Genomic DNA, 54,927 nt, shown 5'->3' with positions numbered 1-54,927 from the left:
GCATTTCGTCGCTCAACGCCTTCGTTGGCTGCGTCCACCCGGAACACGCGCATCAGGGCCAGTTCCTGATCTGCCGGGTTTGCCACGCCGCCATTGAACTTGAACAAAAAGTGATCAGCGACGCGATCATCAACAGCGCCAGGGATGTTGGCTTCATCGTTGAAGCGCAGACCGTCGAAGTGGTCGGCCTGTGCTCCGGTTGCCAGGGGGCTTGATGAGCAACGCGCTGATCCGTCTGGAACAGGTCGCCGTGACATTTGCCGGGCAGACCGTGCTGGACAATATCGAATTGAGCGTCGAGCCGGGGCAGATCGTCACCCTGATCGGGCCCAACGGCGCCGGCAAGACCACGCTGGTGCGCGCCGTGCTCGGCTTGCTCAAACCGGACAGCGGCAGCGTCTGGCGCAAGCCCAGACTGCGCGTTGGCTACATGCCGCAGAAACTGCATGTCGATCCAACCCTGCCGCTCTCGGTGTTGCGCTTTCTGCGTCTGGTGCCGGGTGTTGATCGTCCGCGAGCGTTGGCCGCGTTGAAGGAAGTCGGCGCCGAGCACGTGATCGACAGCCCGGTGCAAAGCGTTTCCGGCGGTGAAATGCAGCGCGTATTGCTCGCTCGGGCATTGCTGCGTGAACCGGAACTGCTGGTGCTCGACGAACCGGTACAAGGCGTCGACGTTGCCGGGCAGGCCGAGCTGTACAGCCTGATCACCCGCCTGCGCGACCGCCATGGCTGTGGTGTGTTGATGGTTTCCCACGATCTGCATCTGGTGATGAGCACCACCGATCAGGTGGTCTGCCTCAATCGTCACGTCTGCTGCTCCGGGCATCCCGAGCAGGTCAGCGGCGATCCGGCGTTCGTCGAGCTGTTCGGCAAGAATGCACCGAGCCTGGCGATCTATCACCACCATCACGACCACGCCCACGACCTGCATGGTTCGGTGGTCAAAGGCCCGGTTTCCGGGCAACCCCATGTTCACGGAGACCACTGCAAGCATGGCTGATTTTCTGTTGTATGCCCTGCTTGCAGGTCTGGCACTGGCGCTGGTGGCAGGCCCGCTGGGTTCGTTCGTGGTGTGGCGGCGCATGGCCTATTTCGGCGACACCCTGTCCCACGCCGCGTTGCTCGGTGTGGCGCTGGGCTTTTTGCTCGATGTCAGCCCGACGGTGGCGGTGACGGTCGGTTGCCTGTTGCTGGCGGTGTTGCTGGTGACCTTGCAGCAGCGTCAGCCGTTGGCCTCCGACACGCTGCTCGGAATTCTTGCGCCGAGCACCCTCTCGCTCGGTCTGGTGGTACTAAGCTTCATGCATGAAGTGCGGATCGACCTGATGGCCTATCTGTTCGGAGACCTGCTGGCGATCAGCCCGACCGATCTGGCGTGGATTCTCGGCGGCACGGCGGCGGTGCTGGTGTTGCTGGTGACGCTGTGGCGGCCCTTGCTGGCGGTCACCGTGCACGAAGAACTGGCGCGAGTCGAAGGCCTGCCGGTGGCCGGCCTGCGCATGGCACTCATGCTGTTGATCGCGGTGGTGATTGCGGTGGCGATGAAAATCGTCGGGGTGTTGCTGATTACTTCGCTGCTGATCATCCCGGCGGCTGCGGCACAGCGTCACGCCCGTTCGCCCGAGCAGATGGCGCTGGGCGCGAGCCTGCTGGGCATGGTCGCGGTGTGCGGCGGGCTGGCGCTGTCGTGGTTCAAGGACACCCCGGCGGGGCCGTCAATCGTTGTGACGGCCGCCGCACTGTTTCTGCTGAGTTTTGTTCTGCCCCGTCGAGGGGTGTAGACTTGCTCGCTTTTTGCGCAATTAGAGAGTCGCAGGAATGAAGCCGTTCGCATCCCGTTATCTGCTCCTTGTCGCATTTTCCGTGCTGCTGGGCGCCTGCCAAAGTACGCCGCCGGTGGCTGAAGTCCCCGACGCGCGGGCTACGGCCATCGCACAGCTGGAGCAAAGCCTGGCCAGCAGCGAACTGGCCACCGCCGAAGATCAACTGGCCGCGTTGCAAGCCGCAACGCCCAACGATCAGTCCCTTGAGCAATATCAACGGCAACTGGCCGAGGCATACCTGCTGCGCAGCCAGATCGTTCTGCAAAAGGGCGATGTCAACGCCGCCGCGACAGCGTTAAGCCGCGCCCGTGTGCTGATGCCCAAGGCGCCAGCGCTGACCGGCGGCGTCAACGGCGCCATCACCGAAGCGCGCAAGGCCGAGCTGGAAAAAGCCGAAGCGGCGCTGCTGGCTGCCGAAGCCCGGCCGAAAGCCAAAGTGATCGACCCGACCGCGGAAAGCACCACGGTTGCGCTGAACATCCATGACATTCACAAACTGCAGCGGCAACTCGATGCGATTGCCGCCGATGTAGTGAATTACCAGTGTGCCGTGAGTATCCAGGCGCCGCGCACGGCAGACTATCCCTGGCTAGCGACGTTGCTGAGCAAACGGGTTAAAAAGCTCAATCCGGATTTTAATCTGCAGATCGAAAAGCAGATTTTGCGCACAGTACCGGCGCAGATGGTTTTAAGTCCGCGCAAGCCATAAAAAGCATCGCGGGCAAGCCCGCTCCCACAAGGACAATATGGCCCTGTGGGAGCGGGCTTGCCCGCGATGGCGTTGTTACTGTCAGCGGAGATTTTTAGGCTGGAATCGCCTTGGCCTTAGGCTCCCGCGCCCAAACCCGATGCTCGCCAATCGCGGCAAAGAACGGCTTGGTCAACGCAGCCACATCCGCGCCCTGCAACAACCCGGCATCCGCCTCCAGTTTGAGCAAGTCCTGCAACTGCTTGGCGTCGCCGTGCAGCGCAATCGCCTTCAAGTGCTTGTAGGCTTCGAGCAGGTAATGCAACGCCACGCCATCAGCGCTCAATGCCTTGATCGACGCCGCGCCACCCGGCACGAACACCGCGTCGAAGGCGATCGACGGCATGCCTTCCATCGACGCATCCACTGGCAATGCCTTGCCGTCCGCAGTTTTCACCGGTGCCGAAGTCGGGCCGAGCACTTTCGCGTGGGCGCCTTGCGCTTTCAGCGCTTTTTTCATCGCATCGATGGCCGCGCTGTCTACGCCGTTTGCAGCGAGAATCGCCACTTTGCGCGTCTTGATATCACCCGGCAGCAGATTGGCCTGACTCAGCGCTGGCGAGCGTTCCAGTGAGGTCTTACGAACCTCGACTGTGCCCTGGATTGGCGCTGGCAAACCGAGGTTTTCCGCGACGCGCTTGGCCAGGGTCAGGTCGATATTGGCGAGAATCTCGTTCACTTCCCGCGCGCGGATGAACTCACGCTCGACCTTGCCCAGTTCGAAGCTGTAGGCAGCGATGATGTGCTCCTTCTCGTGGTCGCTCATGCTGTTGAAAAACAGCCGCGCCTGGGAGAAGTGGTCACTGAACGATTCGCTGCGCTGGCGGATCTTGGCGGCGTCGATGCGCTCCGGATAGCTTTCGAAACCACCGTCCTGCGCGGCCGGCGGGGTTTCTTTCGGCCAGCCGCCATCGATCGAGTTCGGCTCATAGGAGGCGCGGCCCTTGTCGATGGTGGTGCGATGCTGCGCGTCACGCTGGCCGTTGTGGAATGGCGCGACCGGGCGGTTGATTGGTAGCTCATGAAAATTCGGCCCGCCGAGTCGGCTGATCTGCGTATCGGTGTAGGAAAACAGCCGGCCTTGCAGCAGCGGGTCGTTGGAGAAGTCGATGCCCGGCACGATATGGCCCGGGCAGAACGCGACCTGTTCGACTTCGGCAAAGAAGTTGTCCGGGTTGCGGTTCAGAGTCATTTTGCCCAGTGGCGTGATCGGTACGATTTCTTCGGGGATGATCTTGGTCGGGTCGAGAATGTCGAAATCGAAGGCGTGTTCGTTTTCCTCCTCGACGATCTGTACGCCGAGTTCCCATTCCGGGTAGTCGCCCATTTCGATCGACTCCCACAGATCCCGACGGTGGTAGTCAGTGTCTTTACCAGCAAGCTTCTGTGCCTCGTCCCACACCAGCGAGCAGGTGCCGGCAGTCGGGCGCCAGTGGAATTTGACGAAGCGCGATTTGCCCTCGGCGTTGATCAGGCGGAAGGTGTGCACGCCGAAGCCCTGCATGCTGCGCAGGCTTTTCGGGATGGCGCGATCGGACATCGCCCAGATCACCATGTGCGCTGATTCCGGCACCAGCGAGACGAAGTCCCAGAAGGTGTCGTGAGCCGAGCCGCCGGTAGGAATTTCATTGTGCGGTTCAGGTTTTACCGCGTGGACGAAGTCGGGAAACTTGATCGCGTCCTGAATGAAGAACACCGGCATGTTGTTGCCGACCAGGTCGAAGTTGCCTTCGTCGGTGAAAAACTTCACCGCAAACCCTCGTACGTCACGCACGGTATCGCCGGAACCGCGCGGGCCCTGCACCGTGGAAAAGCGCACGAACACCGGGGTTTTCTTGCCCGGGTCCTGCAGGAAACCGGCCTTGGTCAGCGCCGCGTGGTTTTCGTAGCTCTGGAAGAAACCATGGGCACCAGTGCCGCGGGCGTGGACGATGCGCTCGGGAATGCGCTCATGGTCAAAGTGCGTGATTTTCTCACGCATGATGAAGTCTTCCAGCAGCGACGGCCCGCGGGCACCTGCCTTGAGCGTGTTCTGGTTATCGGCGATCTTCACCCCCTGATTGGTGCGCAGGGCCTGGCCGGTGGCGTCGGAACGGAATTCTTCCAGGCTGTCGAGCTTGGCGTTGCTGTTGGCGCGATCCGGGGTATCGGTCCCGGCCAGTTCGCTTTTAGCGGGTGCAGGCTTTTTGATGCTCATCAGACGTAAACTCCTCGTTTGGCCCCGGATGCCTTCCGCAGACCCTTGAGTGATTCCCGGGCACGGCACCCAGGGTTTGAAGTCGCTTACTTAGTGACTGGCGAGGGTTTCAGCCGTTCCGTTTATCTGACCTTTGATCGTGTTATTGCCAAATCGAAGGTTAATTGCGAAATAAATGCTAAGAACCTCTATACGGACAGGCTAAAATGCGCGCCCGGCTAACCGCTGATCCTTTTCCAACGCGCCCCACAAGGTTCGCTACGTGATCGAGTTTCAAAACGTGCACAAGACTTACCGCGTCGCCGGTAAGGACATCCCCGCGCTGCACCCGACCAGTCTCACCATCGAGAACGGTCAGGTATTCGGCCTGATTGGCCATTCCGGTGCGGGAAAAAGTACCCTGCTGCGTCTGATCAATCGCCTGGAAGATTCCAGCGGCGGCAAGATCATTGTCGACGGCGAAGAAGTCACCGCGCTGGACGCCAACGGCCTGCGCCGTTTCCGTCAGCAGGTCGGAATGATCTTCCAGCACTTCAACCTGCTGGCGTCGAAGACCGTCGCCGACAACGTCGCGTTGCCGCTGACCCTGGCCGGCGAACTGTCGGCCAGCGACATCGACAAACGCGTCGCCGAATTGCTCGCGCGGGTCGGTCTGTCCGATCACGCGAAGAAATACCCGGCACAATTATCCGGCGGCCAGAAACAGCGCGTCGGCATTGCCCGTGCGCTGGCGACCAAGCCGAAGATTCTGCTGTGCGACGAGGCCACCAGCGCCCTCGACCCACAGACCACCGCCTCGGTTTTGCAACTGCTGGCGGAGATCAACCGCGAACTGAAACTGACCATCGTCCTGATCACCCACGAGATGGACGTGATCCGCCGTGTCTGCGACCAAGTGGCGGTGATGGACGCCGGCGTTATCGTCGAGCAGGGTTCGGTAGCCGATGTGTTCTTGCATCCGCAGCACCCGACCACCAAGCGTTTTGTTCAGGAAAGCGAGCAGATCGACGAAAGCGAGCAGCGTGACGATTTCGCCCATGTGCCGGGCCGCATCGTGCGTCTGACCTTCCAGGGCGAAGCGACCTACGCGCCGTTGCTCGGTACCGTCGCCCGGGAAACCGGCGTCGACTACAGCATCCTGGCCGGTCGCATCGACCGCATCAAAGACATTCCTTACGGGCAATTGACCCTCGCCGTCACCGGTGGCGACATGGAAGCGGCCTTTGCCCGCTTCACCGCCGCTGACGTTCACATGGAGGTATTGCGCTAATGGAAGACCTGATCAGTTTCTTCACCAATATCGACTGGTACGAAATCTGGCTGGCCACCGGCGACACGATGCTGATGCTCGGCGGTTCGCTGCTGTTCACCGTGCTGCTCGGCCTGCCGCTGGGTGTGTTGCTGTTTCTGTGCAGCCCGCGTCAGTTGCTGGAAAACCGTGGCCTGTACGCGATCATGTCGCTGGCGGTGAATATCCTGCGTTCGCTGCCGTTCATTATTCTGCTGATCGTGATGATCCCGTTCACCGTACTGATCACTGGCACGTCATTGGGCGTGGCCGGTGCGATACCGCCACTGGTGGTCGGTGCCACGCCGTTCTTCGCGCGACTGGTGGAAACCGCGCTGCGTGAGGTCGACCGCGGCATCATCGAAGCGACCCAGTCGATGGGCGCGACCACGCGGCAGATCATCATCAATGCCTTGCTGCCGGAAGCACGCCCGGGCATCTTCGCGGCGATTACGGTGACAGCGATTACACTGGTGTCCTACACGGCGATGGCCGGTGTAGTCGGCGCAGGTGGGCTGGGTGACCTGGCGATCCGGTTCGGTTACCAGCGGTTCCAGACCGACGTGATGATCGTCACCGTGGTGCTGCTGCTGATTCTGGTGCAGGTGTTGCAGATGGTTGGCGACCGCCTGGTCGTGCATTTCTCGCGCAAATAAGCGGTTTTTTAATCAAGAGAGGCGCGGGCCATTCGCTGGCGGGCGCCATCACAAGGAGTTCGCTGAATGAAAAAACTGATCGCTGCTTTTGCTGCCGTTGCAGCATTCTCGGCCCACGCCGAAACATTGACCGTTGCCGCCACCCCGGTGCCGCACGCGGAAATCCTCGAGTTCGTCAAACCGGCGCTGGCCAAGGAAGGCGTGGATCTGAAGGTCAAGGTATTCACCGACTACATTCAGCCAAACGTGCAGGTGGCGGAAAAGCGCCTCGACGCGAATTTCTTCCAGCACCAGCCGTACCTCGATGAGTTCAACAAGGCCAAGGGCACCAGCCTCGTTGCCGTCACCGGCGTACACCTGGAACCGCTGGGCGCCTATTCGAGCAAGTACAAGAAAATCGAAGAGTTGCCAGGCGGCGCCAACGTGGTCATCCCGAACGACGCCACCAACGGCGGCCGTGCGCTGTTGCTGTTGGCCAAGGCTGGTGTGATCACGTTGAAGGATCCGACCAACATCCTCTCGACCATCAAAGACATCGCCGAAAACCCGAAAGACCTGAAATTCCGTGAACTGGAAGCCGCGACCATCCCGCGTGTGCTGACCCAGGTCGATCTGGCGCTGATCAACACCAACTACGCGCTGGAAGCCAAGCTCGATCCGTCCAAGGATGCGCTGGTGATCGAAGGCAACGACTCGCCGTACGTGAACATCCTCGTGTCCCGCGCGGACAACAAGGATAGCGACGCGATGAAGAAACTGGCGGCTGCGCTGCACAGCCCGGAGGTGAAGCAGTTCATCACCGAGAAGTACAAGGGTGCGGTGTTGCCGGCGTTTTGATTTGAGTTGCTGCAATGAAAAGGGGACGCCATGAGCGTCCCCTTTTTTGTGTCTGGTGTTTGGCTGTGGATCTGCGGTGAAACTCACCCTCACCCCAGCCCTCTCCCGGAGGGAGAGGGGGCCGACCGAGGTGTCTGGCGCTATGCATCGACCTGAAAGACCGAGTCGATTATGGATTCGGTAAGTGAATTTCAGGTCGGCGTAATTCCCCAATATTCCCCATTCAGTCCCCTCTCCCTTTGGGAGAGGGCTAGGGTGAGGGGTTTTAGGAGGCCGACCGAGGTGTCTGGCGCTAGACATCCACCTGAAAGACCGAGTCGATTATGGATTCGGTAAGTGAGTTTCAGGTTGTCTTAATTCCCCAATATCCCCCATTCAGTCCCCTCTCCCTTTGGGAGAGGGTTAGGGTGAGGGGCTTTTGATCTTTGACGATTACTTGCGGTTGAGCATTTGCGGAAGTTGCGCAACCAGCTTGGCATTGTTCAACGGCGCCCGGATAAAGCCGCGCTGCGTGCCGTCCGGGCCGATCACGGCCAGGTTGCCACTGTGGTCGACGGTGTAATTCGGCTTGCTGGTATCGGCCGGAATGAACGGAATGCTCACCGCATTTGCGACCTTCTGCAGCTCTTCGATCGACGGCGGTGTCAGGCCGATGAACTGCGGATCGAAATAACCCAGGTACTGCTTCAACTGCTTTGGCGTATCGCGGTTCGGGTCAACGCTGACCAAGATGATCTGCAATTTATCCACTGCATCCTTGGGCAATTCGCTCTTGATCTGGCGCAGTTGCGCAAGCGTGGTCGGGCAGATGTCCGGGCAGAAGGTATAGCCGAAAAACAGCAGGCTCCATTTGCCCTGCAGCTCATCGATGGCCACAGGTTTGCCGTCCTGATCGGTCATGGTCACGTCCGGCAGGGTGCGGCTCTGCGGCAGCAGAATGATTCCGGCGTCGATCAGCGCGGTGGGGTCACCCTGGCCTTTGCCGCTCAGCACTTTGTTGACGGTCAGGCCCAGGATCAGCGCGATCACGGCGACGAGGATGAAAACGGTTTTCTGGGTTCGGTTCATAGGTTCAACAGTAAGTAGTGGTCTACGAGCAGGGCGATGAACAACAGGAACAAGTAATAAATAGAGTACTTGAAGGTGTTGATCGCCGCGTGCGGCCGAGTGCCACGGTACAGCACCACGGCCCATTGCAGAAACCTCGCGCCCAACGCCAGCGCACAGACCAGATACAGCACGCCGCTCATGTGAATCACATACGGCAGCAGACTCACCGCCAGCAGCGCGAAGGTGTACAGCAGAATGTGCACTTTGGTGTAGTGCTCGCCGTGGGTCACCGGCAGCATTGGAATGTCGGCTTTGGCGTATTCCTCCTTGCGGTGGATGGCCAGCGCCCAGAAATGCGGCGGGGTCCAGGCGAAGATGATCAACACCAGCAGCAGCGGTTCGGCGCTGACATGGCCGGTAGCGGCGGTCCAGCCGAGCAACGGCGGTGCAGCGCCGGCGAGGCCGCCGATGACGATGTTCTGCGGTGTCGCACGTTTGAGGAAACCGGTGTATATCACCGCGTAACCGAGCAGCGAGGCGAGGGTCAGCCACGTCGTCAGCGGGTTGGTGAAGGCCAGCAACAAGGCCTGACCGAGCAGCGCCAGCACCAGCGCAAACGTCAGCGCTGCCACAGGCGAAACCCGGCCCTCGGCCAACGGCCGCTTGTGGGTTCGCGCCATCACCGCATCGATGCGCCGGTCCACCACATGATTGACCGCCGCCGCGCCGCCCGCGCACAGCGCGATACCGAGATTGCCGAACACCAGCACCGTCCACGGCACACCGGCGCGGGTGGCGAGGAACATGCCGACCAGCGAGGTGATCAGCATCAGCACCACGACTTTCGGTTTGGTCAGCTCCAGATAATCGCGCCACAGCGCTTGCGCCGTGCGCGCGCCGGTCAGACTCGCCATGGCGTTTCTCCTTTCAATGCAATGGGCGCGACCGCGTGTTTACGCGGGCTGAGGTGCCAGCGTGCGAGCACCGGTTGCGTGACCCGGACGAGCCTGGTGCGCGCGTGATAATTGACCAGCACCATGCTCAGCAACAGCGCCGCGCCACCGATGTTGTGCGCGACCGCTACCGCGAGTGGCAGATGGAACAGCACGTTGCTGATCCCGAGGGTGATTTGTGCGCCGAGAGCCACCAGCACCAGAGTGGCCAGACGCGTCATGCCCACCACTTTCAATTGCCAGGCCAGACCGAGCAGCACAATCGTCACCAACAGCGCACCGATGCGATGGGTCAGGTGAATCGCAGTGCGCGCATCGCTATCCAGTTGCCCGCCCAGATAGTTCGGGCCGATGTGTTGAGTCAGGTGAAAACCGTTGGCGAAATCCGCTGGCGGCAGCCATTGCCCGTGGCAGGTCGGGAAGTCGATGCACGCCACGGCGGCGTAGTTGGAGCTGACCCAGCCGCCCAGCGCAATCTGTCCGATCACCAGTAACAGTCCGGCCGTGGCCCAATATTGCAAGCGTCTGGGCACGCTCAGCGCCGGCAGTACCCCGGACAAACGCAGCGTCAGCAGAAACAGCAGGCTCAAGGTCGCAAAACCGCCGAGCAAATGCCCGGTAACCACTTGCGGCCAGAGCTTGAGCGTCACCGTCCACATGCCGAACGCCGCTTGTGCAAACACCACCGCCAGCAGGAACAGCGGCAGCTTCAACGGCAGCCCCGGATGACGGCGATTGACCCAGGCGCGCCCGGCCAATACGGCAATCAGCAAACTGAGGGTGCCGGCGAAGTAGCGGTGGATCATCTCGTTCCAGCCCTTGTGCGCTTCCACCGGCGAGTCCGGGTAATGCAGCTCGGCATGGGCCAGTTGCGCCTCGCTTTTCGGCACGCTGATAAACCCGTAGCAACCCGGCCAGTCGGGGCAGCCGAGGCCGGCGTGGGTCAGGCGCGTGTAGGCGCCAAGCAGCACGACAATCAGCGCCAGCAGAGTGGCAAACAGCGCGAGGCGAAATCCAGGTTTGGCCATGACGATGCCCTTATCCGATGTTGGACAGTTTCAGCAGATGCCGCAGGTCGTTGAGCAGATCCTTGCCTTTCACGTTCGGCTCGTAGCGCAGCACCAGGTTGCCGTGCGGGTCGATGATCCATAGTTGCGGCGTGGCTTTATCGCCGGTGGCCTTGCTGAAGGCGACTGCGTCCAGTGGATAGCGCTGCAGTTGCGGATATTCGCGTGTGAGCTTGGCCTCGTAGTCCGCGCTCAGCGGTTGCGTCGCGGCGAGGGCGTGGCTGGCGCGCCCGGCGTCGCGGCCAAGGCCGATCTGGATCTGCCGCGCCAGATACACCAACTGCTGGCAATCCACCGCACACGCTGTCGGTGCGGTCACCAGCAATTGCCAGCGCTCCTCGTCCGCCTGCACGCCGAGGTCGGCGCGGGTCTGACCGTTGCCGATCAGTTCGCCGTGATAGCTGCGGCCCTCGGGCACCCAGAACTGCAATTTGTACATGCCGGTGGCGAGGATCATCGGCCCGACCACACCGAGCACAATCAACAGCAACTGGATGCGTCCGCGCCGGCGGCTGACGGCAGGTTTGGCTTCAGACATGCTGGATGGATTCATGGCCGTTCGCATGGTGCTTCTCCTTTGCGTTGTGCAAGCCCAAATAAACGTAGAGACCGAGCAGGGCGGTCGCCATGGCGAACCACTGCACGGCGTAGCCGAGATGTTTTTCCGGACCCATGGCGACCACCGGCCAGTCGGTCTGGTAGCTGGCCGGGCCGGGTTCGGCGCGCAGTTCATAGGCGAAGCCGTCGCGCTCAAGGGTGTGCCAGAGCTTGCCCGGCTCGACGGCGGTGACGGTTTGCGGCCAGGTGCGGCTGACCGGATCGGCATGCAACTGGAATGTCGCGCCGGAGGCGACGTAGACCCAGGCGTCGAGCGTCAGCGCATCAGTGGGCGTGGAGAACTGCGGCGCGACACGGCGATCCGGCCACGGCAGCCAGCCGCGATTGACCAGCAGCCACAGCCCGCTGCGCTGATCCTGAAACGGTTGCAGCAACTCGACGCCAACCTTGCCGCCACGCTGGCGATTGTCGAGCAACAGGCTGTGCGCGGCATCGAATTGGCCGTGCAGACGCACGCGGCGATAAGCCGGATCGGCGCTGGTTGCGAGTTCGCTGCTGGTCATCGGCTCGGCCACACGGCGCTCGGCATAGCTGGCCAGCAGCGCGGTTTTCTCCGCGCCCCGGCCCAGTTGCCAGAAGCCCAGCGCGATCATCAGCGGCAGCAACAACGCGACCACCACGGTCGGTATCACCCCCGGACGGAAGCGCTTCATGGCCGCGCCACAAAGTCAGTCGTCGCGCTCGCTATACTCAACTGCATCGCCTGTCCCCCCGGAGTTCTTCCCATGCTCAAAGCAGCGATCGTCCTGCTGCTGATTGCCACGGTGATCAGCCTGTTCAGCGGCCTGTTTTTCCTGGTCAAGGACGACAGCAGCTCCAATCGCCTGGTCATCGCCTTGAGTGTTCGGGTGGCCCTGGCCGCCGTCACCGTCGGCCTGATTGCCTGGGGTTTCTACAGCGGCCAACTGGTATCGCACGCGCCTTGGTAGCGCTCAAAGCACATAAACGAAAAAGAACAAGCCGATCCACACCACGTCGACGAAGTGCCAGTACCAGCTCGCCGCTTCAAAGCCGAACTGATGCTCGTTGTCGAAGTGACCCTTCATGATCCGTATCAGCATCACGAGCAGAATGATCGTGCCGATGGTCACGTGGGCGCCGTGGAACCCGGTGAGCATAAAGAACGTTGCGCCATAGATCCCCGAGCCGAGAGTCAGTCCCAGCTCCTTGTAGGCGTGGATATATTCTTCAGCCTGAAAGCCAAGGAACGCGATGCCGAGCAGCACGGTGATCGCCAGCCACAGTTTCAGCGCGCCGCGATGGCCCTTCTTCAAGGCGTGGTGGGCGATGGTGATGGTCACACTGGAACTGACCAGCAGGATCGTATTGATCAGCGGCAGGCCCCACGGACTGATGACATCCTTGGGTGGCGGGAAGAGTTTCGGGTCCGGGTTGTTCAGCAGTGGCCAGACGTACTCGAAGTTCGGCCAGAGCATTTCCGACACGCCCTTGCTGCCTTCGCCGGCCAGACCGGGCGCGGAAACCGTGCGGATATAAAACAGCGCGCCGAAGAAAGCGACAAAGAACATCACCTCGGAAAAGATGAACCAGCTCATGCCCCAGCGGAACGAGCGATCCAGCTGTGGGCTGTAGAGTCCCGCGCGGCTTTCCCTGATCACCGCGCCGAACCAGCCGAACAACATGTACGCCAGCAGCAGGCCGCCGACGAAAAAGATCAGCGGGCCGTGGGAATCCGGGCGCGCTGCCTTCAGATCGTTGAACCAGGTAGCCAGGCCGTACACGGTGACGAACATCCCGAGCGTGGCGATGATCGGCCATTTGCTCTGGGCGGGGACGTAATAGTGCTCATGAGTTGCCATTTATTGTTCTCCTTATCGGCCACGCTCAGCCGCCGGTATTAACAGCCACCGGTGGATGTCGGGCGGTGATATCGAACAGCGTGTAGGACAGCGTCAGGTGCTTCACTTCCTTGGGCATGTCGCGGTCAACGATGAAACGCACCGGCATCTCGATCTGCTGACCGGGTTGCAGCACCTGCTGGGTAAAGCAAAAGCATTCGGTCTTGTGAAAAAACGCCGCCGCGTTGCTCGGCGCAATGCTCGGCACCGCTTGCGCACTCATCGGCTTGTCGGTCGGATTGCGGGCGATGAACACCATCTCGTTGACCGCGCCGGGGTTGGCGGTCAGCTCGTCATGCTTGGGATAAAAGTCCCACGGCATGTCGGCGGTGTTGGTCGAGAGAAACTGCACGCGCACCTGGCGCGAGGTGTCGACCACTTGCTCGCCCTCGTACTGGCCGCCGGTCTTGCCGTTGATGCCGAAGGCCTTGCACATCACGTCGTAGATCGGCACCAGGGCAAACCCGAAGACAAACATCGCCACCACCACCAGTAACAGGCGGGTAACCAGTTTTTTCAGCGAGATTGAGTCAGCCATGGTTTTCAGCCTCCACACCCAACCCTGTAGGAGTGAGCCTGCTCGCGATAGCGGTGTATCTGACACACCGCAGCGAATCCATCGCGAGCAGGCTCACTCCTACAAAAGGCCAAGCGTTTCATTTCACTTCCGGCGGCGTGGTAAAGGTGTGATAGGGCGCTGGCGACGGCACGCTCCACTCAAGCCCCTCGGCGCCATCCCACGGTTTGGCCGGTGCCGGTTCGCCGCCACGGATGGTCTTGATCACAATAAACAGGAAGAAGATCTGCGTGGCGCCAAACATGAACGCGCCGATCGACGAGACCATATTGAAGTCGGCGAATTGCAGGTTGTAGTCCGGTATCCGCCGCGGCATGCCCGCCAGCCCGACGAAGTGCATCGGGAAAAAGGTCAGGTTCATGCCGACGAACGACAGCCAGAAATGCAGCTTGCCGAGGGTTTCGTCGTACATGTGCCCGGTCCATTTCGGCAGCCAGTAATAGGCCGAAGCGAAGATGCCGAAGATCGCCCCGGGCACCAGTACGTAGTGGAAGTGGGCGACCACGAAGTAGGTGTCCTGGTACTGGAAGTCCGCCGGAGCGATCGCCAGCATCAGCCCGGAGAAGCCACCGATCGAGAACAGAATCACGAACGCCACCGCGAACAGCATCGGCGTCTCGAAGGTCATCGAGCCCTGCCACATGGTGCTGGCCCAGTTGAACACTTTCACCCCGGTCGGTACGGCGATCAGCATGGTCGCGTACATGAAGAACAACTCGCCCACCAGCGGAATGCCGACCACAAACATGTGGTGCGCCCAGACGATGAACGACAGGAAGGCGATGCTCGCCGTCGCGTAAACCATCGAGGTGTAACCGAACAGCGGTTTGCGCGCGAAGGTCGGGATGATCTGGCTGACCGCGCCGAAGGCCGGCAGGATCATGATGTACACCTCGGGGTGGCCGAAGAACCAGAACACATGCTGGAACAGCACCGGGTCACCACCGCCGGCAGCGCTGAAGAAACTGGTACCGAAGTGGATGTCCATCAGCATCATCGTCACGCACCCGGCCAGCACCGGCATCACCGCGATCAGCAGGAATGCGGTGATCAGCCAGGTCCAGACGAACAGCGGCATTTTCATCAGGGTCATGCCGGGGGCGCGCAGGTTGAGGATGGTCGCGACCACGTTGATCGCGCCCATGATCGAACTGATGCCCATCAGGTGAATGGCGAAGATGAAGAACGTCACGCTTTCCGGCGCATAGGTCGTCGACAGCGGCGCATAAAAGGTCCAGCCGAAATTCGGCCCGCCGCCCGGTGTGAACAGCGTCGAAACCAGCAGCAAAAACGCCGCCGGCAGCAGCCAGAAGCTGAAGTTGTTCATCCGTGGCAGGGCCATGTCCGGCGCGCCGACCATCAGCGGAATCATCCAGTTGGCGAGGCCGACGAACGCCGGCATCACCGCACCGAACACCATGACCAGACCGTGCATGGTGGTCATCTGGTTGAAGAATTCCGGCTGAACGATCTGCAAACCGGGCTGGAACAGCTCGGCGCGAATCACCATGGCGAACGAGCCGCCGAGCAGGAACATGCAGAACGCGAACCACAGGTACAGCGTGCCGATGTCCTTGTGGTTGGTGGTCAGCACCCAGCGCATCAGGCCTTTGGCGGGGCCGTGGGCGTGGTCGGCGTGACCGTGGTCATCGATGACAGCGCTCATGGCCGGTCTCCTTCAAATGAGTGGAGTGGATTTGCCGGGGCACGCGTCCCCGAGCGGTTCATGAAGTTCGCAATAGACCGGCTCATTGGCTTTCCGCCTGTTTCAGCTCCAGCACTTCCTTGGGCGTGACCATGTCGCCCTTGTTGTTGCCCCAGGCGTTACGTTCATAGGTCACGACCGCAGCGATATCGACTTCCGACAGTTGCTTGCCAAACGCCGCCATGGCGGTGCCGGGTTTGCCGTGGAAGACGATGCCCAGGTGATCCTTGATCGGTCCGGTGGCGATTTTCGAGCCCTTGAGCGCCGGGAACATCGGCGGCAGGCCCTGGCCTTCGGCCTGGTGACAAGCCACGCAAGTGGTGTGGTAGACCTTGTCGCCGCGTTCCTTGAGCTCGTCGAGGGTCCATTCCTTGCTGGTCAGTTCTTTGAGCTGCGCCGCTTCGGCCTTGCGCTCGGCGAGCCATTTTTCGTAGTCGGCCTGCTCCTTGACCTCGACCACGATCGGCATGAAGCCATGGTCCTTGCCGCACAACTCGGCGCACTGGCCACGGTACAGGCCGGGCTTGTCGATACGGGTCCAGGCTTCGTTGACGAAACCGGGGATCGCATCGCGCTTGACCGCGAACGCCGGCACCCACCATGAGTGAATAACGTCGGCGGAGGTGACGAGGAAGCGCACCTTGGCGCCCATCGGCAGCACCAATGGCTTGTCGACCTCGAGCAAGTAGTGCTCGCCTTTGGCTTCCTTGTTGTGGATCTGCTCGGCGGGGGTGGCCAGGTTGCTGAAGAACTCGACGTCCTGACCCAGATATTTGTAGTGCCACTTCCACTGATAACCGGTGACCTGGATATCGATATCCGGCTCACTGGTGTCGTACATCTTGATCAGTGTTGCGGTGGCGGGGACGGCCATGGCCACCAGAATCAGCAGCGGCACAATGGTCCACATGATTTCGACGCCGGTGCTTTCGTGGAATTTTGCGGCGACCTGTCCGGTGGAGCGGCGGTGCACCATCATCGACCAGAACATGGCGCCGAAGACGATGATCCCGATCACCACACAGATCCAGAAAATGGTCATGTGCAGGTCGAATACTGCGTGACTGATTTCAGTCGCTCCAGGCGCCATATTCACCGTCCAGGCCGCATTGGCCTGGCTGAATATCGACCACAACAGGAGGCCCATCCAGACATGTGGATGTCGCATCATTGCGGGTTCCCCTTATCGTTCTTGTTATCCCGCCGGCATACGCCTGCGGCAAGGGAGCGGCTGCATCAGACTACGAACTTGAATCGCCGGGCCTTGCTGCGGGTGCAGTCGGGCGTCATCAGCTAACTCCATTCATTGGCGAGTATAGACAGCGTCGGGAAATTGCAACCCGAGCACGTAAATCATCTGAAACAGCCTGCGCTTGCGTTCAAGGGCACGAATGGAGAAGGATGCAGACGAGTGGTGGCGAATGGATATAACGCAGCTGCATCAAGGATGAAATAATTATGACAAATGCGTCTTAGCGTTTTTCGTAAGCCAGCTAAGTTATGTCTTCCCTATTTCATTGCCTTGTTTCCTGGAGTTTTCATGAACACCGCCGCATTGCGCGAGCAGATCCAAAAAGCCCAACAACACGAAAAGGATACCGGCCTGCTGACCCGTCAGCTGGAAAGCAAACTGCCTCACCTGCACCCGGCGATCCAGTTGCCGGAAGCCGACGCCAACGGCGTGCTGACGCGTTTTGTCGCCGCCTACATCGATGAAGTACCCGATCTGCTGGATGCAGCCAATGAAGTCGCCAGGGAAGCGGGAATCGAATCGCAGATCAAACCGGTGCTGAAAATCGCCGAGCAGTATTTCCTCCAGCCGCCGGCCATCATGGCCGGGCATGTCGGTCTGGACAGCCTGCTCGACGAAGCCTATCTGGCGCACCGTTTTGTCGAAGAGGTCAACGACCTGTACATCAAGCATTTCGGCCAGCCACTGATCCCCCTGGACATGACGGTCGCCAATCTGATTGCTCACCAATTGATCGGTGAGGCATTTGCCAACCAACTGGACGAAGCGGTACACCACGCGATTGATGAAATGCTCAACGACGAGAGTTTTGCGCTGGAGTCAGTAGAAGCCTACCGCGACAAACTCAGCAGCCCGGACACCGGCGCGGCGTGGAAACGCTGGCCGTGCATGAGCCGGCGCTTGGGTGTGGGGCTGGAGCTGGATCAGCCGGCTGCCTGAGACAAACACAATCCAATGTAGGAGTGAGCCTGCTCGCGATGAGGATGGAACATTCAACATCTTTGTTGATTGATCCGCCGCCATCGCGAGCAGGCTCACTCCTACAGGGGTTGAGTTCAACCCGGAAATTTAGCCGGCCGCACCGATACCGGTATTCGTCCGAACTCTGCCCTCAAGCCTGCGCTTCAACCCACGCGACTCGATCAACAGCTTCGACCCTTTCGCCGCATTCGCCCGGCCCCATTCCTCAAGCAGTTCCAGACACGAGTGGTCGATATAACTCAGGTTATTCAGCGGCACATGCACGGTCGTGCCGTGGGGAATGGTGTTCAGCACCTGGGTCAGCGCCGGCACTTTGAGGAACGTCGCCGCGCCGATCAGGCGTAACTCCATTTCGCCGTCCTGCGGCAGATCGATCAGGCTGATTTTCAGGCGCGAGGCTTTGAATGCCAGCTTCAGCAACGTCAGGCCGAAACCGATGAGCACGCCGGTCAACAGGTCGGTGAAGATGATCGCCAGCGCCGTCGCGGCGTAGGTAAACATCGGCATCCGTCCGTAGCGACCCAAGCGGCGAAACGCCTTGAGATCGACCAGTTTAAAACCGGTGTAGACCAGCACGCCGGCCAGGCTGGCGACCGGAATGCTCTGCAACACGCTCGACAGCAACAGCACGAATGCCAGCAGCCACAGGCCATGAAAGATCGTCGAATAGCGCGTGGTCGCACCGGCCTGCACGTTGGCCGAACTGCGCACGATCACACCGGTCATCGGCAATGCACCGACCAGTCCGCAGAGCATGTTGCCGACACCTTGCGCCGACAGTTCACGGTCAAAATCCGAGCGCACGCCGCTGTGCATGCGATCAACCGCGGCGGCGGACAACAGGGTTTCGGCGCTGGCGATGAACGCTACGGCGAACGCGGCAATCAGCAGCGTCGGGTCGGCCAGACTCATCAGATCGGCAGGCTTGAGCCAGTCGATGGCTTCGGCCAGATTCGCCGGCACTTCCACACGCTTGACCTGCAAGGCCAGCAGCAGACTCGCGGCTGTCGCCAGACCTACACCGAGCAGCGCGCCGGGAACGAAACGCAGCGAATGCGGGCGAAATTTTTCCCACAGCCACATCACCGCAATCGTCGCCAGCCCGAGCAACCCGGCCTGCCAGCCAAACGACGGCAAGGCCTGCGCCACCGCCGCCGGGAATGCCGTGAGGTTGTCCAGCCCTGACGGTTGCGGCTTGGCATCGAGCATCACGTGCACTTGCGACAGCACAATCAGCACGCCAATCCCCGCCAGCATGCCGTAGACCACTGCTGGCGCCGTGACCCGGAACCAGCAACCGAGCTTCAAGCGCCCGGCGACCAGTTGCAGAAAACCGGCCAGCAACAGAATCGGCCCGAGCATCTCGATACCATGCTGGCGCACCAGTTCGAACACCAACACCGCCAGCCCTGCCGCCGGCCCGCTGACCTGCAACGGCGAACCCGCCAGCCAACCGACGACCAGGCCACCGATGATTCCGGTGATCAAACCTTTGGCCGGCGGCAATCCTGAGGCAATCGCAATACCCATGCACAGCGGCAGGGCGACCAGAAACACAACCACGGAAGCGAGCAGCTCCCGGGGCAACACCGCTTTCAATTGAGCCGCACGCATGGCGATTCTCCCGAAGTTTTCTTCAGGCGTGGCGAGGCCGGGCCGCTGAATCAGCGGCCGGCGTCAAACCACACAGATGTTTAGGAAGAGTTAGAAGCGCGCTTTGGGCGTCGCGACCGGTATCGGATGGCTGCCATCGAGCGGCAGGAAACGACCCTGATCTGCGTCGTAAGCTTTGATTTCGCTGGTTTCGATGTTGTAGACCCAGCCATGGATGAACAGATGACCGTTCGCCATGCGCGAGGCTACCGAAGGATGGGTACGCAAGTGCTGCAGCTGGGCGATGACGTTTTCCTCGGTGAGGATCGGCATGCTTTCTTTTTCGTCGGTGCAGTTGCAGTTGTCATGCACCATGGTTTTCGCCACTTCGGCGTGGCGCAGCCAGGCTTTGACCGTCGGCATTTTTTCCAGGCTGTCCGGGTTGAGTACCGCACGCATGGCGCCGCAATCGGAATGGCCGCAGATGATGATGTGCTGCACGCCAAGCGCCAGCACCGCGTATTCGATCGCGGTAGAAACGCCGCCGTTCATCTGCCCGTAGGGTGGCACGACGTTGCCGACGTTACGGGTCACGAACAGATCGCCGGGCGAACTCTGGGTGATCAGCTCGGGAACGATGCGCGAGTCAGCGCAGGTGATGAACATCGCTTTGGGCGCCTGGGCCGTAGCGAGTTTCTTGAACAGTTCTTCCTGCTGGGGAAAAACGTCATGATGAAAGCGTAAAAAGCCATCAACGATCTGTCGCAGTGCTGCATCGGCGGATTCCGCTTCAGGGCTTTGCGCCGAGGCAGCCAACGACTGTTTATCCTTGTCACTCATGATTCATCCTCTTTGGCGGATTCAGGGAGTCTTCCCCCGGTATTCCGGTATGAAGCCAGTGGCTGTTTAAACCATCCGGGTCATCCCGACCCGTCAGTCACTCGATGAACAAGGTAGCTGCCGAAACTTAACTCAAACTGAATCAAACGCTCTAGAACGTGTGTTCCAGGTCACAAAAAACGTGACCGAGCAATCCCGACAGAAGGATTCCAACCCACAACCCTGGGTCAATTGTCGCTAAATCAGCGACATCTGGCGACCCGGCGGACAGAAGGCTGTGCAATCGAGGTCGTAACCCTCGCGATGATGCAGCCCGAGGCGTTTGATGGCCTTGGCAAAACGCTGCGCGAGCAGATCGGCAAAAACGCCTTCGCCGCGCATGCGCGCACCGAAACGGCTGTCATAGAGCTCGCCGCCGCGGCTTTGGCGGATCAGGCTCAACACGTGGGCGGCGCGTTGCGGATAATGTGCGGCCAGCCATTCCTCGAACAGCGGCGCAACCTCCAGCGGCAGGCGCAGCATCATGTACGCCGCGCTTTGCGCACCGGCAGCGTGGGCTTCGCTGAGCAGGCTTTCGATTTCGCTGTCATTGATCATCGGAATCATCGGCGAACACAGCACGCCGACCGGAATCCCGGCTTCGCGCATCACCCGGATCGCGCGCAAGCGTGCCTTCGGTGCGGCGGCACGGGGTTCGAGGATGCGTTTGAGTTCGTCATCCAGGGTGGTCAGGCTGATCATCACTTTCACCAGCCGTTGCTGCGCCAGTTCGGTGAGCAAATCCAGATCGCGCAGAATCAGCGAACCTTTGGTGACGATGGTCACCGGATGCCGATAGCGCAGCAGCACTTCGAGGGTCTGCCGGGTAATTTTGTATTCGCGTTCGATCGGCTGATACGGATCGGTGTTGGAGCCCAGATTGATCGGCGCGCATTCATAGCCCTTCTTGCTCAGCTGCTCTTCCAGCACTTGCGCGGCGTTGGTCTTGGCAATCAGTCGGGTTTCGAAATCCAGCCCCGGCGACATGTCCCAATAGGCATGGCTGGGCCGCGCGTAGCAATAAATGCAGCCGTGCTCACAGCCGCGATAGGGATTGATCGAACGATCAAAGGGCAGGTCTGGTGAAGCGTTGCGCGTGATGATGGTTTTTGCGGTTTCGATCAGCACCTCGGTGTTCTGCGTTTCAGGCACTTCCTGATACCAGCCGTCATCCTCGGCCACCGAACGGTTCGGCGCGAAGCGGTTGTGCGGGTTGGTGGCGGTGCCGCGACCGCGAGGCGGTGGAGTGATCATGATGCTGTTCTCGATCTGTATGTGCATACAGTATCCGAGTGCGAGATATCTGATCCAGTACCGTTCAGCGATGAGGCCACTGCCGGTATGAATTCGCAAACAAGCGATAACTGGCGATACACATGCCTCGTTGTTGAGCAAAGTTATCGCAGATAGTCTTTGGCGCTCAGATCGACCCAAGATGGGTTACAGGAATAAAAGGATTTAGTTCATGTCGTTTCTTAACCAACGTGGCGTTTTCATGCAAATGATGCTGCCCAATGCCTCCGAGCCCAACACCATTGTTTCGCTGCAACTGGCACGCAAGGAATTGGGCTGGAACGCCGAGCAGGCGCTGCCCACCGAGGCACTGGTCGACTCGAGTTACGTGGTTGCAGTGTCTGCTGACCGGGGCAAGACCTTCACTATTCGCAGCAACAAAAATGATGTAGACGGCGACAGTGATATCGATAGCGATGACAAGGAAAAGTTGATTGCGCTGGCCAAGGCGTATGTGAGTATCGTCAATCCGTAAGTTGGATTTACGCTCACCGCTTCAAATAAAAAACCCTGCATGAAAGCTCATGCAGGGTTTTGTTTTATTGATGCTCGGTCACTTGACCAAGATCATTCGGCGACATGGTTTCCATGTCATTGCTACGCAGGTTGGCGACGTCTTTGGCGCTCACCGGCGCGCCCTTGTTACCCCAACTGCCACGAATGAAACTCACCACATCCGCGACTTCCTGATCCGACAGGCGCCAGGCGAAGCCGGGCATGGTGAAGGTCGATGGTGCGGTGTGCGTGGCCGGCAGCGTGCCGCCCTTGAGGACGATGTGAATCAGCGAGGTCGGATCGTCCGTCTGCAACACCGGATTGCCCGCCAGCGCCGGGAACACGCGAGTGTAGCCATGGCCGTCGGTGCGGTGGCACGCCGCGCAGTTGTCGATGTACACCGAAGCGCCACGCTGACTGTCGTCACCGTTCCACAGCGCTTTGGCGGCTTTTTCATCGTACTGATGCGGCTGATCCGCAGGATCGCTGGCCGGCAACGACTTCAGATAGCGGGCGATGGCCGTCAGGTCGGCGTCGGTCATGTATTGCATGCTGTGCGTGACCACATCGCTCATGCCGCCGAACACTGCGCTGCGATCACTGCGTCCGGTTTTGAGGAATTGCACCACTTGCTCCTCGCTCCAGCTGCCGAGGCCGTCCTTGTGGTCGCCGCGCAGGCTCTTGGCGATCCAGCCTTCCAGCGGCGCACTGCCGGCGAGGAAGGTTTTGCCATCCGATGCGCTGAGGGATTTTTCCTGCATGGTCAGGGCGCGCGGGGTGTGGCAGGCGCCGCAATGCCCGAGGCCTTCGACCAGATACGCACCGCGATCAATCACCGGATCGTCCGACGTGGCCTTGTAATCCTCGACCTTCGGCGCAAACAGCCAGCGCCAGCCCATCAACGGCCAGCGCATGCTCAGCGGCCACGGGATGTCGCTGGCCTGGTTGTCCTGCGCGACCGGTGCCACGCCGTGCATGAAATACGCGTACAGCGCTTGCATGTCGGCCTGGTTGACGCGTGCGTAGGACGGATACGGCATGGCCGGGTATAAGGTGCTGCCGTTTTTCGCGACGCCATGGCGCACGGCCTGGTCAAAGTCCTCGAAGCTGTAATCACCGATACCGGATTTGTCCGGGGTGATGTTGGTCGAGTAGATCGTGCCAATCGGGGTCTCCATCGGCAGGCCGCCGGCGAACGGCTTGCCGTTTTTCGCGGTGTGGCAAGCCACGCAGTCACCGGCGCGGGCGAGGTATTCGCCTTGTTTGATCAGATTCTGATCAACTTCCGCTGCCTGCAGGGAGGCACTGCCGAGCAGCGCCAGGGTGGCGATAACGAGATTCTTCATGGTCATCGCTCCTTATGCCTGAACCAGCGGGCCGGGGTTTTTCAGGTATTGCTCGCGGATCGCTTTTGCCGACCAGTAGGTCAGTGCTGCGACCAGCCCGGTCGGGTTGTAGCCCAGGCCTTGCGGGAACGCCGAGGCGCCGGGCACGAAGACGTTGTGCACGTCCCAGCTCTGCAGGTAACGGTTCAACGCGCTGGTCTTCGGATCGGTGCCCATGATCGCGCCACCGTTGAGGTGGGTGGTCTGATAAGACGCCGTGTTGAAGTGGTCACCGACCTGTTTGCCGATCACCGCAATCGCTTTGGGCCCCATCGCTTGCGCGACCTTGCCCATTTTTTCGACCATGAAGCGGTTCATCTTGATGTCGTTTTCCTGCCAGTCGAAGGTCATCCGCAGCAGCGGCAGGCCGTAGGCATCGCGATACACCGGGTCGAGATCGAGGTAGTTGCCGCGGTAGGACTGATGCGCACCGTGGGCGTCCATCGACACCTGATGGGTGTAGTAATCGGCGGTCGCACGTTTCCACGCGCTGCCCCACGCCGGTGTGCCGGGCGGGTTCGAGGTGCCGGCAATCGGGCGGCTGCCGGCCTGGTTGACCCACATCGGCGAGCCGCCGACGAAGCCGTGCGGGCCGTGGTCGAAGTTGTCGGCGTTGAAGTCATCCAGCGCCACGCCGTTGCCGCCGGCACCGATGAAGTTGTTGGTGTGGGTGTCCTTGTCGAAGAACGCCTTGATGGTCGCCATGTTCTGGTAGGCGAAGTTGCGCCCGACCACGCCTTCGCCGCTGATCGGATCGTACGGTTTGCCAATGCCCGAGAGCAGCATCAGACGCACGTTGTGCAACTGGAACGCGCCGAGAATCACCAGATCCGCTGGCTGTTCGATCTCACGACCCTGGCCGTCAATGTAGGTCACGCCGGTGGCTTTGCTCTTGCTGCTGTCGAGGTTGACCCGCAGCACATGGGAGTTGGGCCGCAATTCGAAATTCGGCAGCGGCTTGAGCGCCGGCAGAATGTTCACGTTCGGCGACGCCTTGGAATACATGTAGCAGACATAACCGCTGCAGAAACCGCAGAAATTGCACGGGCCCATCTGCGCGCCGTAGGGATTGGTGTACGGACCTGAGGTGTTGGCCGAAGGCAGGTTGTAGGGTTTGTAACCGACCTCCGTCGCGGCTTTGCCGAACAGCTGAGCCGAAACCGTATTCTTCTGCGCTTCGAGCGGGAACGGGTTGGAGCGGTCCGGGGCGTAAGGGTTGCCGCCCTTGCCCTGACCGACCAGTTGGCCCTTCACGGTCCAAGCCTGGCCGGAGGTGCCGAAGACCTTTTCGGCGAAATCGAAGAACGGCTCCAGCTCTTCATAGCTGACGCCGAAGTCCTGAATGGTCATGTCCTTGGGAATGAAGCTTTTGCCGTAGCGCTCTTCGTAATGGCTGCGCATGCGCAATTCAATCGGATCGACACGAAAGTGCACGCCCGACCAATGCAAACCGGCACCGCCGACACCATTGCCCGGCAGGAACGCGCCCAACTGGCGGTTCGGCAGGGCGATGTCGTTGACGCTATGGCGAATGGTCACGGTCTCTTTGGAGATGTCCTGAAAGAGTTTTTTGCGCACGCTGTAGGTGAGTTCGTCGATCACCTGTGGATAGTTGCCGTCGGGGTAGGTGTCCTGCATCGGCCCGCGCTCCAGCGCCAGCACGTTGAGACCCGCTTCGGTCAGTTCCTTGGCCATGATCGCGCCGGTCCAGCCGAAACCGACGATCACGGCGTCGACCTTTTTCATTACCGTTGCCATGCTTACGCCCTCTCGCCGCGAATCGACACTGCCGGGAAGGGGTACTGCTCGTTGCGTTCTACCCAATCCATGAAATCGGCGCGGGCGCCGGGGAAACCGATCATGGTCCAGCCGACCATGCCTTTATTGCCACCGTGGATCGGGTCGCAGAAGAAGCCTTCCTTGGTGTTTTGCAGCAGCAGATTGAAAAAAATCTTCGCCGGAACCGCATCGAATTGTGGTTTGCCGGCTTCAAGCTGCTTGAGCAAATCGTCTCGGGTAGCGCTGTCTTGCTCTGCAAATGGTTTGCCGTTGAGGGCTTTTGCCCACTGATCCGTAGCGGCGATGCCCAGACGATAGATGTCCTTGGGCACCAGTTTGCTTTGCCAGCCCATTTCCGGCGCGGCGTCGGCATTGAACGGGCCTTGCATGTACCACAGGGCACCGGCGGCGTACGGCGTGTTCATCTGACGGTCGATGTATTCCGGCACGCCGGCTTCGAGCGCGCCCGGGCCTTGGGCATCGTTGGGGATCAATTGCGCGACGGCAGCATTGATGAACGCCCATTCCTCAGCGGTGAAATAGCTGGGCTGGTACTCGCCGGCCTCGGCACGAACTGGCTGGGTGGCAGGTTTGGCGGGCGCGGTTTCAGGCGCGGCGTGCAGCACGCTGCTGCCCAGACCGGTACCGGCCAGGGTGACCACTGGAATCAGGGTCAGGGATTTGCGCAAAAACTCACGCCGCGGGTTGTCTCGATCTTCATCAGACATGGGGTGCACCTCATCAGGCATTAGCATTGAGCCGATTCTGCGAAAGGCTTGGGATTTTGCGTCGCAACGACAGCGCTCTGGCCTGAAAAAGGCAGGGGTGCCTGCAACATCGTGTGACAAATGGTAGCAGGCTAAGCATCAGCATGAACCGGCTCGATGGAAAAAAGCCGCGGCCGCAATGAAATTTTTGTCATCAATCGCCGTTCACAATTCTTTAACAAGCGGCTCACAGGGCTTTGACCGTTCTATCGCGAAGCTGCGCCGTCTCTCACTGAAACATCCGAAACGGTCAATTCCAGCATGTCTCGAGTGCGTGTTTTTCCTGTGTTTTGCTCAGTGCTTTTTGCCCTGTTGCAGCTGACGTCCGCTCAGGCGGAGTCGCTATCGATGGCCCGCCCCGCGGAATGGGCGCAGCCGGTCGAAGTGCAGTACAACCTGTTCCAGATGTCGCCGACCTTGTATCGCAGCGCTTTGCCCGACGGTGGTGCGCTGCCGCTTCTGAAAAATCTGAAGATCATCACGGTGATCAATTTTCTCCCGGATGATGACCGCAGCTGGCTAGTGGATCCTGCCATTGAGCAGGTGCGATTGCCCTACCGCACCAATCATGTCGACGACAGTGACGTGCTCAAGGCGTTGCGCGCGATCCAGGCGGCCGAAGCCAACGGCCCGGTGCTGATGCATTGCAAGCACGGTTCTGACCGCACCGGGCTGATGGCGGCCATGTATCGGGTCGTGGTGCAGGGGTGGAGCAAAGAGGACGCCCTGAGCGAAATGACTCAGGGCGGTTTCGGCGACAGCACCCACTTCAAGGACGGCATTCGTTACATGATGCAGGCGGATGTCGACAAGCTGCACACAGCGCTGGCCAACGGCGATTGCAGCACCAGTGCCTTTGCCACCTGCTCGATGAAAAGCTGGTTCAAATCGGCCCACGTCGAGTAGCCCGCGGTTCAACCCGGCCGCGCTGAAAACAGTTCGGCAGGCACCGGCTTGCCGAGAAACTTCTCCATTGCGCTCGGCAGCGAAACCGAATCACCAGAGAAGAATGCCTCGCGCAAATCCCGACCGGTCTGAGTGTTGAACACGCCTTCGCGTTCGACGCGCTTGAACGCTTCGGAGGCCAGCACGCCCGACCATTTGTAGGCGTACACCGAGGCTTCGTAACCGGTCACCACGTAATCGAAACTGTTGGCAAACCGGCAATAGGCCGGCAGGTTCAGTTGCGGTATCTGCTGCTGTACCGCATCGAAGCACTGCTGCACGTTGCGGCCATTGGCGTCGCTGCGGTGCAGCTCAAGGTCGAGCAAAGCTTCGAGCAATAGCGTCGCGGTCTCGCGGCTGGTGTGCGCTGCGATAGCGGTCAGCGCCGAGGTTATCCGCGTGTGGTCCAACGGCACATGGCTTTCGTAATGCGCCGACAGCCACCGTAGAAGCTCCTCCGACAGGCTCAATTGCTCGAACAGCTGTCCGGCGAACTCCCCCGAATCCCGCGCCATTTGCGAGATACCCGAAAGATTATGGTGCGGCGAGCGGGTCAGCACATGCTGCAGACAATGCCCGAACTCGTGAAACAGCACGCGCAAGTCCTTGTGCGACAGCACGCCGGGATGGTCGCCGCTGACCGGCGGGAAGTTGCAATGCAGGATGGCGATCGGCAGGGCCGGCCGACCTTCGGCACTGATACGGTGGTCGCGCACGGTGTGGGTCAGGGCATAGTCGGGGGCGTCCGTGCGATGAAAGGGATCGAAGTAGATAAAGCCGATGACTTGATCGTATTCGCTGACCTCCAACAGTCGCACCTTCTCGTGCCAATGGGTGTGGTCTTTGCGCTCGGTCAGTTTGATCCCTAACAGGTGTTCAATGAACTGGCAGAACCGGCGCAGCGTTTCGTCCAGTGCAAAGTACTGGCGAAGGCCTTTGAGTGTGCTCGCTGAATGTTGCTGGCGCCATTGTTCAGCGAAATAGTCGTAATCCCAGGCCTGTAGTTCCTCGACGCCCTGGGTCGCAGCAAATACCTGTAAGTCCTGCGTGTCCCGCTCCAGCGCCGCGCGATTGTGTGCGATCTGCTGCTTTAGAAATGCTTCGACCTGAGCCGGCGAGGTCGCCATCTGTTGCGAAAGACGCAGATGAGCAAAGCTTTCGAAGCCCAGCAAGCGGGCTTTTTCATGACGCAGCGCGAGCAACTTCTCCAGGACCGGGCCGTTGTCGAACCGGTTGGCATGCGGCCCCTGATCCGAGGCCCGGGTGTTGAACGCGACGAAATACTCCTCACGCAAGCGGCGGTGGCTGGCGTTTTTCATCAGGTATTCGTAAGTGTTGCGATCGAGCGTCAGCAGCCAGCCGGTTTTTCCCGCCTGACGCGCATTGAGCAGCAATTGATCCTTGAAGGCGGCAGACAGGCCATCCAGCGTGGCAAACTCGTCGATCTGTCGGGTCCAGGCCGCGTTGCTGCGCTCCACATTGATCAGAAACAATTGCTGCTGGAGGTCGATATCGACGGTGATTGCGGCCAGTCGCTCGCGTTGTCTGGCGGGCAACTCGATGCCTGTCAGACGGAAGCCGAGCAGGGTCTTGGCCAGTGATGCCTTGCGAAACGCATCGAAGCTGCGGGCGATCGAGCTCCGTTCCAGACCTTGATACGTACGGTAAAGCGCCAGGTTGGCAAATTTCTGCGAGCGATAGCGCTTCGCGGTCAGGCTGCACTGCGCGCTTTGCGCCAGCCAGTCGGCATCAGTGCCTTTGACCGTGTCGAGCACTTCGATGATGGCGATGGCTTCGGCAATCCGTGCGTCGGCTTCGTCGATGGCGATCACCAGATCATCCCAGTTCGGGTGGACGGTCTGCGTGGCAATCACCTCGGCGATGATCCGCTGGTTGTCAGCGACGATGGCATCGAAGGCGGGGACCAGATGTTCGGCTTGTAGCTCGGACCAGGCCGGCAGTTGCCAGCGTTGCAGCAGGGGGTTGGCAGGGGGCATCGCGTCTTCCTTGACCGTAGGCTGAAAAACTCAGCCTACGGACGAAGCGCGAAGATCAGGCGGTAAAGGAATACCACCTCGCAGTAGCGATTTTACTCGTCGGTCTTTTTCTTCAGTTTCGGATTGGGGAAAAACTGCACCGCCTGGACTTTCTTGTCCGCTGCCGGCTTGAGCGCGCTGGCGTTGACTCGCGTGCCCAGTTCCTTGGGCACCGACAGCCCTTGCTCATTCAGCGTGTCCGAATACCCGCAGGCCACGCATTCGCGGTGCGGCACGCCGTCTTCGTTCCACATCATCAGTTTGTCCGGCTCGCTGCACGCCGGGCAAACGGCCCCGGCGATAAAGCGTTTTTTGGTAATCACAGGCCCCTCACTCATGCTGCCGCGTCCTCACTCAGGCCGCTGTGGCGCAACAGTGCGTCAATCGACGGCTCACGGCCACGAAAATCGACGAACAGCACCATCGGTGCCTGCGAACCGCCACGGGCCAGAATCGCCTCGCGGAAAGCGCGACCGGTTTGCGCGTTGAGCACACCGTCTTCTTCGAATTTGGAGAAGGCATCCGCGGACAGCACTTCAGCCCACTTGTAGCTGTAATAACCGGCGGCATACCCGCCAGCGAAGATGTGCGCAAAGCTGTTGGGGAAGCGGTTGTACGCCGGTGGGCGCATGACCGACACCTCGTTGCGCACGCCTTCGAGTACTTGCGCCACGCTGCGCCCGTCACCGTGGGTGGCGTGCAGTTCGAAGTCGAACAGCGAGAACTCCAGCTGACGGACCATCATCAGGCCGGACTGGAAGTTTTTCGCCGCGAGCATTTTTTCCAGCAGATCCTGCGGCAGCGGCTCGCCGGTTTCGTAGTGACCTGAAATCAGTGCGAGGCCCTCCGGCTCCCAGCACCAGTTTTCCATGAACTGGCTCGGCAGCTCGACCGCATCCCACGCCACGCCATTGATGCCCGATACGCCAGCATGATCGACACGGGTCAGCAGGTGATGCAAACCATGGCCGAACTCGTGGAACAGCGTGGTCACTTCATCGTGGGTCAGCAGCGCTGGCTTGCCGCTGTCGGCCGGGGTGAAGTTGCACACCAGGTTGGCCACCGGGCTTTGCAGCACGCCGTCGACGGTGCGACGACGGTCGCGGGCGCCGTCCATCCACGCACCGCCACGCTTGTTGGCGCGGGCATAGAGGTCGAAGAAGAAGCGCCCGACGTGCTCGCCGTTTTCCTTGATTTCGAACAGGCGCACGTCCGGGTGCCAGGTGTCGAAGCCTTTCAGCTCGGCGATTTCGATGCCGTACAGACGCTGAACGATTGCGAACAGGCCGCTCAGCACTTTGTCGATCGGGAAGTAGGCGCGCAGGGTTTCCTGAGCGACGCTGTAACGCTGTTCGCGCAGTTTTTCACCGTAGAAACCGCTGTCCCAGCTTTGCAGATCGGCGCAGCCCTGCTCGGCGGCGTAGGCGCGTAGCTGTTGCAGATCCTGCTCGGCGAAGGGCTTGCTGCGCTTGGCCAGATCACGCAAGAAGCTCAGCACCTGATCGCTGGACTCGGCCATCTTGGTCGCCAGACTCAGTTCGGCGAAGCTGGCGAAGCCCAACAGTTTCGCCAGTTCCTGACGCAGGTCGAGGATCTGTTCCATCACCGGGCCGTTGTCGTTCTGGCCGGCGTTCGGGCCTTGATCCGAGGCGCGGGTACAGTAGGCGGCGTAGACTTCTTCACGCAACGCACGATCCTGCGCGTAGGTCATCACCGCGTAATAGCTCGGGAATTCGAGGGTGATCAGCCAGCCGTCGAGGCCTTTGGCTTGCGCGGCGGCAGCCATTTGCGCCTTGGCCGAATCGGTCAGGCCGGCGAGGGCGGCTTCGTCGGTGACGTGCTTGGTCCAGGCCTGAGTGGCATCGAGCAATTGGTTGGAGAACCGGCTGCCCAGCTCGGACAGTTTGCTTTGCACTTCGGCGTAGCGCTTCTGTTCGGCTTCCGGCAGGTCGATACCCGACAGACGGAAGTCACGCAGCGCCTGTTCGAGAATAGTCTTTTGCGCGACGTCGAAGTTGGCGGCCTCCGGGCTGCTGGCCAGCGCTTCATAAGCCTGGAACAGCTCGCGGTTCTGGCCCATCTCGGTGGAGTAGGCGCTCAGGGTCGGCAGGCACGACTCGTAGGCTTCACGCAGCTCGGCACTGTTGCACACGGCATTGAGATGGCTGACCGGGCTCCAGGCCGCGCCGAGACGGTCATTGAGTTCGTCCATCGCCAATACCAGACCGGCCCACGTCGGGTGCTGGCCCTGGTTCTTGAGAATTTCGGCGATGGCCGCGCGGTTATCGGCCAGAATGGTTTCGATGGCCGGCAGCACGTGTTCGGCACGGATCGTGGAGAACGGTGGCAGGTCGTAGGACTGCAGCAGAGGGTTGTTCACGCTCACGGTTGGCACCTTGGCTGGAAGAAACATGCGCCCATCTTAATTACAATCGACACTCACCGCAGCTATCGGCGATAGAGAGAGAACTAATCGTGGCCCTTCGCAAGTACCAACAACACACCCCGCAGTTGAGCAAAGGCGCGTTTGTCGACGGCTCCGCGGTGGTGATCGGCGACGTCGAAATCGGAGAAGACAGCTCCGTCTGGCCGCTGACCGTGATCCGCGGCGACATGCACCGCATTCGCATCGGCGCGCGCACCAGCGTGCAGGACGGCTGCGTGCTGCACATCACCCATGCCGGCCCGTTCAACCCCGATGGCTTTCCGTTGCTGATCGGCGACGACGTGACCATCGCCCACAAAGTCATGCTGCACGGCTGCACCGTCGGCAGCCGCGTATTGATCGGCATGGGCAGCATTGTCATGGACGGCGCCGTGGTCGAGCACGATGTGATCATCGGCGCCGGCAGCCTGGTGCCGCCGGGCAAGCGCCTGCAAAGCGGCTTCCTGTACGTGGGCAGCCCGGTGAAACAGGTGCGTGCTCTGACCGACAAGGAAAACGCTTTCTTCACCTACAGCGCTGCCAATTATGTGAAGCTCAAGGACCTGCATCTGGCCGAAGGCTACGACACACTCTGAAGCGAAATCGCGACTGCGCAGGATTATTCATGCATTACCAGACCGTATTGTTCGACCTCGATGGCACCCTGACCGACCCGCGTGAGGGCATCACCCGTTCCATCCAGTTCGCCCTTGGCAAACTCGGCATCGACGAGCCGGATCTGACCAGACTCGAACACTTCATCGGCCCGCCGCTGTTGCAGGCGTTCATGCAGTTCTACGCGTTCGATGAGGCCAAGGCGTGGCAGGCGGTGAATTTCTACCGCGAGCGCTTCAAGGTCACTGGCCTTTATGAGAACCGGGTGTTCGATGGCGTCACGCCGTTGCTGGAAACCTTGAGCGGGCAGGGACGACGGCTGTTTATCGCCACGTCGAAACCGTGGGAGTTTGCCCGTGAGATTGCCCGGCATTTTGATTTCGCGCGGCATTTCAAGGTGATTTACGGCAGCGAACTGGATGGCACGCGGACCAACAAGGTCGAGCTGATCGCGCATCTGCTGCAGGAAGAAGGGCTGGACCCGGCCGATACGCTGATGATCGGCGATCGCAAGCATGACTTGATCGGCGCGCGTAGTAATGGCCTGGATGCAGCGGCGGTGGGGTATGGGTTTGGCAGCTTTGAAGAGCTGAATGCCGAAGCGCCGGCTTATCACTTTGCAACGCTGGATGAGCTGCATCAGGCGTTTCTGTTGCGCTGATCAAAATTGCCATCGCCAGCAGGCTGGCTCCCACAGGGGATTTGCGTCGTATACAAAATCAAGGTGGGAGCCAGCCTGCTGGCGATGAGGCCCGTTCAGCCACTCAAAAGCCGAGACTCGGCCAATGCTTTGAGCGCCACCTTGCGCTCAGCCATCGGCAGCCTCTCACAGGAATTTGCGTCGTATACAAAACCAAGGTGGGAGCCAGCCTGCTGGCGATGAGGCCCGTTCAGCCACTCAAAGACTGAGACTCGGCCAGTGCTTTGAGCGCCACCTTGCGCTCAGCCATCGGCAGCCTGCCCAGCTTCTCAACCTCTGCATAAAATTTCGACCAATCCCCGCCGACTTCCCTGAACAACCCGGCAAACGCCGGCACCCACTGGTCATACAGCCCAAACGGCAACAATCGCGCATTGTTCAGCGGCGCGTTCACCCAAGCGTCATAACGCTTGTCCCCGTTCCAATCGCGATCGCGCAGCGCCCGATAATCGCGCCGAAAACGCTCGAACTCCGCTGCTTTGCGCTCGCGCATCTGCTCGGCTGGCAATGGCTGCGCATATAAGGTTTCCAGGCGTGAGCGAGTGTCGAGAACCAATCCGATGAACTGGTCGCGCTGCTTGAGCCGTGAAGCGTTATCGGCCGGCAACCCGCGAAACGCGCGCCACTGTCGGGTACCTTCCTGCTCTACAAACGTGGCAAAGGACTCATTGAACTCGGTGTCGTCCTGCACATAACAACGCTGGTGTGCCAGCTCATGGAAGATCAGCGTGGCAAGACGCTCGTCGCCCCAGCCCATCATCGTGTTGATAATCGGGTCGTTGAACCAGCCGAGCGTCGAATAGGCCTCGACGCCGCCAATCGACACGTCCATACCATTCAAGCGCTGGATCGCGGCTTCGCCCCGCGCCGCGCTTTGACTGTAATAGCCGCGATAGGCCACACACCCGGCAATCGGGAAACAATGATTCTGCGGGGTCAGGGAAAATTCGGCAGTGGCGAACACGTTCCACACCACGAACGGCCGACCGATGTCGGCGTATAGCCGGTAGCTCTGGTTGTCCGGCAGGTGCAGATGCTCGCTGGCGAAGGCGCGGGCCTTCTGCGATTGCGCCAGGTGGGCGCGCAACGTCGCGTCGCGGCTCGGGTCGTTGATCACGTTTTGGACCGGTTCGCGCGCGCGCAGCAGTTGTAACTGCCCACTGGCCAATTGGCCGTAGTAACTGACGCTGGCACAACCGTTGAGCAACAAAAACAACACACCCGGAAACAAAATCGCAAAAACGCGATCAAGTAACCCAAGGCTTGGAAACGGCCTGATCAAAATAAGAAATCCCCCGGAGAGTCTGCCCCGCAAGACTATCCCGCCTTCAGGAGCACCGCTATGCGCAAGTTGATGCTGACAGGGGGCCTGCTGACGCTGGCCGGTTGTGCCGGATTCGGCATGCCCGACCCTGACCCCTCGCAAGCCTGGATCGATCTGGACGCCCGACAACAGGACACGGCGCTGCAAGCGCTGCAGGTCGACACGCAAGCCGCCGTCGACAAGCGCTACTTCGAAGTACAGCCCGGCAGCCATGAGCTGAAGGTGCGTTATAAGTTCCCGGTCGAGGCCACCAATATCGGCCCTGGCGCTGAACCGCTCTGGCGCGATTGCCGGTTGAGCGTCAAATTCAAGGACTTCAACGCCGGCCAGCGCTATCAATTGCAGGCCGGCAGTATCGGCTTCCGGCCGTGGGCCAAATTGTATGACGAGCAGCGTAAAGTGGTCGGCCAGGCCACGCCGGCGGGCTGCCAGAGCAGCTGATCGGCGCTATGCTGAATGTTCCGATCCGTGGACATTGATCATGCGCCAAGTGCTTTTGTTGCTCGTTGCCATTCTGCTTGCCGGGTGTCAGACGCCGCTGCCCCCGGTTGATCCGCAAATGGCTTGGGTCGAGTTCTCGACGCCAAGCCCCGGCGGCAAGTTGCTGATGGCCGAGCGCCTGGACAACCAACGCCTGAACGACGGGCGTTTCTTTCAGGTCACCCCCGGCAGTCATGAACTGCGCGTGCGCTTCGATTTCGAAGTGTTCGGTGGCGGCGGCAGTTTGCTGACCGGCCCGGTCGAGCGCTTGTGCTACCTGACCATTCGTTACGAGCATTTCGAGGCGGGCCAGCGTTATCTGCTGGAGGGGCGGTCGCTGGCCTTTACGCCAAGTGCGCGGTTATACAACGCGAAACGGGAAATCGTTGCCGAAGACCGCGAGTTCAACTGCATCATCTAGCGGGTCAGCTGTCGTTTTTCTGGTAGATGATTCTTTTCTGACCGTTCTCGCAAGAACCGACGATCATGGCTGAATCGTGCTGCTTCGCCTCCTCCTTGGTGATGATTTCCAAGGTGTATGACGGGATCGCCTTCGCTTGAATCTTGATTTCGATTTCCTTTCTGAGTTCTTCGCAGTCCTTGGGGGCTGCGATAGCGGAGGTGGCCAGTGCACAGCAAAGGATCGCCAAGCCAAAACGTTTCATCGATGAAGCTCCTTGAGGCAGCGCGCACGGGCGTGCGCTGAAGCTGCTGTCAGTTATTCGACCACATTTCCACGGAGCGGGTTCTGACTTTGCTCACACCCTGGATTTTTGCGCTGTTTTTCAGATCGCCTTCGCGAGCAGGCTCGCTCCTACAGAGATTGAGTTTCCTCTGTGGGAGCGAGCCTGCTCGCGAAGGCGTCGGCACTGCCAACGCTGAATCAACCGTGAAAATCAGCTGACCAGCGAAGCCTCCAAGGTAATTTTCGCATTCAATACTTTGGACACCGGGCACCCTTCCTTGGCCTTGTTGCTCAACTCTTCAAACTGTTGCTGGGTCGCCCCGGGAATTTTCGCCTTGAGGATCAGTTTCACCGCGGTAATCGCGAATCCGCCGTCAACCTGATCCAGCGTGACTTCAGCGTTGGTATCAATGCTGTCGGCCTTCAGGCCGGCATCGCCGAGAATCATCGAAAACGCCATGGAGAAGCAGCCGGCATGCGCGGCGCCGATCAATTCTTCCGGGTTGGTGCCCTTGCCGCCCTCGAAGCGTGCCTTGAAGCCGTAAGGTGCTTCTCTGAGTACGCCGGTTTCGGTGGAAATCGAGCCCAGACCGGTTTTCAGATCACCTTCCCAATGCGCCGATGCCTTTTTCACGATAGCCATGTCTGCCTCCTCATATAGGGCGCGGAACGCCGCGCCGTCGTGGTTTTCACTAGCAAGGCTTCTGAGGATAGACCGCGGAACAAAGTTCAGCCCGGCTGAATCGTTGACTTTTTTAGTAGGAAATTTCGACGCGTCTATTGAAACTCGGGTATATGCCCTCATTGCATGAAACACGCTTATGGATCTGGCAGGTTTTCGTTCGCAAGAAAAACCTGCCTCCCCACTCGGAGATGCAGGTTTATGAAACAACTGTCCGACGTAAAGTTTTCCACCCTCGACCTGGTGCCGGTGCGCGAAAACGGCAGCCCGGCGCAGTCACTGCGCAATTCGCTGGACCTGGCGCAGCATGTCGAGAAACTTGGCTACACGCGCTTCTGGGTGGCTGAACACCACAACATGGATGGCATCGCCAGTTCGGCGACGTCGGTGCTGCTCGGTTATCTGGCCGGCGGTACGTCGAGCATTCGTGTTGGTTCCGGCGGTGTGATGCTGCCCAACCACGCGCCGCTGGTGATTGCCGAGCAGTTCGGCACGCTGGAAAGTCTGTATCCGGGGCGCATCGATCTCGGCTTGGGCCGCGCGCCCGGCTCCGATCAGATGACCGCGCGCGCGTTGCGTCGCGAACGTTCCGGCAGTGCCGACGACTTCCCCGAAGACGTCGCCGAACTGGTGCGCTACCTCGGCCCGCGTACCCCGGAACAACGGGTGATCGCGATGCCGGGCACCGGTACCAACGTGCCGATCTGGTTGCTCGGCTCCAGCCTGTTCAGCGCGCAACTGGCCGGTGAGCGCGGTTTGCCCTACGCCTTCGCTTCGCATTTCGCACCGCGCTTCATGCATGAGGCGATCCGCGTCTATCGCAACCACTTCAAGCCATCGGCGGTACTCGACAAGCCTTACGTGATGCTCGGCGTGCCGCTGGTCGCGGCGGATACCGACGAGCAGGCTGATTATCTGGCCACCTCGGTGTACCAGCGCATCCTCGCGCTGATGCGTGGGCAGAGCCTGGTGCAGCGTCCGCCGGTGAAAAGCATGGAGGGCATGTGGCTGCCCCATGAGCGCGAAGCGGTCGGTGATTTCCTTGGCCTGGCGATGGTCGGTGGCCCAGAGAAGATCCGCGCCAAGCTGCAGGTGCTGGTTGAGCAGACCCAGGCGGATGAGCTGATTTTTACCTGCGATCTGTATGAGCACGCTGATCGCCTGCATTCCTACGAATTGCTGGCGCAGGTCATGAAAGGATAACGCTGCCCCCTGTAGGAGTGAGTCTGCTCGCGATAGCGTTTGCATGGTCACTGGGTTGCTGACCGTTACACCGCCATCGCGAGCAGGCTCACTCCTACCGAAAAACAGACAGGGCACAAAAAAGCCGACGCATCCACGTCGGCTTTTGCATTTCAGGCGCGATCAACCGCGCTTGTAGACAATTTCCTTGGTCCCGCCTTCGCAGGTGCCGACGACTTGGTCGCCATCGGCGCCCTTATCGACAACTTCCAGCGAATACCCGGAAACGCCCTTGGCGTCGAGCTTCGCCGCGATTTCGCTTTTCAGCTCTTCACATGGCTTGCTAGCTGCGAACGCACCACCCGCAAGGCTCAACAAACCTACTGCCAACATGAACTTCTTCATCGGTCGCACTCCCTGGTCGGATTGAAAGAGGCGGGCACCGAGCCGTTCGCTCGATGCGACCACCCTGTAGCGCATTGCCATTCCTATGGCACTCGGCCAGCGCGCAAGTTCAGAAGACTAGACCAAACTCAGCTGCTGGCAATCTTGAAACCAACCTTCAGTGTCACTTGAAAATGCGCGACCTGGCCGTTTTCGATATGGCCGCGGGTTTCGGTGACTTCGAACCACTCCAGATTACGCAGGGTTTTGTTGGCTTCGGCCAGCGCGTTGTTGATGGCGTCTTCGATGCTGGTGGTGGACGAGCCGACCAGCTCGACTTTCTTGTAAGTGTGATGGTCACTCATAACGAACTCCTTGGGATGGAAGGCGTGTGATTGAGACTAGCAGCGATTCGCTCTGTTGATTTCGGCGGCGCTGCGCTGCCGAAGTTCAGAATTTCTGCACTTTCTCGATGCGCTGAAGTCCCAACCAACACACGCCACTCATCACCAATGCAGGAGAGCCACCATGGCCAACACCTCGTTACGCAAAGCCTCGTTGCAAAGCATGGAAGCGGAGATCGAGAGTCTGCTCAAATCGTTGGAAAGCCTCAAAGACGATGCTTCGGACGAGTCGCGCAAGACCCTCAAGGCGTTGAAAAGCAATGCTGAAAGCGCGCTGAAACACTCCCGCCATCTGCTCAGCGATGCTTACGAAGAAGTCAAAGTGAAAACCCGCGAAACCGGCATTGCCACTCGCGATTACGCCCATGAACACCCATGGACCACGGCCGGCGTTGCAGTCGGTGCCATCGGCCTGCTCGCCGCTTATTTCCTGTTCAAGCGCGGCGAGTGATCGGTCTGGCGCAGTTCGTTTTTCAGCCACTGCGCCAGTTGCCGAGCGCGTCCGTCAGCGGCGCGCTTGGGTAACCACAACGCCAGTTGCGCCGGGGTTTCGCAAAAGCCCCATGGCGCAACCAGGCGACCGGCCTTCAGGTCTTCTGTCACCAGCGGCTCCGGCGCGATTGCCACACCCAGCCCCGCCACCGCAGCCTCCAGCAAATAATACAAATGCTCAAACCCTTGCCCGAGCTTCAGCGCTTTGGCGTCGAGGTCGTTCTGCTGCGCCCAGCTTGGCCATGCTTGCGGACGCGAGGTGGTATGCAGCAAAGGCTCCTCGAGCAACGCTTGGGCGGGCGCGGTCTGCAAGGCTTGATAACCGGCAAACAACGGGCTCATCACCGGCCCGATGCGCTCGGCGGCCAGTTCGTAGACCTGCATGTCCGCCGGCCACGGTGGCTCGGCGAACAGCAGTAACGCGTCGAGCCCCGGACGGCGCGGATCGAGGTCGCCCTCGCCGGCAGACAGATGCAGACGCAAATCCGGCAGATCGGCATTCAACCGCCCCAAGCGCGGAATGAACCAGCGCGCCAGCAAGCTCCCCGAACAACCCAGCACAAACGGCGCATCGGCGCTGTTCTGGCTCAGCTCCGCACACGCACTGCGCAAGCGATCGAATGCCTCACCACTGGCATCCCGCAGACGCAGGCCGGCATCTGTGAGTTTCAAGCCGCGCCCATCCTTGACGAACAGACTCACGCCCAAGTGCTCTTCCAGCACTTTCAACTGCCGACTGACCGCACCGTGCGTCACGTGCAGCTGTTCAGCAGCTTGGCTGACGCTGTTCAAGCGGGCAGTCGCTTCGAATGCGCGCAAGGCATTCAGGGGAGGGAGATCCTGGCTCATGGTATCTGTGAGTTTTCCTGACAGGTTGTGGCGATCTTATCGGTTTTCAGCGTAGAAGGTCAGGGTTAGAGTGGTGGTCATTGTCTTCGACCCGAATTCACCTGGAGCACACCATGACCCAGACTTCGCACACTTCCAACCTGCGCAACGGCCCGGACGATAACGGCCTGTTCGGTGCGTTCGGTGGCCGCTATGTCGCCGAAACCCTGATGCCATTGATCCTCGATCTGGCGCGCGAATACGAAGCGGCCAAGGAAGATCCTGCGTTCAAAGAGGAATTGGCCTACTTCCAGCGTGACTATGTCGGACGTCCGAGCCCGCTGTATTTCGCCGAACGCCTGACCGAGTTCTGCGGCGGCGCGAAGATCTACCTCAAGCGCGAAGAGCTGAACCACACCGGCGCGCACAAGATCAACAACTGCATTGGCCAGATCCTGCTGGCGCGGCGCATGGGCAAAAAACGCATCATTGCCGAGACCGGCGCCGGCATGCACGGCGTGGCGACGGCCACCGTTGCGGCGCGTTTCGGCCTCGATTGCGTGATCTACATGGGCACCACTGACATCGAACGTCAGCAGGCCAACGTGTTCCGCATGAAATTGCTCGGCGCTGAAGTGATTCCGGTGGTTGCCGGCACCGGCACCCTGAAAGATGCGATGAACGAAGCGCTGCGCGACTGGGTGACCAACGTCGACAGCACTTTCTACCTGATCGGCACCGTAGCGGGCCCACACCCGTACCCGGCGATGGTTCGGGATTTCCAGGCAGTGATCGGCAAGGAAACACGCGATCAGTTGCAGGCCCAGGAAGGTCGTCTGCCGGACAGCCTGGTGGCGTGCATTGGTGGTGGCTCCAACGCCATGGGTCTGTTCCATCCGTTCCTCGACGACAAAAGCGTCGACATCATCGGCGTTGAAGCCGCAGGCTACGGCATCGAAACCGGCAAACACGCGGCGAGCCTCAATGGCGGCGTTCCGGGTGTATTGCATGGCAACCGGACCTTCCTGCTGCAGGACGACGATGGCCAGATCATCGACGCGCACTCGATTTCCGCCGGCCTCGACTACCCAGGCATCGGCCCGGAACACGCCTGGTTGCATGACATTGGCCGCGTCCAGTACACCTCGGTCACCGACGACGAAGCCCTTGAGGCGTTCCATAAGTGCTGCCGTCTGGAAGGGATCATTCCTGCCCTGGAAAGCGCCCATGCCTTGGCTGAAGTGTTCAAACGCGCACCGAAACTGCCGAAGGATCACCTGATGGTGGTCAACCTGTCGGGTCGCGGCGACAAAGACATGCAGACCGTCATGCACCACATGGAAACTTCCCAGCAGGAGAAACACTGATGAGCCGCCTGCAAACCCGTTTTACCGCCCTCAAGGAACAGAATCGTGCCGCGCTGGTGACCTTCGTCACGGCCGGTGATCCTGATTACGACACTTCGCTGGCGATCCTCAAAGGCTTGCCCGGTGCGGGTGCCGATGTGATCGAGCTCGGCATGCCGTTCACCGACCCGATGGCCGATGGCCCGGCGATTCAACTGGCCAACATCCGTGCCTTGGGCGCCCAGCAGAATCTGGCGAAAACCCTGCAGATGGTTCGTGAATTTCGCGAAGGCAACAGTGACACGCCGCTGGTGCTGATGGGCTATTTCAACCCGATCCACAAGTTTGGCGTCGAGCGCTTCATTGCCGAAGCCAAGGATTCCGGCGTCGACGGCCTGATCGTGGTCGACATGCCGCCTGAGCACAACGCCGAACTGTGCGACCCGGCCCAGGCCGCCGGTCTGGACTTCATCCGCCTGACCACGCCGACCACCGACGACGCGCGTCTGCCTAAGGTCCTCAATGGCAGCTCCGGTTTCGTCTACTACGTGTCGGTGGCCGGTGTGACCGGTGCCGGCGCGGCGACGCTGGAGCACGTCGAAGAGGCCGTTGCCCGTTTGCGTCGGCATACTGATCTGCCGATCAGCATCGGTTTCGGCATCCGCACGCCGGAGCAGGCAGCGGCGATCGCGCGGCTGGCGGACGGTGTGGTGGTGGGGTCGGCGCTGATTGATCACATTGCCAGTGCCGATACGCCTGCGCAGGCTGTCGACGGTGTCTTGAGCCTGTGCGCGGCGCTGTCGGAGGGTGTGCGCAAGGCTCGCGTTTGACCCAGATCAGCGCAGGCTGATGACTCAATAAAAAAGGCTTCAGAACAGTGTTCTGAAGCCTTTTTGTTTTAGGGCAATTCAAGTCCGCCCGAAGCCTTGTGCAGTTTGCGCAGATGCTCGCCGATCTGCTTCACGTTGGCTTCGCTGGCGGCAATCTCCGCAGCGCGTTTGGGCTCCAGCAGTTTGCGCACTTCGGTATCCAGATCGCCAGAAAGGGCCAGCAGCTTTTTCTGCCGCTGACTGCTTTCCGCTTCGAGCCGGCCGAACTCGTTCGGCTGCGGCAGGCCGTAACCCTTGGCATCGAGCAATTCCGCCGGGCGACTGAGAAAGCCGCTGTTGGCGAGAATTTCCTGCAAGGTCGCGTTGGCCTTGTCCATGCCGCCGTTTTCCAGTTCGCGGGCACCGAGGTAACGCTGCTTGACCTCGTCCTGAGCCAGTAACAGCTGACGACGGAAACTCGCCTGTTCGAGCAGCAGCAATGCCGCACTGGTGCGCAAGTCGGCACGCTCGAACCACTCGCGACGCTCTTCGGCGGACAGCGATAGCCATTCCTCGACGGTGTTCTGTTTGATCGGCAACTGCTTCTTCAACACGTCGAACATGGCCTGATAACGATCGCGGAACGAGTCGAAGCGATAGCCCAGGCGCAACGCTTCTTTCGGATCATCGAGCACACTGGTATCGGCCAGACCACGACCCTTGAGCACTTCCAGCAAGCCGTTGGGCATGATGCTGTCGAGACCGACCAGTTGCGCGTTGTTACTGCCACTGCGCAACAACTTCAGCCCTTCAACCGCACAGTTGTTGGACAGGAAGAAGTAGTTGCCGTCATAGCTCCAGTGCATTTCGGCGGCGTGTTCGACCACCCCTTCGATTTCTTCGCGGGACAGGTTCAGCGGCACCGAGGCAAGGCTGCGCAATTCGGTCTTGGTGTATTCGTCGATCACTTGTGCCAGCGGCAATACGAACAGCCGCGACGGGTACTTGCCCACCAGTCCGTCCCAGCTCGACAGTTGCACATCGCCGACGAAGGCGCGGTACGACAGCACCAGATGCTGGTCCAGATCGAGGCGGCAATCCGGCCCGCGCGGGCGGCCCGGTGCACAGATGACCAGGCGCAACATGCTGTGGCCCCAGCGGCTGACCCAGTTCTGATTGGCCTCGGCCAGCAGGTAATCGACGGCGTAAACCCGTTCCGGATCGACTTGCCCCAAGGGTTGCTTGGCAAAGTCGTTGCCGGCATTGAGGAAAGCGAAGGTCTTGCTGCAGGTGTCTCGGGTAGGCGGCGCCCAGCCGAAGTGGTCGCGGTAATAGCGATACAGCGCCGGTCGACGGCAGGCGTAGCTCGGGTCGAGGAGGAAGTACTCCATGTTGACCGCGACAAATTCCTTGGGGCTCGACACTTCGTAAAGGTCGGGGCTGCGTGCGATCTGCCGGTTGTGCTGTTCACGTTCACCACGACGGCCGACGTATTGCTGCCAGCCGGCAAGATCCAGCAGCCGCGGATCATCACTGAGGGTGAAGCGCCGGCCGTTCTGCCCACGGCATTCATCTGGGATGCCGATCAGCCCGGCACTGTCGAAGCGCCGGGTGCAGCGCTGGATCAGCGTGCGTTCGGCACTCGGCCACTGACGGGCACGGTCGTAGATATGGGTGATTTCATGCAGCACCGTGGCGAGCAATTCCTGACGCACAGTGCCGTGGGGTCGATTGGTTTTTTCTTTGGCGGCGCTGCCGTCCGTCAGTCCGGCGAGCAGTTTTCGATTCAGGTCGAGCTCAGCCACCAGCGTCGCCTGGCCGTAGGCGTTGGCGGGCATGTCGTCGGTCCAGCCGACGTCGATACGCCGATCCAGCCGCTCGATGAAGCTCGGCGGCAGCTTGTGCATGGCCTCATCGATCAACGCCTGGCTGGCCTGTTGTTGGGCAGGGCTCAAGCCATCGGTCTTGAGCCGCAATTGCAGGCTGGCGTGAGCGCTGTTGCCGATCAGCAACAACGCCCCGGCCAGCAGCCAGGCGCCAATGGACCTCACAGCGCGAGGATGGCTTCGGCGAGCACCTGATCACTGGCGTCGCGCGCTTCCGGCACGCGCGTGCGCAAGGTATTGATGGCAGCTTCCAGGTGCGCGCCACGGATATCCCCGTTGGTGGCGACGAAACTGGCGGCGTCGTCATGGGCTTCGCGGATGATTTTCGAATCGCGAATCGAGGTGGTGGTATCGGAGGTGAAATCGATGGTGCGCTGGGAGGCACGGACGATGATGTTACTGGTGGCTACCAGGGTGTGCGCCTGGGCCACATCGGCCAACAAAAACAGGCCAAGGGCGGCAGCAATCAGCGGGCTACGCATGGAACGACTCCGAAAGGGACAAGATAACTATTGGACGAGAATTGCTTCTGCCAGTTCAAGGTCGCTGGCATGAAGTTTTGGCCGGTTTTTGCGCAGGTAGTGCAGCGCCGATTCCAGCCGGGCGCCTCGCCATTCACCGTCACTGGCAACGAAGGCTGCCGCGTCATCGTGGGCAGCGAGCAGCAGTTTACGGTCGAACGGTGCAGAAGACACCATGCTGGTGGCGTAAGCGCTGACAACGGTGCCCTGCGTAGAGGCATTGAACGCATCGAAGGCGCCGGCCGATGTCGCCCAGCAGGCGGTTAGAAAAGCAGAGTAGATGAGCGGACTGGAAAGAAAGCGCATGGGACTCGACAACTGTTAACGAGCCTGAAGGCTAGCGCAAAAGCCCGGGCCAGAGCCAGCGTTGAAACATCGGGACACGGCTGGCGTGTCCCGCACTGCCTGATACGCTTACAGCGTCAGGATGGCCTGGGCCAGTTGCGCATCGGTCGCTTGCAGCTGTGGCGCCTGATGACGGATGTGATCGAGCGCGCTTTCCAGTTTCACCCCACGGATATCGCCTTGGCTGGCAACGAAGCTCGCTGCGTCGTCACGGGCGGCGAGAACGATCTTGTCGTCACGAAAGGATGAGGTGACGTCCGAAGTTGCATCGGATGAGGATTTCAACGCGCCGACCACGGCGTCGGTGGTCACGATGAAACTGGTGGCGCTGGCGTTGGCAGCCACGGCCAGCAGGGCGGCGGCACTGAGCAGACGAAGACGGGTCATGTGGAACTCCTTTGGATAAACCGTAGTGAGAGGTGGCTCGGTATCTGAGGAGTCAGACGCCAGATGCTTAACGTTCGCCACGTTCTGTGTGGATATTAGGCTGCCGCTGGCGATTCGCCCAGTGATGGCCACCGCTGCGGCCATGAATACGTAAAATTGTACCGCTTGATATCGGGTTTTCGTGAACTGTACTGTTATGACCAAAATCATCTGTCTGATGAATTCCAGATCGCTGAAACGACAAAACCCGCCGTGGTTTCCCACGACGGGTTCTGCTTGTTCAATTCGGGTTGCTGGCGGTGGGTCTTGGCGACCAGAGCCAGCGACGCTGCTTAGCGCCAGAACGGCTTGCTCAGCTCTTCGTAGCGTTGTGCTTCGCTGATACCGGCGTCGGCCAGCAGACGCGAATCCAGACGAGCCAGTTGATGGCGGCTGGAGATGCGGCGCTGCCACAACATCAGGTTGGCGATAACGCGCAGAGGCAGGGAAGCCTGGGTTTTTTCAGCTTTGTCTTCGAAGAACAGTTCGGAACTGAGTGTACGTTCCATGGTTGACATCCTTCCGCTTGTGGCGGGATCAGGTAGTGGTTTGACTGGTGCCCATGATCCTCTCGTTTGCCTAGTCTCTCTAGATACAGTTGCACTGTATTGTGAGTGACCAGTTAACTGTTTATAGGCGGTGTACGGGTCAAAATCGAGCAAACTGTACCTGTCCGCACTAAAGTGGTGCGTATTTGCTCAATTCGATGGAGGAAGTAGGAATTCACTGTAGGAAAGGACCGGTACAGCAGTACAGTTTTTGCCGGCTAGGGGAGCTTGGCAATCTCGGCTGGCGCAAACTGTTTTTGCACCAGTGAGTATCTGTGTGATTACACCGCGAGCATGCGCCCGGTTTCTTCCAGATTCATGTGCCAGCTCAGGGCTTCACGCAGGATGTGCGGGGTGTGACCACCGATGGCACAGGCCGCCGTGAAGTATTCGTTCAGCGCCGGGCGATAGTCCGGGTGCACACAGTTATCGATGATCACGCGCGCGCGTTCACGGGGTGCAAGACCGCGCAGATCCGCCAGGCCAATCTCAGTGACCAGAATGTCGACGTCATGCTCGGTGTGATCGACGTGGCTGACCATCGGCACCACGCTGGAAATCGCGCCGCCCTTGGCGATCGATTTGGTCACGAACACCGCCAGATGCGCGTTACGCGCGAAGTCGCCGGAGCCGCCGATGCCGTTCATCATCCGCGTGCCGCAGACGTGGGTGGAATTGACGTTGCCGTAGATATCGAACTCCAGCGCCGTGTTGATACCGATGATGCCCAGACGCCGCACCACTTCGGGGTGGTTGGAGATCTCCTGCGGACGCAGGATCAGCTTGTCCTTGTACCTTTCCAGATTGCCGAACACATCACTGTTACGGCGTTCCGACAGGGTGATCGAACTGCCCGAGGCGAAGCTCAGCTTGCCGGCGTCGATCAGGTCGAAGGTCGAGTCCTGCAGCACTTCGGAGTACATGGTCAGGTCTTCGAAAGGCGAGTCGATCAGGCCGCACATCACCGCGTTGGCAATATTGCCGATCCCGGCCTGCAGCGGGCCGAGCTTGTTGGTCATGCGGCCGGCGTCGACTTCCTGTTTGAAGAAGGTGATCAGGTGCTCAGCGATGGCGTTGGTATCGACGTCGGGTGTCGATACCGTTGACGGCGAATCCGACTGCTGGGTGATGACGATGGCAGCGATCTTCTCCGGTGGAATCGGAATCGCCGTGCTGCCGATGCGGTCATCGACTTTCACCAGCGGAATCGGCGTGCGCGTCGGGCGGTACGTCGGGATATAGATGTCGTGCAGACCTTCGAGATTGGCGTTGTGCGCCAGGTTGATCTCGACAATCACCTGTTTGGCGAAAATCGCAAAGCTCGCCGAGTTGCCGACCGAGGTGGTCGGCACGATGTGCCCCTGTTCGGTGATGGCCACGGCTTCGATCACCGCGATGTCCGGCAGCTTCAGTTGTTGATTGCGCAGTTGCTCGACGGTTTCCGACAGGTGCTGGTCGATGAACATCACCTGGCCGGCATTGATCGCCTTGCGCAAGGTGCTGTCGACCTGGAATGGCATGCGCCGCGACAGCACGCCGGCTTCGGTCAGTTGCTTGTCGAGGTCGTTGCCGAGGCTGGCGCCGGTCATCAGGCTGATCTGCAGCGGCGTGACCTTGGCCCGCTCGGCCAGTGCGTGAGGAACGGCCTTGGCTTCGCCGGCGCGGGTGAAGCCGCTCATGCCGACGGTCATGCCGTCCTCAATCAGAGCAGCGGCGTCGGCAGCGCTCATCACTTTGTCCAACAACGAAGGCAGGCGAATACGGTCACGGTACATGGATTATTATCTCGGGCAACGAGTAGCAGGATGCGCAGTCTAGTGAATTTGACGGGCGCCTGTCCCGCTACCAAGGTCGCAAACGGGGCGTCTATTTCGCGGGTTTGAAGTAAAACACCGTTACCGGATCTGCAACAACGCGGCAAATTGTCCATTGTTCTGCGCAAACAAAAACGCCCCGACATGTCGGGGCGTTGGCTATTGCAACGGTGAATTACTCGACCGCTTTGACCATGTCTTCGATGACCTTTTTCGCGTCGCCGAAGACCATCATGGTCTTGTCCAGGTAGAACAGCTCATTGTCCAGACCGGCGTAGCCGCTGGCCATCGAGCGCTTGTTGACGATGATGGTCTTGGCCTTGAACGCCTCGAGAATCGGCATGCCGGCAATCGGCGATTTCGGATCGTTCTTCGCGGCCGGGTTGACCACGTCGTTCGCGCCGAGCACCAGTACCACGTCGGCCTGACCGAACTCGGAGTTGATGTCTTCCATCTCGAACACCTGATCGTAAGGCACTTCGGCCTCGGCGAGCAGGACGTTCATGTGCCCAGGCATCCGCCCGGCCACCGGGTGGATCGCGTATTTCACAGTCACGCCACGGTGAGTCAGCTTCTCGGTCAGCTCCTTCAGCGCATGCTGGGCACGCGCTACTGCCAGACCATAGCCCGGAACGATGATCACGGTATCGGCGTTGGTCAGCAGGAAAGTGGCGTCATCAGCCGAGCCGGATTTGACCGGACGTGCTTCTTTGGCGCCGGCCGGTCCCGCGTCTGCCGTGTTGCCGAAACCGCCGAGCAGTACATTAAAGAAGGAACGGTTCATCGCCTTGCACATGATGTACGAAAGGATCGCACCGCTCGAGCCCACCAGGGAGCCGGCAATGATCAGCATCGAGTTGTTCAGCGAGAAGCCGATACCCGCCGCCGCCCAGCCCGAATAGCTGTTGAGCATCGACACCACCACCGGCATGTCCGCGCCGCCGATCGGGATGATGATCAGCACGCCCATCACGAACGCCAGCGCCAGCATCAGCGCGAACGCGGTGAGGTTGCCTGTGAACATGAAGGTCAGGCCGAGTGCCAGCGTCGCCAGACCCAACACGGCGTTGAGCTTGTGCTGACCGGCGAACTGTACCGGTGCGCCCTGGAACAGGCGGAACTTGTATTTGCCCGAGAGCTTGCCGAAGGCGATCACCGAACCGGAGAAGGTGATCGCACCGATGGCTGCACCGAGGAACAGCTCCAGACGGTTGCCCGCCGGAATCGCGTCGCCCAACTGTTTGACGATACCCAGCGATTGCGGCTCAACCACGGCGGCAATCGCAATGAACACCGCTGCGAGGCCGATCATGCTGTGCATGAACGCCACCAGTTCCGGCATCTTGGTCATTTCAACGCGTTTGGCCATGATCGAACCAGCGGTGCCGCCGACCAGCAGACCGACGATCACGTAACCGATACCGGCAGTGGCAAGCTCCGCTCCGAGCTTATAGATGAGGCCAACCGTAGTGATGATTGCCAGCGCCATGCCGAGCATGCCGAACAGGTTGCCGCGCCGCGAAGTGGTCGGGTGCGACAGGCCCTTGAGGGCCTGGATAAAGCAGATCGACGCGATCAGGTAGAGCGTCGTGACGAGATTCATGCTCATTACTTCGGCGCCTCTTCTTTTACTTTCGGGGCTTTCTTCTTGAACATCTCAAGCATGCGGCGAGTGACCAGGAAGCCACCGAACACATTGACCGCTGCCAGTGCCACGGCCAGCGTGCCCATGGTTTTGCCCAGCGGCGTGACGGTCAGCGCGGCGGCGAGCATCGCGCCGACGATGACGATCGCCGAGATTGCGTTGGTGACGGCCATCAACGGTGTGTGCAGCGCAGGCGTAACGTTCCAGACCACGTGGTAACCGACATAAATCGCCAGCACGAAGATGATCAGGTTGTAGATACCGGGGGAGATAAGCTCTTCCATCGTCTGAATCCCTGCTTAGGCGTTTTTGCGGATGACTTGGCCGTCGCGGCACATCAGGCACGCGGCGACGATGTCGTCTTCGAGGTTGACGTCGAACTGGCCTTCCTTGGTGAACACCAGCTTGAGGAAGTCCAGCAGGTTGCGTGCGTACAGCGCCGAGGCGTCGGCCGCCACTGCACCGGCCAGATTGGTCGGCCCGACGATGGTCACGCCATTTTCGACTACAACCTGATCAGCCACGGTCAGCGGGCAGTTGCCACCCTGAGCGGCGGCGAGGTCAATGACCACCGAGCCGGGCTTCATCTGCGCCACGGTATCCGCGCTGAGCAGTGTCGGCGCCTTGCGGCCCGGAATCAGCGCGGTGGTGATGACGATGTCTGCCTGTTTCGCGCGTTCATGCACGGCCTGGGCCTGACGCTGCATCCAGCTCGCCGGCATTGGCCGCGCGTAACCGCCGACACCGACCGCGCACTCGCGCTCTTCATCGGTCTCGTAAGGCACGTCAACGAACTTGGCGCCGAGGGATTCGATCTGCTCTTTTACTGCCGGACGTACGTCAGACGCCTCGATCACCGCACCCAGACGTTTCGCCGTGGCAATCGCTTGTAACCCGGCCACACCTGCGCCAAGAATCAGCACGCGCGCCGCTTTCACGGTGCCCGCAGCAGTCATCAGCATCGGCATGAAGCGTGGATAGTAGTGAGCCGCCAGCAACACCGCCTTATAGCCGGCAATGTTCGCCTGCGACGACAACACATCGAGACTCTGCGCGCGCGAGGTGCGCGGCGCCGCTTCAAGAGCGAACGCGGTAATCCCGCACTCGGCCATTTTGGCGATGGTTTCGTTGTGGAACGGGTTGAGCATGCCCACCAATACCGCGCCGCGCTGTATCAGCGTCAGTTCGGCGTCGCTCGGGGCGACCACTTTCAGAATCAGCTCGGCGCCAAACGCATCATTGGCACTGCCAATGGTTGCGCCTGCCGCTTCATAGGCACTGTCGACAACGCTGGCTTTGATGCCGGCACCGCTTTGCACAGTGACCTTGTGACCTTGGCTGATCAGCTTCTTGATGGTTTCCGGGGTTGCAGCAACCCGTGTTTCACCGGTCTGGGTTTCGAGAGGAACACCAATGTGCACGTCAAATCTCCTGCGTGATCTTATTGAGTAAACCCAGGCACTGCGGATGGTGCGACTGGGGCGGCCGATCAGCACGATCCCGCCAAATCAGGGCGGGGCGCGGCATTTTGCAGGCGAACTTTATGCCCTTCAAGGGATTATGACGGGTGACGGAAAATTAACTACAAGTCATGCCGTGACCGAATGTCGCAGATGGCCAGCTGAATCCCTTGCAGGCCGTGCCCTGCATGGATTCTGGCTGAATATTGAAAAAATTCTGATAGGTGGCGTGAATAGGCAGCAATGTGTCGCCAATGAAGGCTCAAAGCCACGTCTTACGGCGCTTATGGGACGTCTGTGCGACTTTCGGATACAGTCGTAGAAAAAGCGACAAATAGTTATATCTGTAGGGCTTTGGTTTTCCTGACTACGGGGTTAGCAATTGCTTAAAGCCGCTATTCTTCTAGGCTGTAGCTCTGCGCCTGCTGTAACAACCAGTCACGAAATGCTTTCAATGATGCAGATTCGACCTTTCGCTCCGGAATCATCAGGTAATAAGCCTTGATGCTGGAGAGCGCCTGGTGATTGGCGATCACTAAACGTTTCTCCGCCAGCTCTCGTTGAATCAGGAAGGGTGGAATCAGCGCAATGCCCATGTCGTGCATGGCTGCCTGGGCGAGCATGGAGAATAGCTCGTAGCGTGGACCTGTCATGTCGCGGGGAATATTCAACTGTTGCGAGTTGAACCATTGACGCCAGGCGTACGGGCGGGTGGTCTGTTGCAGCAACGGCAATTCGGCGATGGCCTCGGCGCTCAGATGCGTACGGTTGCCGAGCAGAGCCGGGCTGCACACCGGCATCGGATTTTCACCCATCAACCTGTGGGATTCGGTACCGGACCAATCGGCATCGCCAAAGTAGATCGCCGCATCGAATGGCGTATCGGCAAACAGGAACGGGCGGGTGCGGTTGGTCAGGTTGACGGTGACTTCCGGGTGCTTGTGCTGGAAATCCTTCAAGCGCGGTAATAGCCATTGCGTGCCGAAGGTTGGCACTACCGCCAGTTCGATGACGCTGGCGCCTTGCTGCCCCATGACCGACAGGGTGTCGCGCTCGACGGCGTCGAGTTGCGTGGCAACCCGACGGCTGTAGGAAAGTCCCGCCTCGGTCAATTTTACCCCGCGCCGCGAGCGTCGGAATAGTTCGACGCTGAGGAAGTCCTCGAGGCTAGCGATCTGTCGGCAAATGGCGCCTTGAGTGAGGGAAAGTTCTTCCGCGGCCCGGGTAAAGCTCTCATGGCGGGCGGCTGCTTCGAAACTGATCAGGGCCGCGGTGCTGGGAATCTTCCTGCGCATGTACGTCAACCTCACTAATGCGCCGCACAAAAGGCTGTTCGCGACGTTTCGGAGTGAGAAATTAGCACAACAGGATGCGGAATCCTCGTTTGCCGAGACGGCTAACCGCGCCTAGGATCAATGCCACGTTAATTTCAGTCGATTTGCGAGGACACACTCATGGGCGGTAAAGCTAGCTTCAACTGGATCGATCCCCTGCTGCTGGATCAACAGCTCACCGAAGAAGAGCGCATGATCCGCGACACCGCCGAGCAGTTCGCTCAGCAGAGTCTCGCGCCGCGAGTCCTTGAAGCTTTCCGCCATGAAAAAACCGACCCGGCGATTTTCCGCGAAATGGGCGAAGTGGGTTTGCTGGGCGCGACCATTCCTGAGCAGTACGGTGGCAGCGGCCTGAACTACGTCAGCTACGGCCTGATCGCTCGTGAAGTGGAGCGTGTCGACTCCGGCTACCGTTCGATGATGAGTGTGCAGTCCTCACTGGTAATGGTGCCGATCAACGAATTCGGTACCGAAGCGCAGAAACAAAAGTACCTGCCGAAATTGGCGTCCGGCGAATGGATCGGCTGCTTTGGTCTGACCGAGCCGAACCATGGCTCCGATCCGGGCGCGATGATCACACGTGCGCGTAAAGTCGACGGCGGCTACAGCCTGACCGGCGCGAAAATGTGGATCACCAACAGCCCGATCGCCGACGTGTTCGTGGTCTGGGCAAAGGACGATGCCGGCGACATCCGTGGCTTCGTCCTGGAAAAAGGCTGGAAAGGCCTGAGCGCTCCAGCGATCCACGGCAAGGTCGGGCTGCGTGCGTCGATCACCGGTGAGATCGTCATGGACAACGTTTTTGTGCCGGAAGAAAACATCTTCCCGGACGTGCGCGGTCTGAAAGGCCCGTTCACTTGCCTCAACTCCGCGCGTTACGGCATCTCCTGGGGCGCGCTGGGCGCTGCCGAGTTCTGCTGGCACACCGCTCGCCAGTACACGCTGGATCGCCAACAATTCGGTCGCCCTCTGGCCGCAACCCAATTGGTGCAGAAGAAGCTTGCCGACATGCAGACCGAGATCACCCTGGCCCTGCAAGGCTGCCTGCGTCTGGGGCGGATGAAGGATGAGGGCACTGCAGCGGTCGAGATAACCTCGATCATGAAGCGCAATTCGTGCGGCAAGTCGCTGGACATTGCTCGCATGGCTCGTGACATGCTGGGCGGTAACGGTATCTCCGATGAGTTCGGCGTCGCTCGCCACCTGGTCAACCTGGAAGTGGTGAATACCTATGAGGGTACTCACGACGTCCACGCGCTGATCCTCGGGCGTGCGCAAACCGGCCTGCAGGCGTTCTATTAACAGGAGAGCGACCATGGGCGCGCTGTCACATCTGCGGGTACTGGATTTGTCGCGAGTGCTGGCCGGGCCGTGGGCCGGGCAGATCCTCGCCGACCTTGGCGCCGAGGTGATCAAGGTCGAGCGCCCTGGTAATGGCGACGACACTCGCGCCTGGGGGCCGCCGTTCCTCAAGGATGCCTACGGCGAGAATACGTCAGAGGCGGCTTATTACCTGTCCGCCAACCGCAACAAGCAATCGGTGACTATCGATTTCACCCGTGCCGAAGGGCAGAAGCTGGTGCGTGAACTGGCGGCCAAGTCCGACATCCTGATCGAGAACTTCAAGGTCGGCGGTCTGGCAGCTTATGGGCTCGACTATGAGTCGTTGAAGGAAATCAATCCGAACCTGATCTATTGCTCGATTACCGGTTTTGGCCAGACCGGGCCTTATGCCAAGCGCGCGGGCTACGACTTCATGATTCAGGGCTTGGGTGGGCTGATGAGCCTGACCGGTCGCCCTGAGGGGGATGAAGGCGCCGGGCCGGTGAAGGTGGGCGTGGCACTGACGGACATTCTCACCGGGCTGTATTCGACGGTGGCGATTCTGGCCGCGCTGGCGCACCGGGATCACGACGGGGGCGGCCAGCACATCGATATGGCATTGCTGGATGTGCAGGTGGCTTGTCTGGCGAACCAGGCGATGAACTACCTGACAACAGGCAATGCGCCCAAGCGCCTGGGTAATGCGCATCCGAATATCGTGCCCTATCAGGATTTTCCTACCGCTGACGGCGACTTTATTCTTACCGTGGGTAACGACGGGCAGTTCCGCAAGTTTGCCGAAGTGGCGGGGCAGTCACAGTGGGCGGACGATCCGCGCTTTGCGACCAATAAGCTGCGCGTGGCCAACCGGGCGGTGCTGATTCCATTGATTCGCCAGGCAACCGTGTTCAAGACAACTGCCGAGTGGGTGGCTCAGCTTGAGCCGGCGGGCGTGCCGTGCGGGCCGATCAATGATCTGTCGCAGGTATTTGAGGATCCGCAGGTGAAAGCGCGCGGACTGGCGATCGAGTTGCCTCATGCGTTGGCGGGAATGGTGCCTCAAGTGGCTAGTCCTATCCGTATGTCGCGGACGCCTGTCGAGTATCGTCACGCGCCACCGTTATTGGGCGAGCATACGCTTGAAGTGCTGCAGCGAGTGCTGGGCTTGGGGGCGGGTGCGGTGGCTGATTTGAAGGCGACTGGAGTGCTGTGACGATTCCTTCTATATAGAAGGAATCAGGCTCGATGGTTTTTGATGGTTTTTTGATCGATCTGCAAGTGATTGAAAGAAAAGCGAAATTAACGGTTGACGGCAGATCTCAGGTGTCTATAATTCGCCCCACTTCCGGCACAGTCGAAACGGAAAACTCCTTGAGATTCAACGAGTTAAGTAGGTTTCGGCAGTAAGCGGCTTCAGTTCATCGAAGCCCGAAAGGAAGTTGAAAAAGAGGTGTTGACAGCAGCGTGTAACGCTGTAGAATTCGCCTCCCGCTGACGAGAGATCGGAAGCGCAAGTGGTTGAAGTTGTTGAAGAAATCTTCGAAAGCTTCTGAAAATAATCACTTGACAGCAAATGAGGCTGCTGTAGAATGCGCGCCTCGGTTGAGACGAAAGATCTTAACCAACCGCTCTTTAACAACTGAATCAAGCAATTCGTGTGGGTGCTTGTGGAGTCAGACTGATAGTCAACAAGATTATCAGCATCACAAGTTACTCCGCGAGAAATCAAAGATGTAACCAACGATTGCTGAGCCAAGTTTAGGGTTTCTTAAAAACCCAAAGATGTTTGAACTGAAGAGTTTGATCATGGCTCAGATTGAACGCTGGCGGCAGGCCTAACACATGCAAGTCGAGCGGATGAAAGGAGCTTGCTCCTGGATTCAGCGGCGGACGGGTGAGTAATGCCTAGGAATCTGCCTGGTAGTGGGGGACAACGTTTCGAAAGGAACGCTAATACCGCATACGTCCTACGGGAGAAAGCAGGGGACCTTCGGGCCTTGCGCTATCAGATGAGCCTAGGTCGGATTAGCTAGTTGGTGAGGTAATGGCTCACCAAGGCGACGATCCGTAACTGGTCTGAGAGGATGATCAGTCACACTGGAACTGAGACACGGTCCAGACTCCTACGGGAGGCAGCAGTGGGGAATATTGGACAATGGGCGAAAGCCTGATCCAGCCATGCCGCGTGTGTGAAGAAGGTCTTCGGATTGTAAAGCACTTTAAGTTGGGAGGAAGGGTTGTAGATTAATACTCTGCAATTTTGACGTTACCGACAGAATAAGCACCGGCTAACTCTGTGCCAGCAGCCGCGGTAATACAGAGGGTGCAAGCGTTAATCGGAATTACTGGGCGTAAAGCGCGCGTAGGTGGTTCGTTAAGTTGGATGTGAAATCCCCGGGCTCAACCTGGGAACTGCATTCAAAACTGTCGAGCTAGAGTATGGTAGAGGGTGGTGGAATTTCCTGTGTAGCGGTGAAATGCGTAGA

At 59.9% G+C, this 54,927-nt stretch carries 56 protein-coding genes and 1 rRNA gene (2 of these 57 cut by a window edge); 22 read left to right on the top strand and 35 right to left on the bottom strand.

The genetic code is table 11. The features are described from left to right. The 4 genes in view from J3P75_RS27355 to J3P75_RS27340 are tightly spaced (at most 37 nt apart) and all read left to right on the top strand, a layout consistent with a single transcriptional unit that may run on beyond the window. Window positions 1-215: the 3' end of a Fur family transcriptional regulator gene (locus tag J3P75_RS27355; protein ID WP_090287953.1), read on the top strand. 268 nt of this gene lie to the left of the window's left edge; only the last 215 of its 483 coding nucleotides appear in the window; its start codon lies beyond the left edge, outside the window; the stop codon is at window positions 213-215. Continuing rightward, window positions 215-1,000, top strand: a complete 786-nt coding sequence (gene znuC, locus J3P75_RS27350) for a zinc ABC transporter ATP-binding protein ZnuC (RefSeq protein ID WP_434593875.1) — start codon at window positions 215-217, stop codon at window positions 998-1,000. The genes J3P75_RS27355 and znuC overlap by 1 nt, the downstream gene beginning before the upstream one ends. Further along, window positions 993-1,781: a zinc ABC transporter permease subunit ZnuB gene (znuB, locus tag J3P75_RS27345; protein WP_434708881.1), complete on the top strand. Its 789-nt coding sequence runs from the start codon at window positions 993-995 to the stop codon at window positions 1,779-1,781. The genes znuC and znuB overlap by 8 nt, the downstream gene beginning before the upstream one ends. A 37-nt stretch (window positions 1,782-1,818) precedes the next feature. Further along, entirely contained in the window at window positions 1,819-2,532 is a 714-nt protein-coding gene (locus tag J3P75_RS27340) for a PA5502 family lipoprotein (RefSeq protein ID WP_434708880.1), read from the top strand. Window positions 2,533-2,626: 94 nt separating this feature from the next. Here J3P75_RS27340 and katE read toward each other — a convergent pair whose 3' ends face one another. Beyond that, window positions 2,627-4,768: a catalase HPII gene (gene katE, locus J3P75_RS27335; RefSeq protein ID WP_434708879.1), complete on the bottom strand. Its 2,142-nt coding sequence runs from the start codon at window positions 4,766-4,768 to the stop codon at window positions 2,627-2,629. 262 nt (window positions 4,769-5,030) lie between these two features. Here katE and J3P75_RS27330 point away from each other — a divergent pair, with 262 nt between their 5' ends. From J3P75_RS27330 to J3P75_RS27320, 3 genes are all read left to right on the top strand, one after another. After that, window positions 5,031-6,038 (top strand): methionine ABC transporter ATP-binding protein, encoded by a 1,008-nt coding sequence (locus tag J3P75_RS27330; protein ID WP_203420185.1) that lies wholly within the window; start codon window positions 5,031-5,033, stop codon window positions 6,036-6,038. Beyond that, window positions 6,038-6,712, top strand: a complete 675-nt coding sequence (locus tag J3P75_RS27325; protein WP_434593864.1) for a methionine ABC transporter permease — start codon at window positions 6,038-6,040, stop codon at window positions 6,710-6,712. The genes J3P75_RS27330 and J3P75_RS27325 overlap by 1 nt, the downstream gene beginning before the upstream one ends. A gap of 66 nt (window positions 6,713-6,778) precedes the next feature. After that, window positions 6,779-7,549, top strand: a complete 771-nt coding sequence (locus J3P75_RS27320) for a MetQ/NlpA family ABC transporter substrate-binding protein (protein WP_394504894.1) — start codon at window positions 6,779-6,781, stop codon at window positions 7,547-7,549. A gap of 432 nt (window positions 7,550-7,981) precedes the next feature. Here the strand turns inward: J3P75_RS27320 and J3P75_RS27315 are convergent, their stop codons facing one another. The 5 genes from J3P75_RS27315 to J3P75_RS27295 are packed head-to-tail and all read right to left on the bottom strand — an operon-like array spanning window position 7,982 to window position 11,890. Beyond that, the gene (locus tag J3P75_RS27315) at window positions 7,982-8,617 is read right to left on the bottom strand and encodes an SCO family protein (RefSeq protein WP_434708878.1); all 636 of its coding nucleotides are present in this window, start codon (window positions 8,615-8,617) and stop codon (window positions 7,982-7,984) included. After that, window positions 8,614-9,513, bottom strand: coding sequence for a heme o synthase (cyoE, locus tag J3P75_RS27310; RefSeq protein WP_434708877.1), 900 nt, complete (start codon window positions 9,511-9,513; stop codon window positions 8,614-8,616). Before cyoE ends, J3P75_RS27315 begins: the two co-directional genes overlap by 4 nt. Then, entirely contained in the window at window positions 9,501-10,580 is a 1,080-nt protein-coding gene (locus J3P75_RS27305; RefSeq protein WP_434708876.1) for a COX15/CtaA family protein, read from the bottom strand. Before J3P75_RS27305 ends, cyoE begins: the two co-directional genes overlap by 13 nt. Window positions 10,581-10,590: 10 nt before the next feature. Then, window positions 10,591-11,184, bottom strand: a complete 594-nt coding sequence (locus J3P75_RS27300) for a hypothetical protein (RefSeq protein ID WP_434708875.1) — start codon at window positions 11,182-11,184, stop codon at window positions 10,591-10,593. Further along, the gene (locus tag J3P75_RS27295) at window positions 11,150-11,890 is read right to left on the bottom strand and encodes an SURF1 family protein (RefSeq protein WP_434708874.1); all 741 of its coding nucleotides are present in this window, start codon (window positions 11,888-11,890) and stop codon (window positions 11,150-11,152) included. The genes J3P75_RS27300 and J3P75_RS27295 overlap by 35 nt, the downstream gene beginning before the upstream one ends. A gap of 72 nt (window positions 11,891-11,962) precedes the next feature. Here J3P75_RS27295 and J3P75_RS27290 point away from each other — a divergent pair, with 72 nt between their 5' ends. After that, the gene (locus J3P75_RS27290; protein WP_434708873.1) at window positions 11,963-12,166 is read left to right on the top strand and encodes a twin transmembrane helix small protein; all 204 of its coding nucleotides are present in this window, start codon (window positions 11,963-11,965) and stop codon (window positions 12,164-12,166) included. A 3-nt stretch (window positions 12,167-12,169) separates the two neighbouring features. Here J3P75_RS27290 and J3P75_RS27285 read toward each other — a convergent pair whose 3' ends face one another. The 4 genes from J3P75_RS27285 to coxB all read right to left on the bottom strand — a co-directional run bounded on the left by J3P75_RS27285 (window position 12,170) and on the right by coxB (window position 16,549). Beyond that, window positions 12,170-13,057: a cytochrome c oxidase subunit 3 gene (locus tag J3P75_RS27285; RefSeq protein ID WP_434708872.1), complete on the bottom strand. Its 888-nt coding sequence runs from the start codon at window positions 13,055-13,057 to the stop codon at window positions 12,170-12,172. A 25-nt stretch (window positions 13,058-13,082) separates the two neighbouring features. Continuing rightward, window positions 13,083-13,634, bottom strand: a complete 552-nt coding sequence (locus J3P75_RS27280) for a cytochrome c oxidase assembly protein (RefSeq protein ID WP_434708871.1) — start codon at window positions 13,632-13,634, stop codon at window positions 13,083-13,085. 118 nt (window positions 13,635-13,752) lie between these two features. Then, window positions 13,753-15,339: a cytochrome c oxidase subunit I gene (gene ctaD / locus J3P75_RS27275; protein WP_042609004.1), complete on the bottom strand. Its 1,587-nt coding sequence runs from the start codon at window positions 15,337-15,339 to the stop codon at window positions 13,753-13,755. A gap of 82 nt (window positions 15,340-15,421) precedes the next feature. Then, window positions 15,422-16,549 (bottom strand): cytochrome c oxidase subunit II, encoded by a 1,128-nt coding sequence (gene coxB, locus J3P75_RS27270; protein ID WP_434708870.1) that lies wholly within the window; start codon window positions 16,547-16,549, stop codon window positions 15,422-15,424. A gap of 369 nt (window positions 16,550-16,918) precedes the next feature. On the opposite strand from coxB, the gene J3P75_RS27265 reads away from it, so the two are divergent. After that, a complete protein-coding gene (locus J3P75_RS27265) occupies window positions 16,919-17,569 on the top strand; it encodes a hypothetical protein (protein ID WP_093096227.1) in 651 nt (216 codons plus the stop codon). A 129-nt stretch (window positions 17,570-17,698) separates the two neighbouring features. Here J3P75_RS27265 and J3P75_RS27260 read toward each other — a convergent pair whose 3' ends face one another. The 3 genes from J3P75_RS27260 to J3P75_RS27250 form a co-directional block, all read right to left on the bottom strand. Then, window positions 17,699-19,225, bottom strand: a complete 1,527-nt coding sequence (locus J3P75_RS27260) for a SulP family inorganic anion transporter (protein WP_090287988.1) — start codon at window positions 19,223-19,225, stop codon at window positions 17,699-17,701. 90 nt (window positions 19,226-19,315) lie between these two features. After that, a complete protein-coding gene (locus tag J3P75_RS27255) occupies window positions 19,316-20,044 on the bottom strand; it encodes a carbonic anhydrase (protein ID WP_093096212.1) in 729 nt (242 codons plus the stop codon). A gap of 237 nt (window positions 20,045-20,281) precedes the next feature. Next, the gene (locus tag J3P75_RS27250; RefSeq protein WP_434708868.1) at window positions 20,282-21,337 is read right to left on the bottom strand and encodes a PA0069 family radical SAM protein; all 1,056 of its coding nucleotides are present in this window, start codon (window positions 21,335-21,337) and stop codon (window positions 20,282-20,284) included. Window positions 21,338-21,548: 211 nt separating this feature from the next. Between J3P75_RS27250 and J3P75_RS27245 the strand changes: the two genes are divergently transcribed. Then, on the top strand, window positions 21,549-21,851 hold the full coding sequence (locus J3P75_RS27245; RefSeq protein WP_434708867.1) for a hypothetical protein: 303 nt from the start codon (window positions 21,549-21,551) through the stop codon (window positions 21,849-21,851). Window positions 21,852-21,915: 64 nt separating this feature from the next. On the opposite strand, the gene J3P75_RS27240 is transcribed toward J3P75_RS27245, so the two are convergent. Genes J3P75_RS27240 through J3P75_RS27230 form a run of 3 tightly spaced genes read right to left on the bottom strand, consistent with a single transcriptional unit; the run spans window position 21,916 to window position 25,763 of the window. After that, window positions 21,916-23,217 carry a c-type cytochrome gene (locus tag J3P75_RS27240; RefSeq protein ID WP_434708866.1) on the bottom strand — a complete coding sequence of 434 codons (1,302 nt, stop codon included), beginning with the start codon at window positions 23,215-23,217 and terminating at the stop codon, window positions 21,916-21,918. 12 nt (window positions 23,218-23,229) lie between these two features. Next, the gene (locus tag J3P75_RS27235) at window positions 23,230-25,014 is read right to left on the bottom strand and encodes a GMC family oxidoreductase (RefSeq protein ID WP_394504928.1); all 1,785 of its coding nucleotides are present in this window, start codon (window positions 25,012-25,014) and stop codon (window positions 23,230-23,232) included. 2 nt (window positions 25,015-25,016) lie between these two features. Next, window positions 25,017-25,763, bottom strand: a complete 747-nt coding sequence (locus J3P75_RS27230) for a gluconate 2-dehydrogenase subunit 3 family protein (RefSeq protein WP_434708865.1) — start codon at window positions 25,761-25,763, stop codon at window positions 25,017-25,019. A gap of 300 nt (window positions 25,764-26,063) precedes the next feature. Here J3P75_RS27230 and J3P75_RS27225 point away from each other — a divergent pair, with 300 nt between their 5' ends. Next, window positions 26,064-26,708 (top strand): phosphatase domain-containing protein, encoded by a 645-nt coding sequence (locus J3P75_RS27225; RefSeq protein ID WP_434708864.1) that lies wholly within the window; start codon window positions 26,064-26,066, stop codon window positions 26,706-26,708. An 8-nt stretch (window positions 26,709-26,716) separates the two neighbouring features. Here the strand turns inward: J3P75_RS27225 and J3P75_RS27220 are convergent, their stop codons facing one another. The 3 genes from J3P75_RS27220 to prlC form a co-directional block, all read right to left on the bottom strand. Beyond that, on the bottom strand, window positions 26,717-28,744 hold the full coding sequence (locus J3P75_RS27220) for a M3 family metallopeptidase (protein ID WP_434708863.1): 2,028 nt from the start codon (window positions 28,742-28,744) through the stop codon (window positions 26,717-26,719). A gap of 92 nt (window positions 28,745-28,836) precedes the next feature. Next, window positions 28,837-29,121, bottom strand: a complete 285-nt coding sequence (locus J3P75_RS27215) for a YheV family putative zinc ribbon protein (RefSeq protein WP_434708862.1) — start codon at window positions 29,119-29,121, stop codon at window positions 28,837-28,839. After that, complete coding sequence (prlC, locus tag J3P75_RS27210) at window positions 29,118-31,196, bottom strand: oligopeptidase A (protein ID WP_434708861.1); 2,079 nt, start codon at window positions 31,194-31,196, stop codon at window positions 29,118-29,120. The genes J3P75_RS27215 and prlC overlap by 4 nt, the downstream gene beginning before the upstream one ends. A gap of 62 nt (window positions 31,197-31,258) precedes the next feature. Between prlC and J3P75_RS27205 the strand changes: the two genes are divergently transcribed. Both J3P75_RS27205 and J3P75_RS27200 read left to right on the top strand, forming a co-directional pair. After that, window positions 31,259-31,804, top strand: a complete 546-nt coding sequence (locus J3P75_RS27205; protein ID WP_434708860.1) for a gamma carbonic anhydrase family protein — start codon at window positions 31,259-31,261, stop codon at window positions 31,802-31,804. Window positions 31,805-31,833: 29 nt separating this feature from the next. After that, entirely contained in the window at window positions 31,834-32,484 is a 651-nt protein-coding gene (locus J3P75_RS27200) for an HAD family hydrolase (protein ID WP_434708858.1), read from the top strand. 229 nt (window positions 32,485-32,713) lie between these two features. Here the strand turns inward: J3P75_RS27200 and J3P75_RS27195 are convergent, their stop codons facing one another. Next, complete coding sequence (locus tag J3P75_RS27195; RefSeq protein WP_434708857.1) at window positions 32,714-33,805, bottom strand: aminopeptidase; 1,092 nt, start codon at window positions 33,803-33,805, stop codon at window positions 32,714-32,716. Window positions 33,806-33,865: 60 nt separating this feature from the next. Here J3P75_RS27195 and J3P75_RS27190 point away from each other — a divergent pair, with 60 nt between their 5' ends. Further along, the gene (locus J3P75_RS27190; RefSeq protein ID WP_434708855.1) at window positions 33,866-34,288 is read left to right on the top strand and encodes a hypothetical protein; all 423 of its coding nucleotides are present in this window, start codon (window positions 33,866-33,868) and stop codon (window positions 34,286-34,288) included. A 40-nt stretch (window positions 34,289-34,328) separates the two neighbouring features. Further along, window positions 34,329-34,748, top strand: coding sequence for a hypothetical protein (locus J3P75_RS27185; protein WP_434708854.1), 420 nt, complete (start codon window positions 34,329-34,331; stop codon window positions 34,746-34,748). A 4-nt stretch (window positions 34,749-34,752) separates the two neighbouring features. Here the strand turns inward: J3P75_RS27185 and J3P75_RS27180 are convergent, their stop codons facing one another. Both J3P75_RS27180 and J3P75_RS27175 read right to left on the bottom strand, forming a co-directional pair. Beyond that, entirely contained in the window at window positions 34,753-34,992 is a 240-nt protein-coding gene (locus J3P75_RS27180; RefSeq protein WP_434708853.1) for a DUF1161 domain-containing protein, read from the bottom strand. A 231-nt stretch (window positions 34,993-35,223) separates the two neighbouring features. Then, window positions 35,224-35,655, bottom strand: coding sequence for an OsmC family protein (locus tag J3P75_RS27175; RefSeq protein WP_016772308.1), 432 nt, complete (start codon window positions 35,653-35,655; stop codon window positions 35,224-35,226). A gap of 240 nt (window positions 35,656-35,895) precedes the next feature. On the opposite strand from J3P75_RS27175, the gene J3P75_RS27170 reads away from it, so the two are divergent. Next, on the top strand, window positions 35,896-36,897 hold the full coding sequence (locus J3P75_RS27170; protein WP_434708852.1) for an LLM class flavin-dependent oxidoreductase: 1,002 nt from the start codon (window positions 35,896-35,898) through the stop codon (window positions 36,895-36,897). 162 nt (window positions 36,898-37,059) lie between these two features. On the opposite strand, the gene J3P75_RS27165 is transcribed toward J3P75_RS27170, so the two are convergent. Next, the gene (locus J3P75_RS27165) at window positions 37,060-37,281 is read right to left on the bottom strand and encodes a DUF1161 domain-containing protein (protein WP_434708851.1); all 222 of its coding nucleotides are present in this window, start codon (window positions 37,279-37,281) and stop codon (window positions 37,060-37,062) included. Between the two features lie 128 nt (window positions 37,282-37,409). After that, window positions 37,410-37,625: a dodecin gene (locus J3P75_RS27160; RefSeq protein ID WP_090288024.1), complete on the bottom strand. Its 216-nt coding sequence runs from the start codon at window positions 37,623-37,625 to the stop codon at window positions 37,410-37,412. A 163-nt stretch (window positions 37,626-37,788) separates the two neighbouring features. Between J3P75_RS27160 and J3P75_RS27155 the strand changes: the two genes are divergently transcribed. Continuing rightward, window positions 37,789-38,115, top strand: a complete 327-nt coding sequence (locus J3P75_RS27155) for a DUF883 family protein (RefSeq protein ID WP_434708849.1) — start codon at window positions 37,789-37,791, stop codon at window positions 38,113-38,115. Here J3P75_RS27155 and J3P75_RS27150 read toward each other — a convergent pair. Continuing rightward, entirely contained in the window at window positions 38,088-39,005 is a 918-nt protein-coding gene (locus J3P75_RS27150; protein ID WP_434708848.1) for a LysR family transcriptional regulator, read from the bottom strand. The two genes, J3P75_RS27155 and J3P75_RS27150, sit on opposite strands and share 28 nt — an antisense overlap. A gap of 113 nt (window positions 39,006-39,118) precedes the next feature. Between J3P75_RS27150 and trpB the strand changes: the two genes are divergently transcribed. Then, window positions 39,119-40,351: a tryptophan synthase subunit beta gene (trpB, locus tag J3P75_RS27145; protein ID WP_258450999.1), complete on the top strand. Its 1,233-nt coding sequence runs from the start codon at window positions 39,119-39,121 to the stop codon at window positions 40,349-40,351. Next, window positions 40,351-41,160 carry a tryptophan synthase subunit alpha gene (trpA, locus tag J3P75_RS27140; RefSeq protein ID WP_434708847.1) on the top strand — a complete coding sequence of 270 codons (810 nt, stop codon included), beginning with the start codon at window positions 40,351-40,353 and terminating at the stop codon, window positions 41,158-41,160. Before trpB ends, trpA begins: the two co-directional genes overlap by 1 nt. A 68-nt stretch (window positions 41,161-41,228) precedes the next feature. Here trpA and J3P75_RS27135 read toward each other — a convergent pair whose 3' ends face one another. The 10 genes from J3P75_RS27135 to J3P75_RS27090 all read right to left on the bottom strand — a co-directional run bounded on the left by J3P75_RS27135 (window position 41,229) and on the right by J3P75_RS27090 (window position 51,079). Beyond that, window positions 41,229-43,190, bottom strand: a complete 1,962-nt coding sequence (locus J3P75_RS27135; protein ID WP_434708846.1) for a DUF4105 domain-containing protein — start codon at window positions 43,188-43,190, stop codon at window positions 41,229-41,231. Continuing rightward, on the bottom strand, window positions 43,187-43,507 hold the full coding sequence (locus tag J3P75_RS27130) for a DUF2388 domain-containing protein (RefSeq protein ID WP_122604763.1): 321 nt from the start codon (window positions 43,505-43,507) through the stop codon (window positions 43,187-43,189). The genes J3P75_RS27135 and J3P75_RS27130 overlap by 4 nt, the downstream gene beginning before the upstream one ends. Before the next feature lie 27 nt (window positions 43,508-43,534). Next, the gene (locus tag J3P75_RS27125) at window positions 43,535-43,852 is read right to left on the bottom strand and encodes a DUF2388 domain-containing protein (protein ID WP_203420217.1); all 318 of its coding nucleotides are present in this window, start codon (window positions 43,850-43,852) and stop codon (window positions 43,535-43,537) included. Window positions 43,853-43,960: 108 nt separating this feature from the next. Continuing rightward, window positions 43,961-44,278, bottom strand: coding sequence for a DUF2388 domain-containing protein (locus tag J3P75_RS27120; protein WP_434708845.1), 318 nt, complete (start codon window positions 44,276-44,278; stop codon window positions 43,961-43,963). 332 nt (window positions 44,279-44,610) lie between these two features. Beyond that, a complete protein-coding gene (locus J3P75_RS27115) occupies window positions 44,611-44,826 on the bottom strand; it encodes a DUF1127 domain-containing protein (RefSeq protein ID WP_011058498.1) in 216 nt (71 codons plus the stop codon). A gap of 320 nt (window positions 44,827-45,146) precedes the next feature. After that, entirely contained in the window at window positions 45,147-46,640 is a 1,494-nt protein-coding gene (locus J3P75_RS27110; RefSeq protein ID WP_434708844.1) for an acetyl-CoA hydrolase/transferase family protein, read from the bottom strand. A gap of 214 nt (window positions 46,641-46,854) precedes the next feature. After that, the gene (locus J3P75_RS27105; RefSeq protein WP_093096108.1) at window positions 46,855-48,288 is read right to left on the bottom strand and encodes an NAD(P)(+) transhydrogenase (Re/Si-specific) subunit beta; all 1,434 of its coding nucleotides are present in this window, start codon (window positions 48,286-48,288) and stop codon (window positions 46,855-46,857) included. Next, entirely contained in the window at window positions 48,288-48,608 is a 321-nt protein-coding gene (locus J3P75_RS27100; protein ID WP_003187417.1) for an NAD(P) transhydrogenase subunit alpha, read from the bottom strand. The genes J3P75_RS27105 and J3P75_RS27100 overlap by 1 nt, the downstream gene beginning before the upstream one ends. A 15-nt stretch (window positions 48,609-48,623) precedes the next feature. Further along, window positions 48,624-49,745 carry a Re/Si-specific NAD(P)(+) transhydrogenase subunit alpha gene (locus tag J3P75_RS27095; RefSeq protein WP_434708843.1) on the bottom strand — a complete coding sequence of 374 codons (1,122 nt, stop codon included), beginning with the start codon at window positions 49,743-49,745 and terminating at the stop codon, window positions 48,624-48,626. Between the two features lie 434 nt (window positions 49,746-50,179). Continuing rightward, window positions 50,180-51,079 carry a LysR family transcriptional regulator gene (locus tag J3P75_RS27090; RefSeq protein ID WP_434708842.1) on the bottom strand — a complete coding sequence of 300 codons (900 nt, stop codon included), beginning with the start codon at window positions 51,077-51,079 and terminating at the stop codon, window positions 50,180-50,182. A 159-nt stretch (window positions 51,080-51,238) separates the two neighbouring features. Here J3P75_RS27090 and J3P75_RS27085 point away from each other — a divergent pair, with 159 nt between their 5' ends. From J3P75_RS27085 to J3P75_RS27075, 3 genes are all read left to right on the top strand, one after another. After that, window positions 51,239-52,420, top strand: a complete 1,182-nt coding sequence (locus tag J3P75_RS27085; protein WP_039757058.1) for an acyl-CoA dehydrogenase — start codon at window positions 51,239-51,241, stop codon at window positions 52,418-52,420. A gap of 13 nt (window positions 52,421-52,433) precedes the next feature. Continuing rightward, on the top strand, window positions 52,434-53,654 hold the full coding sequence (locus J3P75_RS27080; RefSeq protein ID WP_434708841.1) for a CaiB/BaiF CoA transferase family protein: 1,221 nt from the start codon (window positions 52,434-52,436) through the stop codon (window positions 53,652-53,654). Between the two features lie 575 nt (window positions 53,655-54,229). Beyond that, window positions 54,230-54,927: ribosomal RNA gene (locus J3P75_RS27075) — 16S ribosomal RNA — on the top strand; it runs 839 nt beyond the window's last position.

The sequence above is a fragment of the Pseudomonas sp. R1-1 genome, assembly GCF_051132135.1.
Taxonomy (GTDB): domain Bacteria; phylum Pseudomonadota; class Gammaproteobacteria; order Pseudomonadales; family Pseudomonadaceae; genus Aquipseudomonas.
Note: the sequence above shows the minus strand (reverse complement) of the source record. Positions and strands in the feature narration are given on the sequence as shown.

Excerpts from the sequence above, each read along its gene's own strand:
- J3P75_RS27125 (WP_203420217.1), bottom strand. The coding sequence starts at position 43,852 with ATGCGCTTTCTTTCCAGTCCGCTCATCTACTCTGCTTTTCTAACCGCC.
- J3P75_RS27115 (WP_011058498.1), bottom strand. The coding sequence starts at position 44,826 with ATGGAACGTACACTCAGTTCCGAACTGTTCTTCGAAGACAAAGCTGAA.
- J3P75_RS27240 (WP_434708866.1), bottom strand. The coding sequence starts at position 23,217 with ATGAAGAATCTCGTTATCGCCACCCTGGCGCTGCTCGGCAGTGCCTCC.
- J3P75_RS27265 (WP_093096227.1), top strand. The coding sequence starts at position 16,919 with ATGAACACCGCCGCATTGCGCGAGCAGATCCAAAAAGCCCAACAACAC.
- cyoE (WP_434708877.1), bottom strand. The coding sequence starts at position 9,513 with ATGGCGAGTCTGACCGGCGCGCGCACGGCGCAAGCGCTGTGGCGCGAT.
- J3P75_RS27290 (WP_434708873.1), top strand. The coding sequence starts at position 11,963 with ATGCTCAAAGCAGCGATCGTCCTGCTGCTGATTGCCACGGTGATCAGC.
- J3P75_RS27155 (WP_434708849.1), top strand. The coding sequence starts at position 37,789 with ATGGCCAACACCTCGTTACGCAAAGCCTCGTTGCAAAGCATGGAAGCG.
- J3P75_RS27165 (WP_434708851.1), bottom strand. The coding sequence starts at position 37,281 with ATGAAGAAGTTCATGTTGGCAGTAGGTTTGTTGAGCCTTGCGGGTGGT.
- trpB (WP_258450999.1), top strand. The coding sequence starts at position 39,119 with ATGACCCAGACTTCGCACACTTCCAACCTGCGCAACGGCCCGGACGAT.
- J3P75_RS27190 (WP_434708855.1), top strand. The coding sequence starts at position 33,866 with ATGCGCAAGTTGATGCTGACAGGGGGCCTGCTGACGCTGGCCGGTTGT.
- ctaD (WP_042609004.1), bottom strand. The coding sequence starts at position 15,339 with ATGAGCGCTGTCATCGATGACCACGGTCACGCCGACCACGCCCACGGC.
- J3P75_RS27295 (WP_434708874.1), bottom strand. The coding sequence starts at position 11,890 with ATGAAGCGCTTCCGTCCGGGGGTGATACCGACCGTGGTGGTCGCGTTG.
- znuC (WP_434593875.1), top strand. The coding sequence starts at position 215 with ATGAGCAACGCGCTGATCCGTCTGGAACAGGTCGCCGTGACATTTGCC.
- J3P75_RS27315 (WP_434708878.1), bottom strand. The coding sequence starts at position 8,617 with ATGAACCGAACCCAGAAAACCGTTTTCATCCTCGTCGCCGTGATCGCG.
- J3P75_RS27250 (WP_434708868.1), bottom strand. The coding sequence starts at position 21,337 with ATGATCACTCCACCGCCTCGCGGTCGCGGCACCGCCACCAACCCGCAC.
- J3P75_RS27185 (WP_434708854.1), top strand. The coding sequence starts at position 34,329 with ATGCGCCAAGTGCTTTTGTTGCTCGTTGCCATTCTGCTTGCCGGGTGT.
- J3P75_RS27160 (WP_090288024.1), bottom strand. The coding sequence starts at position 37,625 with ATGAGTGACCATCACACTTACAAGAAAGTCGAGCTGGTCGGCTCGTCC.
- J3P75_RS27180 (WP_434708853.1), bottom strand. The coding sequence starts at position 34,992 with ATGAAACGTTTTGGCTTGGCGATCCTTTGCTGTGCACTGGCCACCTCC.
- J3P75_RS27100 (WP_003187417.1), bottom strand. The coding sequence starts at position 48,608 with ATGGAAGAGCTTATCTCCCCCGGTATCTACAACCTGATCATCTTCGTG.
- J3P75_RS27300 (WP_434708875.1), bottom strand. The coding sequence starts at position 11,184 with ATGCGAACGGCCATGAATCCATCCAGCATGTCTGAAGCCAAACCTGCC.
- J3P75_RS27175 (WP_016772308.1), bottom strand. The coding sequence starts at position 35,655 with ATGGCTATCGTGAAAAAGGCATCGGCGCATTGGGAAGGTGATCTGAAA.
- J3P75_RS27220 (WP_434708863.1), bottom strand. The coding sequence starts at position 28,744 with ATGCCCCCTGCCAACCCCCTGCTGCAACGCTGGCAACTGCCGGCCTGG.
- J3P75_RS27245 (WP_434708867.1), top strand. The coding sequence starts at position 21,549 with ATGTCGTTTCTTAACCAACGTGGCGTTTTCATGCAAATGATGCTGCCC.
- J3P75_RS27305 (WP_434708876.1), bottom strand. The coding sequence starts at position 10,580 with ATGGCCAAACCTGGATTTCGCCTCGCGCTGTTTGCCACTCTGCTGGCG.
- J3P75_RS27340 (WP_434708880.1), top strand. The coding sequence starts at position 1,819 with ATGAAGCCGTTCGCATCCCGTTATCTGCTCCTTGTCGCATTTTCCGTG.
- J3P75_RS27170 (WP_434708852.1), top strand. The coding sequence starts at position 35,896 with ATGAAACAACTGTCCGACGTAAAGTTTTCCACCCTCGACCTGGTGCCG.
- J3P75_RS27200 (WP_434708858.1), top strand. The coding sequence starts at position 31,834 with ATGCATTACCAGACCGTATTGTTCGACCTCGATGGCACCCTGACCGAC.
- J3P75_RS27080 (WP_434708841.1), top strand. The coding sequence starts at position 52,434 with ATGGGCGCGCTGTCACATCTGCGGGTACTGGATTTGTCGCGAGTGCTG.
- J3P75_RS27230 (WP_434708865.1), bottom strand. The coding sequence starts at position 25,763 with ATGTCTGATGAAGATCGAGACAACCCGCGGCGTGAGTTTTTGCGCAAA.
- J3P75_RS27225 (WP_434708864.1), top strand. The coding sequence starts at position 26,064 with ATGTCTCGAGTGCGTGTTTTTCCTGTGTTTTGCTCAGTGCTTTTTGCC.
- J3P75_RS27235 (WP_394504928.1), bottom strand. The coding sequence starts at position 25,014 with ATGGCAACGGTAATGAAAAAGGTCGACGCCGTGATCGTCGGTTTCGGC.
- J3P75_RS27120 (WP_434708845.1), bottom strand. The coding sequence starts at position 44,278 with ATGACCCGTCTTCGTCTGCTCAGTGCCGCCGCCCTGCTGGCCGTGGCT.
- J3P75_RS27105 (WP_093096108.1), bottom strand. The coding sequence starts at position 48,288 with ATGAGCATGAATCTCGTCACGACGCTCTACCTGATCGCGTCGATCTGC.
- J3P75_RS27325 (WP_434593864.1), top strand. The coding sequence starts at position 6,038 with ATGGAAGACCTGATCAGTTTCTTCACCAATATCGACTGGTACGAAATC.
- J3P75_RS27150 (WP_434708848.1), bottom strand. The coding sequence starts at position 39,005 with ATGAGCCAGGATCTCCCTCCCCTGAATGCCTTGCGCGCATTCGAAGCG.
- prlC (WP_434708861.1), bottom strand. The coding sequence starts at position 31,196 with ATGTTTCTTCCAGCCAAGGTGCCAACCGTGAGCGTGAACAACCCTCTG.
- trpA (WP_434708847.1), top strand. The coding sequence starts at position 40,351 with ATGAGCCGCCTGCAAACCCGTTTTACCGCCCTCAAGGAACAGAATCGT.
- J3P75_RS27285 (WP_434708872.1), bottom strand. The coding sequence starts at position 13,057 with ATGGCAACTCATGAGCACTATTACGTCCCCGCCCAGAGCAAATGGCCG.
- J3P75_RS27215 (WP_434708862.1), bottom strand. The coding sequence starts at position 29,121 with ATGAGTGAGGGGCCTGTGATTACCAAAAAACGCTTTATCGCCGGGGCC.
- J3P75_RS27085 (WP_039757058.1), top strand. The coding sequence starts at position 51,239 with ATGGGCGGTAAAGCTAGCTTCAACTGGATCGATCCCCTGCTGCTGGAT.
- J3P75_RS27260 (WP_090287988.1), bottom strand. The coding sequence starts at position 19,225 with ATGCGTGCGGCTCAATTGAAAGCGGTGTTGCCCCGGGAGCTGCTCGCT.
- znuB (WP_434708881.1), top strand. The coding sequence starts at position 993 with ATGGCTGATTTTCTGTTGTATGCCCTGCTTGCAGGTCTGGCACTGGCG.
- J3P75_RS27110 (WP_434708844.1), bottom strand. The coding sequence starts at position 46,640 with ATGTACCGTGACCGTATTCGCCTGCCTTCGTTGTTGGACAAAGTGATG.
- J3P75_RS27090 (WP_434708842.1), bottom strand. The coding sequence starts at position 51,079 with ATGCGCAGGAAGATTCCCAGCACCGCGGCCCTGATCAGTTTCGAAGCA.
- coxB (WP_434708870.1), bottom strand. The coding sequence starts at position 16,549 with ATGATGCGACATCCACATGTCTGGATGGGCCTCCTGTTGTGGTCGATA.
- J3P75_RS27280 (WP_434708871.1), bottom strand. The coding sequence starts at position 13,634 with ATGGCTGACTCAATCTCGCTGAAAAAACTGGTTACCCGCCTGTTACTG.
- J3P75_RS27130 (WP_122604763.1), bottom strand. The coding sequence starts at position 43,507 with ATGCGTAGCCCGCTGATTGCTGCCGCCCTTGGCCTGTTTTTGTTGGCC.
- J3P75_RS27320 (WP_394504894.1), top strand. The coding sequence starts at position 6,779 with ATGAAAAAACTGATCGCTGCTTTTGCTGCCGTTGCAGCATTCTCGGCC.
- katE (WP_434708879.1), bottom strand. The coding sequence starts at position 4,768 with ATGAGCATCAAAAAGCCTGCACCCGCTAAAAGCGAACTGGCCGGGACC.
- J3P75_RS27255 (WP_093096212.1), bottom strand. The coding sequence starts at position 20,044 with ATGAGTGACAAGGATAAACAGTCGTTGGCTGCCTCGGCGCAAAGCCCT.